We start from the raw sequence: 53,901 nt of genomic DNA on the forward strand, positions 1-53,901 counted from the left end.
GCAGGGCCAGCGGCCAGACCACGGTCCAGCGCTCCCGGTCGGTGCGGGGCAGGGCCCGGATGGTCCGAGCGTTGAGCAGCAGCGGAACCAGCAGCACCAGCAGCGAGCCGAAGATCAGGATCACCGTGCCGGCCTCCCAGTCCACGGCCGCCGCCACGATCCACCAGCCGATGCCGAGGAAGGCCGCCGCCGACGGCCAGCCCAGCCGTGTCAGCAGCGCGCTCTCGCCCGTCGCGGGCAGCGCCTGCCGCACCGCGTAGATCAACAGCCCCAGATAGATCACGCCCCAGATGGCGAAGGCGTAGCCCGCCACCTTCAGGGTCGCGTCGCTGTCCGCCGCGAACTCGCCCGCGGTCTGGCCCCAGCCCAGCAGCATCTGCGCCTGGGCGACGACGACGGCGAAGACCGCGCAGGCCAGAACGATCAGACGCCGGGTCTGCTGGGCGGCGGTGGGGCGGATGATGGACGACATGCAAGCTCCTGCGGCGACGCTTCATCGGAACCGCCGGGTCCCGGACCGGTTCCCTCTTCATATCTGCGGAGAAGACCGATGGCTGAAGAGAAACCCCATTTCGAAACCGACTTCGTCCAGACGGACCGCGCGCGTGAGCAGGGCCTCGGCCTCGGCGAGCGTGAGCTGAAGGCCCAGCGCGATCCGGGCGGGATCGTCACGCCCGATGTCGACGAGGATGACGAGCCGGGCGATCCGGTGGTCCGCAATATCGCGGACGATCTGGAAAACTGACGGTCAGCGTCTCGCGCGAGCCGGATTGCCCATCACGGTCGCGCCCGAAGCCACGTCCCGGGTGACGACCGATCCTGCGCCGACGACGGCGTCCTCGCCGATGGTCACGCCCGGCAGGATCAGCGCCCCGCCGCCGATCCAGACGTTGCGCCCGATCGTGATGGGCTTGCCGAATTCCATGCCGCGCGCCCGCTCGCCGGGATCGCGTGGATGGTCGGCGGCCAGGATCTGCACCCCCGGCCCGATCTGCGTCAGGTCGCCGATCTCGACCTCGCACACGTCCAGGATCACGCAGTTGAAATTCAGAAAGACATTGCGGCCCAGACGAATGTTGTAGCCGTAGTCGCAGTGGAAGGGCGGGCGGATCACCGCGCCTTCGCCGACCTCGCCCAGCCGCTGGCGCAGCAGGTCGCGCCTGTCCGCCGGCGTCGCCGCCAGCGAGGCGTTGTAGCGCACCATCCACTGCTTGGCGGCGATCTGGTCGGCCTGAAGTTCGGGATCGCCGGGATTGTACGGCTGCCCCGAGATCATCTTCTGGCGTTCACTGATGAACATGGGCGCCCCTTCGCTCTCCAGTCCGGAGAACGACCGCTCGGACGGCCCGGGTCAAGCCCGATCAGGCGGCGTTGTAGATGCTCTGGAACAGGGTGGCGCCGTCCGCCGAACCCAGCTCGGCCTCGAAGGCCCGGTCCGGGTGGGGCATCATGCCCAGCACGTTGCCGCGCGCGTTCTGGATGCCGGCGATGTCGGCGACCGAGCCGTTGGGGTTGTCGACGTAGCGGAACACCACCTGGCCCTCGCCCTCAAGCCGCGCCAGCGTCTCGGCGTCGGCGAAGTAGTTCCCGTCGCCGTTGCCCTGGGTCATGACGACCTCGCGCTGGCCCTGGTAGCCCGAGGTGAAGCGGGTCTGGCCGTTCGCGACCGTCAGGCTGATCGGCTTGCAGACGTATTTGAGGCCCGAGTTGCGCAGCAGGGCGCCCGGCAGCATCCCGGCCTCGCACAGCACCTGGAAGCCGTTGCAGATGCCCAGGACAGCCACGCCGTCGTCGGCGGCCTTGCGGATCGCCTGCATGATCGGGGCCTGCGCCGCCATAGCGCCGCAGCGCAGATAGTCGCCGTAGGAGAAGCCGCCCGGAAGGACGATCAGGTCGAGGCCCTGTGGCAGCTCGGTCTCCTGATGCCACACCATCTGGACCTGCTCGCCGGTGGAGCGTTCGACGGCGACCTTGCAATCGCGATCACAGTTGGAACCGGGGAAGACGATGACGGCTGCGCTCATGGCGCGGCCTCCTAGCAGGGTTCGGGGCGTTTGTCAGGCCGCCGTGACGGTCGGGCGCGAGACGCGTCCGTCCAGCCAGGCCCAGAGCCAGATGGCCAGGCCGCCCAGCGTCAGTCCCACGGCCACCCAGCCCGTCGAACCCCAGCCGAATCCGGCCGCCACCGCCGCGCCCGCCAGCAGCGGGCCCAGCGCGTTGGCGGTGTTGAAGGCCGAGTGATTCAGGGCCGCCGCCAGCGTCTGCGCCTCGCCGGCCACATCCATCAGCCGGGTCTGCAGGATCGCGCCCAGTCCGCCGCCGGCGCCGACGCACAGCACGATGACCAGCATCGACCATAGGTGATGCGAGGCCAGCGGATACAGGGCCAGGGACGCCGCGCTCCAGATCAGCACTCCGGCCGCGGCCTTGAAGCCGAACCGGTCCCCGGCCCAGGCGCCCAGCAGGTTGCCGCTGAACATGCCGACCCCGAAAACGGCGAAGACCCAGGGCAGAACCTCCGGACCCACGCCCGTCACCTCCCGCAGGGTCGAGGCCAGGTAGGCGTAGACCGCGAACATGCCGCCGAAGCCAATGGCGCTGACGCCGAGCGTCAGCCAGACCTGCCGGTTCTTCAGCGCCTTCAGTTCGCGCAGGGGGCTGGCGTCCGGATGCGCCGGATCGCGCGGCGCGAACAGGGCCACCAGCGTCATGGTCAGCACCGCCAGCATTCCGACGATGCCGAAGGTCCAGCGCCAGCCGTGCGCCTGGCTGATCAGATTGACCACCGGCACGCCCAGCACGGTCGCGAGGGTCAGTCCCATCAGCAGGGTCGACACCGCCCGGGTGCGGAATTTCAGTGGTACGATCGACGCGGCGACCAGCGCCGCGACGCCGAAATAGGCCCCGTGCGGCAGACCGCTGAGGAAGCGGAACACCAGCATGGTCTCGAAATTCGGCGACAGGGCGCTCAGCGTATTGGCCGCCGCGAACAGGCCCATGAGCACGATCAGCAGAATCCAGCGCGGCAGCCGCGCCCCGAACGCGGCCAGCAGGGGCGCGCCCACCACCACCCCGGCCGCATAGGCGCTGATGGCGTGGCCGGCGGTCGGCTCGTCGACGCCCAGGCCCCTGGCGAAGTCCGGAAGCACGCTCATCGCCGCGAACTCGGTGATCCCGATGGCGAACCCGCCCATCGCCAGAGCCGTCAGCACCAGGCTGACCGCCAAGGGGCCGCGCGCAGGCGTTTCGGAAACGACATCGGCGTCGCTGCAGGTCGTGCAGTCGGCAGGGGACATGGCGATCACCGGGGAGGAGGGAATGTTGCACTGCAACATGGGCGGCGCCCTCGCCGCCTTCAACCCGGCGCGTCTGGACGGCGATCACTTACCGTTGCGGGACGCCTCAGCCCTGGCCGGTGTTCTCGTAGGTGGCGGTGATCGTCGCCTTGGCCAGGGTGTGGAAATGCAGGTTGAAGCCGAACACGGCGCCCGAATTGTCCGGCGTCACGTCCAGCTTGTCCGTATCCACGGCGAAGACGGTGAAGATGTAGCGGTGCGGGCCGTGGCCGGGAGGCGGGGCGGCGCCGCCGAAGCCGGGCGCGCCGAAGTCCGTGCGGCCCTCGACCGCGCCGGCCGGGACGGGACCGCCGGCGGGGAGTTCGCTCACTTCGGCCGGGATGTTGGCCACGGTCCAGTGCCAGAAGCCCGAGCCCGTCGGCGCGTCCGGATCATAGCAGGTGACCGCGTAGCTCTTCGTGCCCTCGGGCGCGCCCGACCACTTCAGATGCGGCGAGGCGTTGCCCTTGGCCTGCACCTGCGCGTCCGGCAGCACGCCGCCGTCGGTGATGTCGTTGGAGGTCAGGGTGAAAGGCATGCTCGCTCCGGGCTTCCGCGTCCGTCGAGCCTAACGCATCAGATACTGCGCCGTCGCGTCCCTGCGAAACTTCCGTTGTGGAGGATCGGCATGCGGCAGCTGTACGGCCGCGGACACGAGATGATCGAGCTCCCGACGCATCGCGAAGCGGTTGCGCCTGCCGGATTTTCCCGCTTGAGTAAGATCAAACATCAAGCGTGGCCGTGTCCCAGACGCTCTTTCATTTCACGACCGAAGAGGAGGTTCGCCGTACGGCTCAGTTCCGTCGCGACATGTTCGAAGGCTCGGGCAACCTCGATGAGGACACCCTGGCCGTCGATGAGGATTTCGACGCCAGCTCCAATTGCGTCGTCGTCGGAATTGTGGAGCGCGACGAGATCATGGCCGTGATGCGAATTCATGTTCTCGGGGGCAAGGTGAGGACATCTCCCGCGCACCACGTCTTTCCCGACGTGCTTGGCCCTGAACTGGACCGAGGGGTTCGGATCGTCGATTCCAGCGGGTTTTGCGTACGGTCGGCGCTGTCCAGGGAGCGGATCGATGCGGCGTACAGGCTGCTCGCCGTGTCCATCCACATCGCCGGACGGCTCTCGCCGTCAAAGATGATCGCGACGGCCCGCGGAAAGCACGGCCTGTTCTATCGGCACGTCTTCGGGGGAAGGTTGGCGTGCGAGGCCCGGAGCTATCCCGGGCGGCGTCATCCGCTTTCCCTCTACATTCAGGACACCGGCGATCTTGTCGCCCGGTTGGACAACAGGGGCGAACGCCGCTTCCAGCTCGACGGGGCGGACCGCGCGATCGTCGACGGCGCGTTGAAAACGGTCATGGACCGAAGGGGAGAGGGATGATGGCGCAGCTGGACGAGGTCGATCCGCCCCGGACGCTGCAAATGGCCGGCGGGATCATCCGCCATATCGAGGCCCTGATCGCCCGGACATCGCCCGTGGGGGACAGCCACTTCTTCGATCCGGCCCTGTTTCCCTGGACGTCCGTGCTCGAGGCGGCCCATCCGGATATCGTGCGGGAACTGGCGGCGTTGACCGCCAACCTGGACGAGGTGCCGGGGTTCGAGGTGATCTCCACGGACCAGGAAAAACTCACCAACGACGGCCGCTGGAAAACCTACTTCTTCCGCGGCTACGGCGTCGATTTTCCGGACAACTGCCAAGCCTGCCCCAAGACGTGGGCGGCGTTGCGGAAGATACCGCGGATGACCACCGCCTTCTTTTCGATACTCGAGCCGATGAAGCGGATTCCGCCCCATCGCGGTCCTTACAAGGGCGTCCTTCGCTATCACCTCGGCCTGGTGGTGCCTCGCGCCGCCGAGAACGCCTGGCTGGACGTCGGGGGCGAGCGCCGCCATTGGCGGGCTGGAGGAAGCCTCGTCTTCGACGACAGCTTTGTCCACAGCGCGGGCAATGACACGGATGAGATCAGGGTCGTCCTCTTCGTGGACTTCGTCAGGCCTCTGCCGTTCCCGGTTTCCCTGCTCAACCAACTGGTGATCGGCCTTATCAGCCGATCGCCCTATGTGCGTGAGGCAAAGCAGAACTACGACGACTGGCGGGCCCGACGCCGTGAGGGCGCCCGGTGATTCTAGTGCGCCGCGCCCTTGACCGCGGGGGTGAAGGCGCTGTCGTCCATGAGCCCGCCGGCCAGGGCGGCGGCGAACACCACGCACCCGCCGATGATAAAGACGACGACCAGCAGCTTCAGGACGCGTTTCACGCGACCTCGATGCGGTAGCTTTCGATCACGGTGTTGGCGAGCAGCTGCTCGCACATCTTCTTGGTCTCGGCGGCGGGGTCGCCTTCGCCGTTGAAATCGAACTCGATCAGCTTGCCGACGCGGGCGTTGGCTACGCCGCCCCAGCCCAGACCGTTCAGCGCGCCTTCGACGGCCTTGCCCTGAACATCCAGCACGCCGGGTTTCAGGAACACATGCACCTTCACCTTGGCCATTAGTGCAGTCCCCCCTGAATCACCGTCGGCATGCCCTTCATGATTCCCAGGCGACGCGCGACTTCCGTATAGCTTTCGATGACATTGCCCAGATCGCGGCGGAAGCGGTCCTTGTCCAGCTTCTCACCGGTTGTGGTGTCCCACAGACGGCAGCTGTCCGGGCTGATCTCGTCGGCCAGGATCACCCGGGCGAAATCGTTCTCCCAGATGCGGCCGAACTCGATCTTGAAGTCCACCAGGGTGATGCCGACGGCGCCGAACATGCCCGACAGATAGTCGTTCACCCGCACGGTCATCGCCAGGATGTCGTCCAGCTCCTGGGTCGAGGCCCAGTTGAAGGCGGTGATGTGCTCTTCGGTGACCATCGGGTCGTTGAGCTCGTCCTTCTTCAGGTAGAACTCGATGATCGAGCGGGGCAGGGGCGTGCCTTCCGCGATGCCCAGGCGCTGGCTCATCGAGCCGGCCACGACGTTGCGGCACACCACTTCCAGCGGAATGATCTCGACTTCGCGGATCAGCTGCTCGCGCAGGTTCAGCCGCTTGATGAAGTGATTGGTCACGCCGATGCCGTTCAGGCGCGACATGACGAATTCGCTGATCTGGTTGTTGATGACGCCCTTGCCCTCGAGTTGGGCCTTCTTCTCGCCGTTGAAGGCGGTGGCGTCGTCCTTGAAATACTGGATCAGGGTGCCGGGCTCAGGTCCTTCGTACAGGATCTTGGCCTTGCCCTCGTAGAGCTTCTTGCGCTTGACGTTCATGGGGTCTCGTCCGGGCGGGGCCTCGTCAGAAACGAAAATCGCGCGGCCAGCGCGTAGGTCTGGTCAGCGCGATCCGGAATCGGGCGGGCGGGTAAAATCGTCGCGGTCTCCTTAGCGGAAGCCGGTGCTGGATACAAACGGCGGGCGTCGACGACACCGTCGCACGGCATGCCGCCGCAACCCGGCGGGTTCCGGTTGCGTTCGGCTCACGGGGGGCTATAGACACCCCGACGCGGCCACTCCCTGGGCCGCCTGACGGAGCCTGCGGACGCCCATGACTACCTTCGACGATCGGGAAAAGGGCTTCGAGTCCAAGTTCGCACTCGATCAGGAACAGGAATTCAAGGCCGTCGCCCGCCGCAACAAGCTGCTGGGTCTGTGGGCCGCCGAGAAGATGGGCCTGTCCGCCGATAGCGCCGCCCAGTACGCCGGAGCGGTCGTGAAAGCCGATTTCGAGCAGCCGGGCGAGGAAGACGTCTACCGCAAGATCGCCCAGGACCTCGAAGGCGCCGGCCTGACCGTCTCGGAAGGTGAAATCCGCCGCAAGATGGACGAGCTGTCGTCGGTCGCGCGCGAGCAGATCCGCAACGGCGAATAAGCCGACGCCTGAGAATGTAGAAAAGGCCGCCCCTCACAGGGCGGCCTTTGTCGTTTCAGGACGATATGGGCGCGGGATTACTTGGGCATCAGCACCGTATCGATGACGTGAACGATGCCGTTCGACTGGCCGACGTCGGCCTGCGTGATCGTCGAGCGACCGCCGTTTTCATCCGTGATGACCCAGGTGCCGTTCGGGCCCGCGGTGACGGTCAGCGCGCCGCCTTCTACGGTCGTCAGCGTCGCCGTGCCGCCGTTGGCTTGGGCTTGAGCGGCGATATCGGCGGCGGTCAGCCGGCCGGGGACGACGTGATAGGTCAGGATTTTGGTCAGGTCGGCTTTGCCTGCCGGCGCCATCAGGCTTTCTCGTGCTGCGACCGGCACCTTCTCGAAGGCGGCGTTGTCCGGTGCGAAGACGGTGAAGGGGCCGGCTCCGCCAAGCGTTTCGGCCAGACCGGCGGCCTGAACGGCGGCGACCAGGGTCGTCAGGTTCGACGCCTTGGCCGCATTGGTCACGATCGTATCGTTCGGGCTCATGGCGGCGCCGCCGACCATCGGGTCCTGCGTGGCGGAAGCCGTCGCTTCGACCGCGGCCTTGTCGGCGGGTGCGGCCTCTTCCGCATTGCTGCAGGCGGCGATCAGAAGGGTCGAGGTGGCGGCCGCGGCGATAAGTGCGCTGTAGCGGGTGATTTTCATCATGATGCTTCTTCCTGAGATGACGCTCGGGGGCGGCGTCATGGAAGGCTTACGTTCCGAGTTCCGCATTGGATGGCCGCTGCGTCAATCGGACCGGATCAGGCTCTTTCGATCCAGGACCCCAACACCGCCCAGCGCGTGGCCTTTTCATCCCGGGCGAGCGTGTAGGCGGGGCTGGACGACGGCAGGTCGATCAGGGCCAGCCCCTCCACCCCTTCCAGAGAGCGCCGTCCGATCTTGGCCGCTGTCCCGCCGTTGAACGCCACGGCCCTCAACGCGGGCAATCCGGCGATGAGGCGCCTCAGGTCCGCCGTCTCGGCGTTTCGGATGTCCGCGTCCAGGCTGCCCTTGCGCTCGGCGCCTGAGATCACATCCCAAAGCCCGACGTGCGCCGCCCGCAGCGCCTCCAGCCGATCAGGGTAGGGAAGGCCGGCCAGGTCGCGCCCGACCACCCCGCCGACCAGCCGCCAAAAGGCGTTCTGTGGATGGCCGTAATACTGCCCGGCCTGCAGCGAGGCGTCGCCGGGCAGGCTGCCCAGAATCAGCAGGCGAGTGTCGGCGTCCACGACCGGATCGAAGGCGCGCTTGCGCGGCCCGTCTTCAGCGCCCGGCATTTCTCATCCAGCCGACGACGGACAGCCGCGGCCCCTGGGCGTAGGCGGCCACAGGGGCGACGGAGTGATACTGGGGGACGTCGAACAGCGTCAGGGTGTTCCAGCGCGGAGCGTGGCCGCGGATCACGTCGCCGGCCGCATCGTGGAACAGCAGCTGGCCGCCCCAGTCGGCGCGCCACGTCCGGGTCAGGCCCAGCGTATAGGCCACCAGCCGGTCGCTGGCCTCGGAGCCGACGTCGTTGTGCAGGCCGATGAAGTCGCCGGGCCGGTAGCGGGTCAGCTGGCCGTCCGCCTTGACGATGTCCTGCCGTCCCGTGACGGTCACGCCAAGCTTCACGAAGGCGTCGTTCAGGAACTCGGTCAGGCCGTGGATCGGATGCCCCGGATCGCGGCCGGCCAGATAGGCGGTGATCAGCGGATAGGCCAGGTACAGGAAGCCGTAGCCGGCGCCCGCCTTGGTCATCATCGCGCGCAGCCGCTGCTGCAGGGCCGCGTCGCCCTGGGCCACGATCTGGTCCCGGTTCAGCACGGCGGGACGGCCGTCCTCGCCCTGGAAGGCCAGGTCCCAGTCGATGCGGGTCTCCAGCAGCGTCGCCAGATACTCCGCCGTCTCCGGCTCGAAGATGTCGGCGATCTGGACCCATCCGTCGCGCTTGTAACTCGCCGCCGCGGCGGCCAGGTCCAGGTCGGAATTGATCCGGATCGGCGGATTGCTCATCAGTCGGCGCCGAACACCCGGGCGAACACCGTGTCCACGTGCTTGGTGTGGTAGCCGAGGTCGAACAGGGCCTCCAGCTGGCTTTCCGGCAGGGTCACCCGCGCGTCGGCCTTCAGGAAGTCCAGGAACCGGCCCTCGCCGCGCCAGACCTTCATGGCGTTCTCCTGCACGGCGGCATAGGCGTCCTCCCGGCTCACCCCCGCCTGCGTCAGGGCCAGCATGACCCGTTGCGAGTGCACCAGCCCGCCCAGCAGGTCGATGTTCTTCTGCATGTTCTCGGGATAGATGTTCAGCCGCTCGACCACGTTCGCCAGGCGGTGCAGGGCGAAGTCCAGATGGATGGTGGCGTCCGGCCCGATGCCGCGCTCGACCGACGAGTGGCTGATGTCCCGCTCATGCCAGAGCGCAACATTTTCCATGGCGGGCACGACCGCCGAGCGGACCAGACGGGCCAGGCCGGTCAGGTTCTCGGTCAGGATCGGGTTGCGCTTGTGCGGCATCGCCGACGAGCCCTTCTGGCCCTTGTCGAAGAACTCCTCCGCTTCGAGGACTTCCGTGCGCTGCAGGTGGCGGATCTCGGTGGCCAGGCGCTCGATCGACGAGGCGACCACGCCCAGCGCGGCGAAGAAGGCCGCATGACGGTCGCGCGGGATCACCTGGGTCGAGACCGGCTCGACCTGCAGGCCCATCTTCTCGGCCACATAGGCCTCCACCGCCGGATCGACGTTGGCGAAGGTGCCCACGGCGCCCGAGATGGCGCAGGTGGCGATCTCTTCCTTGGCGGTCAGCAGGCGGCGCTTCGCCCGCTGGAACTCGGCGTGATAGCCGGCCAGCTTCAGGCCGAAGGTGATCGGCTCGGCGTGGATGCCGTGGCTGCGGCCGACTTCCGGCGTGAACTTGTGTTCCTTGGCGCGGGTCTCCAGCGCGGCCAGCACCCGGTCGACGCCGCCGATCAGCAGGTCTGACGCCCGCGCCAGCTGCACGGCGAAACAGGTGTCCAGCACGTCCGAGGAGGTCATGCCCTGGTGCAGGAAACGGGCTTCTTCGCCCACGATTTCCGACACATGGGTCAGGAAGGCGATGACGTCATGCTTGGTGGTGCGCTCGATCTCGTCGATGCGGTCGGCGTCGAACACCGCGTCCTTGCCCTTGGCCCAGATGGCCTCGGCGGCGTCTGTCGGAATCACCCCCAGCTCGGCCATCTTGGTGGCGGCGTGGGCCTCGATCTCGAACCAGATCTTGTACTTGGTCTCTTGCGACCAGATGGCGACGGCGTCGGGGCGGGAATAGCGCGTGATCATGGGCGCGGGGTGTGAGTTGAGGTAGGGCTAGAGTCAAGTTTGTTGCCTACCTCATGAACAGCTGGAATTGTCCCTCGTGAAAGAAAACGCCCCCGATTGGTTGCCTGTCGCCACCTTGGTGGTCGCGAGCGTTGCTGCTGTCGCTGGTCCTTCTATCGCCTTGGTAATGGGGTTTGTGACGCGAAATTCCGCGCTCAGGATTGCACGTGAACAAACCAGCACGGCAATCGCATCAGTTCAGCGCCAAATTCACGCCAATGTAGTCTCATCTAATCGGCAGAAATGGGTGGATTCTCTCAGAGACGAGTTGGCTGAATTCTTAGCGGAACGTGATTTATTGACCGCAAAACTAAACGACATAGACCGTGATGCCGCTAGCGTGCGCCAATCGAGCGCTCGATTGACAAGGCTGTTTCACCAACTTCAACTGAGGTTGAATCCGAACGAAGAGGATCACAGGCGTATTCTAGAACTCGCCGACGAATTGTCCGGTAAGCCAAAAGATGAGCTCAACAACAATATGATCGGAGAATTAGTGTCGCTCGCACAGGCGGTTTTGAAGCGCGAGTGGAATAGGGTTAAGGCAGGTGAGTAGCATGGAACTGATCATCGGCCCGCGCCTGTATTCGACCTGGTCCCTGCGGCCCTGGCTGGTGCTCAAGCGCTGCGGCGCGGACTTCGTCACCACCGAGATCGACATCTATTCCGAGGCCGGCCAGATCGAGCTGGCGCGCATCTCGCCCTCGCGCCTGGTCCCCCTGCTCAAGGTCGACGGCGAGACCGTCTGGGACTCCATGGCCATCTCGGTCTGGGCGGCCGAACGCTATCCGGAGGCGAAGCTGTGGCCCGCCGACGCCCACGCCCGCTGGCTGGCCCGGTCGGCGGCCTGCGAGATGCACGGCGGCTTCACGGCGCTGCGAACCCACTGCGGCATGGGGCCGGATCACACCATGGTCGGTCCGGACCGTTCGCCCCTGCCGTCCGATCCGGGGCTGGAGCGCGACATCCGCCGGCTGGTCTCGCTGTTCACGGAGATGCGCGGCCGCTTCGGCGCCGGCGGGCCCTATCTGTTCGGAGCATGGTCCGTGCCGGACGCCTTCTTCACCCCGGTCGCCACCCGCTTCCGCCACTTCCAGGTCGATCTGGCCGACTTCGGCGACGACGGGACGGCCCAGGCCTATTGCGATGTCCTGCTGGCCCAGCCCGACTTCCTGGAATGGGCGGCCGAAGCGTTGCGTTAACCGCGCACCCGAACCCGACCTTAAGACAACGGCGGTATGTCTGGAGCCCGATGAACGCCGACGCGTTCGAGGTCCGTCATGTCCATGCAAGCCGAACAGCCCGTCGCCCGCCGTCCCAGCCTGCTGGTCTATGGCCTGCTGATCGTCGTCGCCTGCTGCCTTCCGGCCCTGCTGCTGGCGGGGATCTAGCCGCCCGTCGGCTGCACCGAGGCCACTTCCAGCGGCTGCGCCGGAACGGGCGGAGGCGGCGGCACGTAATCTAGGCTCAGCGGGGCCAGGGTCGCGCCTCCGGCCACGGCGTCCAGGGTATTCAGCGGACGGCCGTTCATGCGCTGATAGATCCAGTAGGCCGCGACCACCTTCTCCACGTAGTCGCGGGCCTGGGGCACGTCGATCGTCTCGATCAGCAGCAGCGGGTCGGCGTCCGGTCCCAGCTTGCGCACCGCCGCCATCATCGGTCCGGGCCCAGCGTTGTACGAGGCCGCGACGCGCAGCAGGTCGCCGTTGATCTCGGGCAGGGCCAGCACGCGGTTCACATAGGCCTGGCCCATACGGGCGTTGACCGACGGATCGAACAGCCGGTCCGGCGCGCTGACGAAACCACGGTCGCCCGACAGCTCGGCCGCGGTGGTCGGCATCACCTGCATCAGGCCATAGGCCCCGGCGCCCGAGCGGGCGCGGGCGTTGAAGCTCGTCTCCTTGCGGGCGATCGCATAGACCAGCGAGCGTTCGATGGTGAAGCCGCCCTCCGGCTCGATCACCGGCTGGGCGTAGTTGTTGGCGTCGATGCGGCGGACGTCGTTCTCCGACCCCATCACCCGCGGGCCCAGCGCGCGGCCGAGCGCGGCCCACAGCTGGCGGGCGCGGTCGGTGACGGCGGAGCGCATGCCGGTGCGCAGCTCGTCGCGGGCGTCGGTGCGGCGGCCGACCTCGTAGAAGGCCACGGTGCGACGCGCGCGCGGCTCGGACCGCACGAACTCTTCCAGCTCGTCGGCGTCGACCCCGACCGGTTCGTCCGGCGTATAGGCGGCCTGCTGCAGGGCCGCGGCGCCGTAGGGGCGCGGCCCCATGTTCTCGATGGTCGGTTCTTCGCCCAGCTGGCGCAGGGCGATCTGGCCGTAGAAGGTCGCCGGCCACATGGCGGCGCGGCGCAGCAGCGGCTGCACCCGATCCTGCTGGCTCGACCGCGCGGCCGAGCGCGCGGCCCAGAAGGCGGCGCCGGCGCGAACCCAGCCGTCCTCGGTCGGATCGTTCAGCACGCGCTCGAAGGCGGTGGCGGCGGCGCCGAACTCGCCTAGCCGGTACTGGGCCAGGGCCACGGTCCACCAGTCGCCGATCTCCTGTCCGATGACCACGGCGCCGGCCAGGTCGTCGCGGTTCAGCGCGACGCGGGCGGCCTTCATCGGATCGCCCTCGGTGTTCTGGCCGGCGGCCGAGGCGGCGGCCCAGCTCCGGTTCGAGAAGCGGGACGGACGGCGCGGCTCGGGCGCCCCGTCAGGACGGCGGCGCAGGGCCAGATTGTAGGCGCGGTCGGCGCAGGGCAGGTCGTAATATTCCTCCAGCCACGCCGCCAGTTCCTCATAGGTGGCGGTGTAGTCGGCGTGGAACATCCGCTCGAACTCGACCTGGCCCAGCAGGACGCGGTCCTGGGCCTGCCGGGCCGAAGCGCGGGCGGCGTCCAGGTCTCCGCGGCGCAGGGCGTCGAAGGCGGTGGTGTAGCTCAGGCGGTCCGCGGCGCTCAGCGCGGACGGCGCGCGGCGGTCGTCGTCGGAGGCGTGCGCCGCCGCGCCGAAGGCGGCGAGCGCGATGGCCAGCGTCGGCGCGAGGATCGCGCGGCGGAAAAATACAGGCACTGAGGCGGCCCCCCTGAGAGCGGTTGCGGGATCGTCTCGATTCGATCCTTTGGGCCGCTGTTCGTTCGGTCGTCAGGCCAGAAAGGCGCCATGGCCTCGACCCATGTCAAGATTTGCCCGATTTTTGGGGCGCTTTTGCGTCGCGAAGGTTAACGGGATTCGGAGGCGTCCAGCCGCGCCGCCAGCGCCAGCAGGTCGGCCCAAGCCGCCTTCTTGGCCATCGGAGTGCGCAGCAGGAAGGCGGGGTGGAAGGTCGGCAGCACGGGCGCCGAGACATTGCCCTCGGCCAGCCGCCATTCCTTCCAGTGCCCGCGCAGGCGCATGATGCCCTCGTCCGTCCCCAGCACCGACTTCGACGCCGCCGCGCCCAGCAGCAGCACGGCCTTCGGCTGCAGCAGGGCGAACGCCCGCTCCACGAAGGGGGCGCAGGCGGCCTGCTCCGCCGGGGTCGGCGTCCGGTTGCCCGGCGGCCGCCAGAAGACGGTGTTGGTGATGAACACCCGGTCCTTCAGCCCGGCCTCGGCCAGCATCCGGTCCAGCAACTGGCCCGCCTTGCCGACGAAGGGCTGGCCGCGCGCGTCCTCGTCCGCGCCGGGGCCCTCGCCGATGATCATGACCGGCGCCTGCGGATCGCCGCGCGAGAACACCGGCTGCCGCGCGCCCATGTCCTTCAGCGGACAGCCCGTGAAGGCGGCGATGGCCTCGCCCAGCGCTTCCAGCGTCTCGGCTCCGGCGGCCAGGCGGCGCGCCTCGGACGCCGCATCGCCTACCGACGGGGCCGCCACCACCGAGGCGGTGGCCTTGGCCACGGCCTTCACGGCGGGCGGCGGGGCCACGTGGGTGCGGTCGACTGGCGCGTCCTCGAAACAGCCGTCGACCCCCGCGTCGCGCCAGAAGGCGAGCAGGCTTTCGGCGGCTGCGGTGTCGAGAGTTGCGGCGTTCATGTCGGTCCGCACAGGGATAGTCCTTGACCGCCCCCGCGTCACCTTCCGATAAGCGACGGCAGGGAAGACCATACGCATAACGAGGACATCGGGCATGGCCGAAGCCGAGATCGAAGGCGGCGCGACGAACGCCTGGCAAGAGGCGGTGATCGACAAGCTGCCGCCCGCCGAGGCCCTGGCGGGCGTCGAGCGCGAGATCATGGAATATGACGTCGTCATCGTCGGCGGCGGCCCCGCGGGCCTTTCGGCGGCCATCCGCCTGAAACAGCGGGCGGAAAAGGACGGCAAGGACATCTCCGTCGCCGTGCTGGAGAAGTCCGCCGAGATCGGCGGCCACATCCTGTCGGGCGCCGTCATCGATCCCAAGGCGCTGAACGAGCTGTTCCCCGACTGGAAGGAACGCGGCGCGCCGCTGGAGACGCCGGTCAGGAAGGACAAATTCCTGCTGCTCGGGCCGCAGGGCGTCGTGTCCCTGCCGATGTTCGCCTTCCCGCCGCTGATGCACAATCACGGCTGCTACATCGCCTCGCTGGGCAACGTGGCCCGCTGGCTGGGCGAGCAGGCCGAGGCCATGGGCGTCGAGGTCTATCCCGGCATGGCCGCCAGCCACGTGGTCTGGGACGAACCGTCCGGCCGGGTGAAGGGCGTCGTCGCCGGCGTTTTCGGCATCGACCGCGAGGGCAAGCCGACCGGCGAGTTCCAGCCCGGCATCGAACTGCACGGCAAATACGTCTTCATCGCCGAGGGCGTGCGCGGTTCGCTGGCCAAGACCATCATGGCCCGTCACAACCTGTGCGACGGCTCCGATCCGCAGAAGTTCGGGATCGGCGTCAAGGAGCTGTGGCAGATCCCGGCGGAGAAGCACCAGCCGGGCCTGGTCCAGCACTCGACCGGCTGGCCGCTGGACGAGTTCACCGGCGGCGGCAGCTTCCTCTACCATTTCGGCGATCGCTACGTGACCGTCGGCTATGTGGTTCACCTGAACTACAAGAACCCCTTCATCTCGCCCTTCGACGAGTTCCAGCGCTTTAAGCACCACCCCTCGATCGCCGAGCACCTGGAAGGGGGCACGCGCGTCTCCTACGGCGCCCGCGCCATCACCGAAGGCGGATTCCAGTCGGTGCCCAAGCTGGCCTTCCCCGGCGGCGCCCTGATCGGCTGTTCGGCGGGCTTCGTGAACGTGCCCCGCATCAAGGGCAGCCATAACGCCATGAAGACCGGCATGCTGGCCGCCGACGCCGCCTATGACGCCGTCATGGCCGGGCGTTCGGGCGACGAACTGGTCGCGTACCAGACGGCCTATGAGAACAGCTGGGTCCACAAGGAACTGAAGCTGGTCCGCAACGCCAAGCCCCTGCTGTCCAAGCTGGGCACCACCCTGGGCGGCGCGGCCGGCCTGTTCGACATGTGGTTCCAGACCCTGACCGGCGGCTTCTCGATCTTCGGTACGATGAAGCACACCAAGACCGACGCGGCGGCGACCGAACCCGCCTCGAAGCACAAGCCGATCGCCTATCCCAAGGCGGACGGGCAGCTGTCGTTCGACAAGCTGTCGTCGGTCTTCATCTCCAACACCAACCACGCCGAGGACCAGCCCGCTCACCTGAAGCTGCTGGACCCGACCATCCCGATCCGGGTGAACCTGCCGAAGTACGGCGAGCCCGCGCGCCTCTACTGCCCGGCGGGCGTGTACGAGGTGCTGTACGACGCGGACGGCAAGTCCAATCCGCGCTTCCAGATCAACGCCCAGAACTGCGTCCACTGCAAAACCTGCGACATCAAGGATCCGTCGCAGAACATCGTCTGGACCACGCCGGAAGGCGGCGGCGGACCCAACTATCCGAATATGTAAGCTCAAAACCCTCGCCCTCGCGGCGAGGGGCCTTGTCGCCGCCGCATAATGTGGGAAGGGTTGGCCTATGCGCCCTTCCTCGCTTCGCCTTCTCCTGTCCGGTTGCGCCCTGCTGGCGCTGACGTCTCCCGCCTTCGCGCAGGACGCGCCTATCGTCGTCGATCCGCCCCTGAACGGGCCCGTCGCGCCGGTTCCTGCGAACGGGGACGCCGTCGATCCGGCCCGCATCCACCCGCCCGCCGTCGTGCCGGTCGATGAGCCCGTCGCCGAAGCCGAACCCGCTGCGCCGCCTATCCCCGCCGTCTGGGCGCCCGTTCCCGTCGACGCCCGGGGCCAGTCGGCCTACGGTCTCTATCTGTCGGGTCGCATCGCCGGATTCCGCGGCGAGGGGGCCGAGGCCGCCCGCCTCATCGCCGAAAGCCAGCAGCTGACGCCCGAGCAGCCGCTGCTGCAGAGCGAGACCTTCCTGACCAGCCTGTTCAACGGCGACCTCGGCACCGTCGTGCGCCTGACCTCGACGGTGGAGGCCACGCCCGAGCTGGCCGACGCCGGCCGCCTGGTCTCCATCGTCAGCGCCCTGAACCAGGGCGACGGGCGCGCGGCCTGGGCCTCGCTCAACAGCCAGCCGCTGGGTCAGCCCTTCACCATCGTTGGCCTGTTCATGGCGCCGTCGCTGGCCGCCGCCGCCGGGGACTGGGACACCGCCCTGAAGCCGGTCGAGACCCCGGCCAGCGACCCCACCGGCCTGGTCCTGCGCCTGCAGCGCGCGCAGCTGCTGGAAGGCCGCCGCCGCTATGACGAGGCCGACGCCGAGTACAAGACGCTGGTGGCCATTCCCAACGGCGCCCGCCTGTACAGCGTCGACTATGGCGAGTTCCTCGAACGCCGCGGCCGCCGCGAGGAGGCCGTGGTCCAGTACCGCGCCTCCCTGACCGGTCCGGCCCCGGATCCCTCCGCCCTCGACGGGCTGGAGCGCGCCGCCGCCCGCCGCCGCCCGCCGCCCGCGCCGACCCCGCGCGACGGCGTCGCCGACGCCCTGGACTTCGCCTCGATCGTCGCCGGCGAGCGTCAGGACCACAAGCTGACCGCCATCCTGCTGCGTCTGGCCGAGACCCTGCGCCCCTCGGACATGACCACCCTGCGCCTCGGAATGGCGCTGGCGGCGGACGGGCAGGAGGAGCCCGCCCGTCAGGCCCTCGCCCGCGTGGGGTCGGCCAACGACATCATCTACGCCGGCGCCCAGTACAACATCGGCCTCAGCTACCAGCGCGAGGAGCGGAACGAAGAGGCGCTGGCCGCTTTCGGTCGCGCCCAGGCCGCCGCGCCGGAGCAGAGCCGCACCACCCTGTCCTTCGCCGGTCAGCTGATGGCCATGAACCGCTTCGAGGAGGCGCTGGCCATCCTCAACCGTGCGGAGATCAATACCCCGGACCAGTCCGCCGATGTCCGCTTCCTGCGCGGCGCGGCCCTGGAAGCCCTGGGCCGGGTCGATGAGGCCGAGACCGAGCTGTGGACCGCCCTTCAGGCCCATCCTGACAGCCCGATCCTGCTCAACCACCTCGGCTATCTGTGGGTCGACAGCGGCCGCCGGGTCGAGCAGGGCGCCGAGATGATCGCCCGCGCCCACGCCGCTCAGCCCGACGACGGCAACATCCAGGACTCCCTCGGCTGGTCCCAGTATCGCCAGGGTCAGTACGAGGTCGCCGTGAACACGCTGGAAAGCGCGGTCGCCAAGGAGCCGGCCAACGCCGAGATCAACGACCATCTGGGTGACGCCTACTGGCAGGTCGGCCGCCGCCGCGAGGCCCAGTGGCAGTGGAACCGGGTCCTGACCCTCGCCCCCGACGCCGAGCGCCGCGCCGAGGTGGAGCAGAAGCTGACCTCGGGTCTGACCGACCCGACCCCGGTGTCCGGAACCCAGCCTTGATCCATGGCTGACGCCCCGGCGCTCGCGCCCGCCAAGGTCAATCTGTTCCTCCACGTCGGCCCCGTCGACGCCGACGGCTACCATCCGCTGGCCAGCCTGGCGGCCTTCGCCGACGTGGGCGACCGGATCGCGGCCGCTCCGGCGGAGCGGCTGTCCCTAACCGTCACCGGCCCCTTTGCGGGCGGACTGGCGGGGGAGGGCGACAATCTGGTCCTGCGCGCCGTCCGGGCGCTGGCCCAGGCGGCGGGCGTGGCCGAGCCCGCCCTGGCCTTCACCCTCGACAAGCGCCTGCCGATCGCCGCCGGCCTGGGCGGCGGTTCGTCGGACGCGGGCGCGGCGCTCAAGCTGGCGCGCGACGCCCTGGCCCTGCCGCTCGACGACGACGTCCTGGCCCAGGTCGCCGCCGAGGTCGGCGCCGACGGCCCGATGTGCCTGCACGCCCGCGCCGCCTGGGCCGAGGGCCGGGGCGACGTCCTGACGTTCGAGCCGTCCCTGCCGCCGATGCCCGCCGTCCTGATCAATCCCGGCCGGCCCTCGCCGACGGGGGCGGTCTATCGCGCCTATGACGCCGGCCCGCCCGCCGCCGCCGACCGTCCCGCGCCGCCGCCATCGTGGGCGCTGGACCCCGTGCTCAGCTGGCTGGCGGCGCAGCGCAACGACCTGCAGGCCTCCGCCGTCGCCCGGGAGCCCGCCATCGGCGCGGCGCTGGAGGCCGCCGCCGGCCTGCCCGGGGTTCGCCTCGCGCGCATGTCCGGATCGGGCGCGACCGTCTTCGCCTTGTTCGACACCGCCGCCGAGGCCGATACGGCCGCGCGGCGCCTGTCCGACAGCCGTTCGGACTGGTGGGTGAAGTCAACGATACTCGCCTGATATGTGGCGATATTCGAGGTTATTGACCTCATGGCGCCGGTATTGTGCCGCTCGCCGACAAATGGCCCAGACAATACCTTGGCCGTTTCGATGAACAGCGGATGATCAATCCCCATATGGAACTCAAGGCCCTGCTTGGGTCTTGAACGCTGCAGTCAAGCGTACTTCAGGTCGTCACCGACTCCCCCGGCGACCGGATTCTTCATTGCAAGGGATACTGTCATGCTTCGCACTCAACTGCTGACCGCCGCTGCCGCCGCCGCCCTGCTGGCCGGCCCCGCCTTCGCCCAGGAGGCGACGCCGAGCCCCGCTCCGGCGCCGCAGGAGCAGACCGCCGCCCAGCCCGCGCCCGCGGCCGCCCCCGCCGCTACTCCGGCCCCGGCCGCCGCCCAGGCCAACAATGTTGTCGACGTGCTCCGCGCGCAGGGCAATTTCACCACCCTGCTGAGCGCCCTGGATCAGGCGCAACTGACCCAGACCCTCAGCACCCGCCCGGCGATCACCATCTTCGCCCCGACCGATGAGGCCTTCGCCGCCCTGCCGGAAGCGGACCGCACGCGCCTGCTCGACCCGGCCAACGCTCAGGAGCTGCGCAGCCTGCTGCTCTACCACGTGATCGTGTCTGACGTGTCGTCCAGCCAGATCACCGGCGCGCGCGGCGGGGTCGAGACCGCCGCCCGCAGCCAAGTGCTGCTGGACGGCACCGGCGACGCCATCAAGGTCGACGGCGCCACCGTCACCCGCGCCGACATCGACGCGTCCAACGGCGCTGTCTTCGCCATCGACAAGGTCCTGAACCCGGCCCAGTCGCTGGCCGCCATGGGCGACGAGGAAGCCGCCGCGGCCGCTGATGAGGCCGCCCCGGCCCCGGCGGAGGAGGCCACCCCGCCGCTGCCCGCGACCGAGGCTCCGGCCCCGACCGCGCCCCCGTCGCCGGCGGCCGCCAACCCGACGCCGAACCCGACCGGGATTACCGAGACCCAGCGTCCGGCCTCGCCCGGCGCCACCGCCCCGAACGGCCAGCCGTCGGCGACGACCACCACGGTCCAGTCGCCGCCGGTCCAGAACCCGACCGACGGTCAGGTCGATGGCGACGAGGATCCCGCCAATCCGGCGCCGACCCCCACGCCCACGCCGAACTGATCCGGGCCACAGACTGACGAAGGCGGCGGGTTCCGGCCCGCCGCCTTTTTCGTGTTCGCCTTTCTCTTGCGCGCTTAACCGTCGGAAAACCGGTGGTGGATTAGGCTGTGGGCATGGAAACGCTCACGCCCGCCCACATCGCCGCGTTCGAGGCCGTTCTGGACAGGGTCCCGTCTGAGGACCGCGCCCGCCTCCATGCGTTCAAGGCCGCCGCCGCCGACGCGGCCGCCGCCTCGGCCCCGCACTGGGATTTCGACCAGCCCGGCCACCGCGCCGAGGAGGCCCTGCAGGCCGCCTTCGGCCCAGCCCTGACCGACGACCACCGCCGCGCCTTGGTGGCGATCTGGGCGCTGGAGATGCCGGCGCGGGTCCCCGCCGCCGACCTGCCTCAGGCTTCGCTCGAACTCTATCCCCAGTGGATCGACCGGCTCGCCGCCTTCCTGACTGAGGGCGCGAACCCCTACGATCGCGACTTCTGGGCCAAGGACGTGCGCATCGCGCTGGTCCTCAGCGTGCCCGGCGCCCGCACCCAGATGATCGACCTTTCCTCGCCCATGGGGCCGGGCCAGATCCTGCGCCACGCCCGCGAAGGCTGGGGCTGGTCGGTGATCCCGGCCTACGCCGCCGCCCAGGCCTGGAAGCCCTGGCTGGAGGTCCATACCGAAAGCCGCGAGCTCAGCGACTTCAACGAAGCCGGCTGGGACCGCGCCTGGGCCACCGCCGCCGAGATCCTCAAGCGCCGCCCCGAGATGGCGGGCATGCTGGGCTCATCCTGGTTCTACGATCCGCCGCTGGAGCAGATCAGCCCGCGCCTGGCCTATCTGCGCGTCAATCCGCTCAAGCACGGCGCCTTCCTGGTCCACCAGGGCCCGGGCGACATCCACACCCAGCGCGCCGCCACCAGCTCCCCCACCCGCGCCGCGATGATCGAAAAGGGCGAATACACCGCCCGCTCCTGGATCGTCGCCTGGCCCCGCGCCGCCCTGATCAGATGGGCGGACGGCCGCAAGACGGAGCTGGCGCAGGCGGCCTGAGGTTCCCCGGCGGCCGACACGTCCAATCCTGACGCGTCGGCGTGCCAGACTCCGCCCCATGACCGGCGCGCATCCGCACTCTTCGCACCCCGTTTTTCTGCGTCGCGATCCGAACGCTTCGGACGCATCGGACGGTGTTTTCCACCCGTCCGAACGGGGCGGCTCAGCCCGCCGCCATCGCCCGCCACGCCTCGCCCACCGGCCGAACCTCCAGCCCGGCGGCCTTGGCCAGCCGGATCACACGGTCCAGATCGTCGGGGGTGCAGCCATAGTCGGTCGGGTCGTCAGACACGTCGTGCGCATAGGCCGTCAGCCAGCCCTTCGACGCCGCCGCCCCGGCCATCAGGCCTTCGAGATCGTAGTGGGGCAGGCGGCGGCTCTCCAGCCCGATGGACTTGATCAGTCCCCGGTCCTCTCGCCCCGCATTGACCCCGTCGCGCACGCCCCGGCCCAGGTCGAACCGCCCGCGCACGTGGCGCTTGGCCGTCAGGGTGGCGTCGCCGAACGGATAGGCGAAGGTCGTCATCTCGTACCCACCCAGCCGCTCGCTCACCCAGGCCGCATTGGCGTCCAGGCTCAGCTTCAGCGCCTCGGCGTCCATCCGCAGCACGCTGGTGTGGCCCCAGGTATGACAGCCGACCTCGTGCCCGGCCGCGTGCAGCTCCTGCAGGTGGCGCACCTGGAACTGGTCCCGGTCCATGTTCCGCCCGCCGGCCAGCCCGCCGCAGACATAGTAGGTCGCCTTGATCCCGTGCTCGGCCAGGATCGGCCCCGCCTCGGTCCAGGCCGTCGCGGGAATGTCGTCGAAGCTCAGCGAGAACACGCCCTTCGCCGGGGCGATCTGCACCGCATCCACCTCGAGATAACGAGCCGCCCGCCGGCGCATCTGGTCGATCTGCTTCATGGGTACAGACTGCACCCAAGGCGCTTAAAGAACCGTGTGGCGGGCTTCACCTTGCCCCACAAAGGCCCGCCGTCTAGGGTCCGCGCCTCTCATTTTGCGACTGCGAACAGCTCCACGTGACCACCGAACCGCTCGCCTTCCAGGACCTCATCCTGACGCTCCACAAATACTGGGGCGATCAGGGCTGCGCGATCCTCCAGCCCTATGACATCGAGGTCGGCGCGGGCACGCTCCACCCGGCCACCGTCCTGCGCGCGCTCGGCCCCAAGCCGTGGAAGGCCGCCTACGTCCAGCCCAGCCGCCGTCCGGGCGACGGCCGCTATGGCGAGAACCCCAACCGGCTCCAGCATTATTATCAATATCAAGTGCTTCTGAAGCCGAACCCGGACAATCTTCAGGAGCTCTACCTCGGCTCGCTGCGCGCCATCGGCATCGATCCCAGCCTGCACGACATCCGCTTCGTCGAGGACGACTGGGAGAACCCCACCGTCGGCGCCTGGGGCCTGGGCTGGGAGGTCTGGTGCGACGGCATGGAGGTGACGCAGTTCACTTACTTCCAGGGCGTCGGCGGCATCGAGGTCGACGTCGTCTCGGGCGAGCTGACCTACGGGCTCGAGCGCCTGGCCATGTACGTCCAGGGCGTCGACAACGTCTACGACCTGAAGTTCACCAAGGAGGGCGTCACCTACGGCGAGGTCTTCCTCGAGAACGAGCGTCAGCAGAGTGAAGCCAACTTCCACGGCTACGACGTCGACGGCCTGAAGCGCCGCTTCGAGGACATGGTCGCCGAGGTCTCCAACCTGCTGGCCATGACGGGTCCGCAGGGCCAGCAGCTTGTCCTGCCCGCCTACGACCAGGTCCTGAAGGCGTCCCACCTGTTCAACCTGATGGACGCCCGCGGCGCCATCGCCGTCGCCGAACGCCAGAGCTACATCGGCCGCATCCGCGAGCTGTGTAAGGCCTGCGCCACGGCCTATGTGGAACGCGAGAGGGCTGAGGCGTGAGCATCTCTTCCCCCCTTCCCCTCGAGGGGGAAGGGGCCGGGGGATGGGGTGGCGGCAGTGCTTGTCAGGATGTAGCGCGTGAGGCGTTGTCGGCAGGGAGGGCTTCGATGGTGGAATATGACCGCTTCACCGGTCCTGACCGGATCAAGCCGGGCGGCGCTCAACGCGGCCGCCGTCTGCGCGCGTCTCCGACCCGTGCCGAAGCGAGGCTTTGGGAGCGCCTTCGCCGCCTCGATATACGCATTCGCCGACAGGCTCCGCTGGGCGGCTATGTGGTCGACTTCGTGTGCCTTAGGGCCAAGCTGGTGATCGAGGTCGATGGCGGCGTTCACGAACTCACAGACGTCGCTCTACGTGATCTCGACCGCGATACCTGGCTGAAGAGCCAAGGTTTCCGTGTCCTCCGGATCCCCAATGCCCGTATCGACAAGGAACTCGATACGGTCGTCAGCGAGATCGAGGCCGCTATCCGCGCCTCCATGCCGACCCTCAAACAGCCTGCCACCACCCCATCCCAACCCTTCCCCCTCGAGGGGAAGGGCTTTAGCGACTTGTGATGCCCCAACTCCTCCTCGAACTCTTCTCCGAAGAAATCCCCGCCCGCATGCAGCAGGGCGCCGCGCGCGACCTGGAGCGGATGGCCGCCGAGCGGCTGAAGGCCGCCGGGCTGTCGTATGAGGCGCTGACCACCTTCGGCGGCCCGCGCCGCCTGACCCTGGTCGTCGAGGGCCTGCCGACCGCCACGCCCGACCGCGAGGAAGAGCTGAAGGGTCCGCGCGCCAACGCCCCGGAACAGGCGCTGGACGGCTTCCTGCGCAAGACCGGCCTGACCCGCGACCAGCTGGTCGAGCGGGACGGCGTCCTGTTCGCCGTCATCAGCCAGAAGGGCCGCGCCACCGCCGACCTGATCCCGGAGATGGTCGACCAGATCGTCCGCGCCTTCCCCTGGCCCAAGTCGATGCGCTGGGGCTCCGGCACGCTGCGCTGGATCCGCCCGCTGAAGCGCATCATCGCCCTGTTCGACGGCCATGTGGTTCCGTTCGACATCGACGGCATTCAGAGCGGCGACACGACCGAGGGCCACCGCTTCCTCGGCTCGGGCAAGCCGTTCACGGTCAAGGATTTCGCCGACTATCGCGCGAAGCTGGAACGCGAGTTCGTCCTGCTGGACGTCGCCGACCGCAAGCTGCGCATCCTCGAAGCCGCGAAAAAGGTCTGTTCGGACAAGGGGCTAGCCCTGGTTGATGACGACGGCCTGCTGGACGAGGTCGCCGGCCTGGCCGAATGGCCGACCCCGATCCTGGGCGACATGGACCCGCAGTTCCTCGACCTCCCGCCCGAGGTCGTCCGCCTGTCGATGAAGGTCCACCAGAAGTATTTCGCGGTGCGTGATCCGGCCAAGCACGGCTTGGCGCCGAACTTCGTCGTCGTCGCCAACGTCGAGGCCTCGGACGGCGGCAAGGCCCTGGCCGCCGGCAACAGCCGCGTGCTGAGCGCCCGCCTGAACGACGCCCGCTTCTTCTGGGACGAGGACCTGAAGACCGGCTTCGACGCCTGGTCGAAGAAGCTGTCCGGCGTCACCTTCCACGCCAAGCTGGGCACCCTGGCCGAGCGCGTCGATCGCATCGCCGCCCTCGCTCGCGAGATCGCCCCGCTGGTCGGCGCCGATCCGGATCAGGCCGAGCAGGCGGCCAGGCTGGCCAAGGCCGATCTGGCCTCCGGCATGGTCGGGGAATTCCCGGAACTGCAGGGCGTCATGGGCGGCTACTACGCCCGCGCCTTCGGCCAGCCTGACGCCATCGCCGACGCCGTCCGCGACCACTACAAGCCGCAGGGCCCCTCGGACACGGTCCCGACCGCCCCGCTGACGGTGGCGGTCTCCCTGGCCGACAAGCTCGACACCCTCGTCGGCTTCTTCGCCATCGACGAGAAGCCGACCGGCTCCAAGGATCCTTTCGCCCTGCGGAGGGCGGCGCTGGGGGTGATCCGGCTGGTGCTGGAGAACCAAGCAAGACTTCGATTGAGTAACGCTGCGGCTGTTCAAGGCCTTCGAGCGCGTATGGATGCCCTGATTGTGAAAGCGCGCGAACAACAGAGCTTCTCAATTGAGGATATCGGGAAACTTTCTCCCAAAATTCTTGGCGAGCTTGCTGGTAAGCCCGAAGACCTGATCAAGAACCGAGATGTAATGCTTTCAGAGGTATATGATCTCGGAGCTGATGTGGGCGAACAGGAAGACGAGTATGGTGTACTCGCCTTCTTCGCCGACCGCTTGAAGGTCCTCCTCCGCGACCAGGGCAAGCGCCACGATCTCGTGGACGCCGTCTTCGCCCTCGGCGACGACGACCTCGTCCGCATCGTGCGCCGCGTGGAGGCTCTCGACGCCTTCCTCGCCACCGACGACGGGGCCAATCTGCTGGCCGGCTACAAACGTGCGTCCAACATCCTCAAGGCCGAGGAGAAGAAGGGTCCGGTGCCGACCGGCATGGTCGAGACCGGCCTGCCGAACCAGCCGGAGCCCGAGACCGCCCTGGCCTTCGCCGCCGCCGCCGCCGCGACCGCCGTGGACGCCGCGCTGGAGACCGAGGACTTCGCCGCCGCCATGAAGGCCCTGGCGTCGCTCCGCGCCCCGGTCGACGCCTTCTTCACCCACGTGATGGTCAACTCGGACGTCGCCGAGGAGCGCGACAACCGCCTGAAGCTGCTGGGTCAGGTCCGCGCGGTCATGGGCCGGGTCGCCGACTTCGGCCAGATCGCGGGGTAGGGAGAAAAAAAGCGGGACGGCGAACCGTCCCGCCCGCTCATGCCGGGATCAACATTCCCAGCTGGTGTAGTCGTACGAGTCGCCCATCGTCAGGTCCGGCCAGCCGTTGTAGCCGTCCCAGGATTCCCAGCCGTCGCAGCCCATGTAGTTGGTCGAGACCAGCTGGCCGTTGATGTAATAGGTATACATATACCCCATCGTCTGGGGTCCCCAGTAGTAGCTGGTCTGCGCCGCGGCCGGGCTTGCCGCGGCCGCTGCGATCGAGCCCGCCAGGGCGGTCAGAAGCAGGATACGGGGAAGTTTCATCGTCCACTCTCCAAAGTCTGCCATGCCCTGCTGATGCAGGGCCGACGGCACGCTCGGGTGACGATCAGGGGTTGTCAATGCCAGGCCTTCACCCGTTCTGGTCGTTAACGACGCCAGGGGCGGAATTTCAGGGACTTGGCCTCAGGGCCGTCTCGCCAGCACCGGCTGATCCATGAAGGCGGCGTCCAGTCCGTAGCCGGCGAACCGCGCCAGCCGCTCCCGCAGCCGCCCGTGGCTTGCGGGTTCAGCCCCGACCCGGTCCGCCTCCGGCAGGAAGACGTTCTCGGCCCGGAAGGTCCAGGCGGCGACCTTCAGCCCCGCCGCGTGGGCGTCCGCGATCAACGAGGACGGCGCGCCCGGCGTCGGCTCGATCATCGCCGTGTCGGCCCCGATCCAGTCGGCATAGGCCTTCACTGCCGCCAGCCCCCCGGGCGTCGCCATCGCCGCATAGGTCAGCGCCGGCCGGTCCGCCGGACCGCCTTCGCCGGCCATCAGCTGCAGCAGGGGCGTGTCGATCCGGGCGCTGAGCCGCTCCAGCGGTCCGACCTCGAAACACTGGACCAGCACCGGCGCGTTCGCGCCCGTCAGCCCGTGCCGCTCCAGCACCGCCACGAAGGCGTTCTCCATCGGCAGGCCCAGGGCGGCGAAGTGCGAGGGGTGCTTCAGCTCCGGCGCGACGCCGATGGTCCGGCCGGTCCGCGCCGAGGCCTCGCGGGCGATGTCCAGCACCTGCTCGAAGGTCAGGATCGGCTCCTGCCCGTCGAAGGCCGTTCCGCGCAACGCGGGCAGCCGCTCGCGGGCGCGCAGGGTCATCAGCTCGGCCAGGGTGAAGTCCTCGGTGAACCAGCCGGTGACGGACTCCCCGTCGATGGTGCGGGTCGCGCGGCGGTCGGCGAACTCCGGATGGGCGGCCACGTCGGTGGTTCCGCCGATCTCGTTCTCGTGCCGGACCACCAGGATCCCGTCGCGGGTCATGACCAGGTCGGGCTCGATGATGTCGGCGCCCTGTTCGATGGCCCGCTCGTAGGCCATGCGGGTGTGCTCGGGCCGTTCGCCCGAGGCGCCGCGGTGGGCGATGATCAGCACGTCGGCCACGGCGGGGCTCGCGGTCAGCAACAGAAGGGCGGTCAGGATGATCCGGAACATGGCGCAGCGATAGCGCAGCCGGACGACAGGCCGGTGAAGGCCTAGGCCCCCAGGATCCAGCCTTCTTCCTGCTCGACCCGCGCGATCAGGGCCTCGTCCGCGCCCTTGGGCGGGGCGAAGGCCTTCGCCAGGTCGCCGGCCTCATCCATCTTCGCCAGCGCCTCGGCGGTGGTGCGCACCTGGGCCTGGTCCTTGAACTCGCCCGCTTCCGGCTTGGCGTCGAACATGGACGGCCAGACCTCGACGACCACGGCCGACAGGGGCTCGACGTCCGCCGTGTCCAGCGCGCGCCAGCCGGTGCCGAACGGCCAGACGGCGCCCGACGGACCCAGGCTCTCCAGCAGGCGGCGCACCATCGGGATGCCCACCAGCGTCTGGCCGCCGACGGCGCCCGCGCCGTGCATCTGCCAGACCGACTTGGGCTGCAGCTTGCCCTTGCGGACCGCGTCCTCAGTGGCGCGGAACTCGGGGATGTCGGCGCCGGCGCCCGCGGGCGGTTTGGTGGTGGTCAGCCAGCGCTGCGCCTGCTTGGCGGGCGCGCCCCACATCGGCCAGGCCTCGTCCGTCATCAGCCGGTTGATCTTGGCCGCGACCTGGTAGCGGTTGTTGGAGTTGTCCGCCTTGTCGACGATGTTGGCCGCGATGAATTTCCACATCGCCGACCACGGGGTCCCGTCCAGCTTCAGCCGCGCCGCCGTGCCCGCCGGATAGCCGAAGTTGAAGTCGAAACCGACCAGCACGCGGTCGCCGCGCTTGCGGTGTTCCGAGACCAGCTTGTTCAGCAGGGCCTCGCCCTCGGCGCGCGTCGCGGTGTTGTGGGTCTCGGTGTAGAGGCGGAAGCGCACGTCGCGCTTGGCCACGCCGATCCACACCGACTGATCGCCCAGCTTCTTGCCCTCGGCGGCGGTCCAGTCGGCAATGATCACGGCGTCGAACAGGCGGGCCAAGACGGCCTCCTTCAGGCTTACTCAAGACAGGTTGGGGGCGCTTCTAGCGCTCTCGCGTCGGGGGAGGAACCCCGCAGTCGCTCAACCCTTCAGCAGGGCTTCCAGATGCGACAGCCAGCGGCGGCCCAGCCGCAGCGCTTCGCCGGGCGAGCTGGTCTGGACGGGCAGGGTAGCATCCCACAGGGCCAGCTCGAACTCGGGGTGGCGGGCGTCCGCGAACATCAGCCGCAGCACCACCTGCTCGGCGTCGGGGGCCAGGATGTCCAGCGACTTGCGCGCCTCGCCCCGGCGCACCCGGGCGACCACATGGCCGTCGACAATGATCTCGCCGCCCTCGATCTCCTCAAAGGCGTAGACCAGTCCCGCCGCGCCTCGGTTCCACAGTACGGCGACCTGCGCCCCGTCGAAGTCCAGCCCGGCGGCGCGGCCCTCGGCGGGCGACAGGGCCTCGGCCTCGGGAACCGCGCCCAGCGATTTCAGCAGCGCCCGGCGCATCCGGCGCACGGGCTCCATCCACCAGACCAGCAGCAGCGCCCCGGTGGTCAGCGCCGCCGCGGCCAGCGCCACCAGCAGGACCACCCGGAACACCTCGCTCAAGGTCAGTCCTCCAGCTCGACAACCACGGGGACGTGGTCGGACGGCTTGTCCATGTCGCGGGCGTCCCGGTGGGTCTCGACGCCCAGGAACCGGTCCGCCGCCTGCGGCGACAGCAGGTGGAAGTCGATGCGGATGCCGTGGTCGCGCTGCCAGGCGCCGGCCTGATAGTCCCAGAAGGTGTAGGTTCCCGGCGGCTGCTTGCCCAGCTCGCCGGCATCGCTCAGGCCGAGGTAGCGCAGGGCGCGGAAGGCGGCGCGGCTCTCGGGCTGGAACAGCGCGTCGTTGACCCAGGCGGAGGGATTCTTGGCGTCCTCAGGCGTCGGGATGACGTTGTAGTCGCCGCACAGGGTGAAGGCCTCTTCCTGCGCCAGCAGGGTCCGGGCGTGGGCCTCCAGCCGCTCCATCCAGCCCAGCTTGTAGGCGAACTTGGGGCTCTCCACCGGATTGCCGTTGGGCAGGTAGAGACAGCCGACCCGCACCGGACGCGGGCATTCGATCAGGGCCTCGATGTAGCGGGAGTGGACACCCTCGTCCTCGACCCCGGACTGGTCCTCGCCGGGCAGGCCGCGACGGACCTCGGACATCGGGAATTTCGAGAGCAGGGCGACGCCGTTATAGGTCTTCTGCCCGTGGACCTCGACGTTGTAGCCGAGGCTTTCGAACGCCTCGCGCGGGAATTTCTCATCCACGCATTTGATTTCCTGGAAGCCGACGACGTCAGGCTGGGCCGCTTCCAGCCACGCCAGCACGGTGGGCAGGCGGGCGTTGACCGAATTCACGTTCCAGGTGGCGATGCGCATGGGGTGCAAGCTAAGGCGCGTCGGGGGGCTCTGTGAAGCGCTGATCGCCGCAACGAAAAACGCCCCGGAGTTTCCTCCGGGGCGCTAATCGTTCGGCCGTAAGGACGCCTCAGGGGCGGCCGCCGGTCGCCGGGGCGGCGGCCGGAGCCGGGGTCAGGGTGCAACCCCCGCCGATGCGCTGGGCGGTGGCGCAGGGGTAGACCTGCTGGGTCACGCCTTCGTTGTTGACGCGGGCGATATAGCCCTGGCCCTCAGCGGCGCATTTGGCTTCGTAGAAGCGGCCGTTGGCGTTCTCGCCCATCATGCGGACCTGGGTGACGCTGCAATCCGAGGCGTCGGTGCCGGCCAGCTTGGGCTGGAAGCTCTGGGCCTGTTCCTGGGCCGTGGTGAAGCGGCACGAACCGTTCATGGACGCGATCTGCAGGCAATCCTTCAGATCCCAGCCGGTGGCGGTCTTTTCCAGCCAGTAGCCGTCGGCGCCGGCGCAGCCGACTTCGTAGACCATGTTGTTGCCGTCGCTCTTGCCGATGGCCAGGGCCTCGTCGACCGTGCAGGTCGCGCCGGCGGCGCGGGCCCAGCCGCCGATGACGGCGACGCCGTTCTGGTTGGCGGGCAGGGCGCACTGCTGGCCGACGTCGGCGTTCGGATCGCGCGCACGGGCGATGGCGGCGGTGCCGGCCAGCTCGATGCAGCCGAAGGCCTGCGGCGGGGTCGAGGCGATCAGGATGTAGCCTTCGCCGCCGGCGCAGGCGGTTTCATAGACCTGGGACTCGCCGATTACGCCGGGATTGGTGGCCTCGACCAGCTCGCAGGTCACGCTGGCGGCGGTCAGCTGGGCCTGGGCGGCGGCGCGGACCTGCTCCGGCGTCGGCGGCGCGGCGGGAGCCGGGCGCGAACGGTCCTGGCGACGCTGGCGCGGCGAAGCGGCGGCGGGAGGCGGGGAACGGTCGCCGAGACGGCCCGGCTGGACGCGCGTGCCGTTGATCGTGCCGCTGGCGCGATCCGTTTCCGTGATCGGGCCGCCGGTGGGCGCGGTTTGGGCGAACGCCGGCTGGGCCACGCCCATCAGCACCGCAAAGGCGCCCGCCAGGCCGATGATCTTTCTGTTGAACACGGGGTCACTCCGGAAGGTAAATCTTCGATCGACACCCTTGGCGAGCGGTTGGAGCCGGGTCAAGGCTCTGACCGGTGATGCTGGACGAGAGGCGGCGGTTCGGTCTATCCATCCTGCGTTGCGATTGGAGACGGACTTGGCGGACGGCGTGATCCCGGCGGAGACCGAGGCGAGGCCCGCCGAGCGGGGCCTGACCTATCCGTTCGCCGGACCTCCGGCCTCGGGCGAGGCGGTCATCGTCGCGCCGGACGTGCTGTGGATGCGCGTCGCCATGCCGATGCAGCTGGATCACATCAACGTCTATGCGGTGCGCGACGGCGACGGCTGGGCGGTCATCGACTGCGGCCTGGCGCTCGACGCGACCAAGGCCGAATGGGAGCTCCTGCTGGCCGGCCCGATGGGCGGAGACCCGGTCACCCGGGTGATCTGCACCCATATGCATCCCGACCACATCGGCCTGGCCGGCTGGCTGTGCGAGCGGTTCAACGCGCCGCTGGTCATGACCCGCCTGGAATATGTGATGGCCCGGATGCTGCTGGCCGACACCGGCACGCCGGCGCCGGAAAGCGGAGCGGACTTCTATCGCGCCTCGGGCTGGGACGAGGCGCAGATCGAGCGCTACCGCCGTGAGTTCGGGCGCTTCGGCATGGCCGTCTCGCCGCTGCCCGCCGGCTATCAGCGGATTCGCGAGGGCGACCGGCTGAGCATCGGCGGCCGGGACTGGCGCATCGTCGTCGGCGAGGGCCACAGCCCCGAACACGCCTGCCTGTGGCGCGAGGACGACGGCGTCGTGCTGGGCGGCGACCAGATCCTGCCGCGCATCTCGTCCAACGTCTCCGTCTGGCCGACCGAGGCCGACGCCGATCCTCTGGGCGACTGGCTGGCCTCGCTGGAGCGGATGAAGACGGTCTTTCCGGACGATATCCTGATCCTGCCGTCGCACGGAGAGGTCTTCCGCGGCGCCCACGCCCGGCTGGACGCCCTGATCCGCGGTCATCACGTGGCGCTGAAACGCCTCGACCGGTCGCTGAGGGAGCCGAAACGGGCGGTGGACGTGTTCCCGGCCCTGTTCGCCCGCCCGGTAGGCGACGGCGTGCGCGGCATGGCCACCGGCGAGAGCATCGCCCACTTGAATTACATGCTGCTGAGAGGTCTGGCCGTTCGCGAACGCGATGCGGACGGCGTCGACTGGTGGCGCTCAACGACACAAGGGGAGGAAGCGGCATGACCGACCACATCAAGACCGAGCTGGCGAACGGCGTGCTGACCGTCACCCTGGCCCGCGCCGACAAGAAGAACGCCATCACCCAGGCCATGTACGCCGCCCTGGCGGAGGCGACCGAGCGCGCGCGCACCGACGACGCGGTGCGGGTGCTGCTGTTCCGGGGCGAGGGCGACAGCTTCTCGGCGGGCAACGATATCGGCGACTTCATCGCCATCGGCTCGCAGACCGACAAGCCCTTCGACATGTCGGTGTTCCGCTTCCTCAAATCCCTCGCCGACCTGGACAAGCCTGCGGTGGCGGCGGTGCGCGGCCGGGCCGTCGGCATCGGCCTGACCCTGCTGCTTCACTGCGACATGGTGGTGGTGGCCGAGGACGCGCTGCTGTCCGCGCCCTTCATCAACCTGGCCCTGGCGCCGGAGGCGGCGTCCTCCATGCTGCTGCCGGCGGTGCTGGGCCACCAGCGGGCGTTCGAGATCTTCGCCCTGGGTGAGCCGATCGACGGCAGGACCGCCGTGGCCTGGGGCCTGGCCAACCGCGCCGTCGCCGCCGGTCAGGTCGAGGCCACGGCCGCCGAACTGGCCGCCAAACTGGCCGCCCGGGCGCCCAACTCCATCCGCAAGACCAAGCAGCTGATGCGCGACGCGGAACGCCTGTGGGCGCTGATGCAGCGCGAGGGCGAGGCCTTCGGCAGCCAGATGAAGAGCCCCGAGGCGATGGAGGCCTTCATGGCCTTCACCCAGAAGCGCGCGCCCGATTTCTCGAAAGTCGGTTGATTCCCCGGAGCGCGCGCCTTAGGTGCGCGCGCTCATGACCGACGCCGCCCTGCAGACCACCGTGCGCATCGACGCCGAAACGCCCGCCGACGCCGCGTCGGTGGAGGCCCTGGTCATGGCCGCGTTCGGCCCGGGCCGTTACGCAAAGACCGCCGAGCGCATCCGCGAGCAGGCGGGCGTCGCCGCCGGCTTCGTGGCGCGGGAGGATGGCCGGGTGATCGGCGCGGTGCGGCTGTGGACCATCCTGGTCGGCGACCGTCCGGCCCTGTTCCTGGGCCCCATCACCGTCTCGGCGGACAGCCGCAAGGGCGGGCTGGGCGCGGATCTGGTGCAGGCCTGCATCGACCATGCAGGCCGGACCGGCGTCCTGCTGGTCGGCGACGCCCCCTATTTCGGCCGGTTCGGCTTCCGCCATGCGCCGGACGTCCGCCTGCAGGGACCGGTGGACCCGCGCCGCGTGCTGTGGCTGGGCGTGGGCGAGCCCTCGGGAATCGTCCGTCCCGCCTGAGCGGGTTTGCACGCCGGGGCGGACCGCCTAAGTCTGCTCCATGGCCGACGCTGACAAGACAACAGGACTGGCCGCCATGGCCGAGGCGGCGAAGCAGGCTCCGGGCCGCGGCCTGCCGCCGGTCCACCTGTGGCATCCGGCCCATTGCGGCGACATCGACATCGTCATCCGCCGCGACGGCGTCTGGCTGCACGAGGGCTCGCCCATCGGCCGGGCCGAACTGGTGCGGCTGTTCTCGACCATCCTGCGCAAGGACGCCGACGGCTATGTGCTGGTCACGCCGGGCGAGAAGCTGGCCATCGCCGTCGAGGACCTGCCGTTCCGCGCCGTCTCGGTCGAGCGCCGGGGCGAGGCGCTGGTCTTCACCACCGATGTCGGCGACCAGACGACGGCCGGGCCGGACGCGCCCATCGTGGTCGAGACCGATCCGACGACCGGAGAGCCTGCGCCCCGCGTGCGGGTCCGCGCCGACTTGTGGGCGCGCATCGCCCGCCCGGTCTTCTATGAACTGGTCGAGGCGGCCTCGGTCGAGGACGGACGGCTGACCGTCCGTTCCGGCGGTGCGGCCTTCGCCCTGGGACCGGTCGGGGCCGGCGTCGAATGAGCCTGGCGACGCTGCGGACCCGGCTGATCGAGCACCTGATCCATCCCGACGGCTGGTCGGTGGACGACGCCGCCTCACGGTCGGACTACGACCTGAATCCCGATGCGCGATCGACGGGGAAGGCCCTCCGTCCGGCCGCGGTTCTGGTGCCCGTCATCGCCCGGCCGGAAGGCGCGACGGTGCTGCTCACCCGCCGCTCCGACACTCTGGCCAGCCACACGGGTCAGATCGCCTTCCCCGGCGGCCGCCTGGATCCCGGCGAGACGGCCGTCGAGGCCGCGCTGCGCGAGGCCTTCGAGGAGGTCGCGCTCGACCCCGGCGTGGTCGAGGTGCTGGGCGTCGGCGACGCCTATGAGACCGTGACCGGCTTCCTGGTCACGCCGGTGATCGGCTGGCTGGCCGAGCCGCCGTCCGTGACCGCCTCGCCAGACGAGGTGGCCGAGGTGTTCGAGGCGCCGTGGGACTTCCTGATGGATCCGGCCAATCACCGTCGCGATTCGTATGAGCTGGAGGGTCAGCCGCGCCGCTGGTTCTGGGCCATGCCCTATGAGGAGCGCTACATCTGGGGCGCGACGGCGGGGATCGTGCGCGGCCTGTGCGCCCGGCTGTACGGCGACGAGGCCGAACCGGTCGCCGCCGCCGGGGAGGATGCGGCGTGACCGTGCTGACCGGACAGGCCTGGCTGACGGCGTCCGCGACCCGTTCGGTCCTGGCGGCGCTGGAGGCGGCGGGCGGCCCCGGCTGCGCCCGCTTCGTCGGCGGCTGCGTGCGCAACGCCCTGATGGGCCGCGAGATCGACGACATCGACATCGCCACCACCCTGAAGCCGGAGGAGACCGAGCGTGCGATCCGCGCCGCCGGCCTGAAGGCCGTGCCCACCGGCATCGCCCACGGCACGGTGACGGCGGTGGCCGAGCGGCAGCCGTTCGAGATCACCACCCTGCGCCGGGACGTCTCGACCGATGGACGAAACGCCACCGTGGCCTTCACCGACGACTGGGCCGAGGACGCCGCGCGCCGCGACTTCCGGCTGAACGCCCTCTATGCGGACGGCGAAGGCCGGGTGTTCGATCCGACCGGCCAGGGCGTCGCCGACGCGGCGGCGGGCCGGATCGTCTTCGTCGGTGATCCCGGGACCCGCATCCGCGAGGACTATCTGCGCATCCTGCGCTTCTTCCGCTTCTTCGCCTGGTATGGGCGGGGCGAGCCGGACGCCGCCGGGCTGGACGCCTGTCGCGACTTGGCGCCGGGCATGACCCGCCTGTCCGCCGAGCGAGTGTCCAAGGAGCTGATGAAGCTGCTGGCGGCGACGGATCCGCGACCGGCCATGGCGGCCATGGAGAAGACCGGCGTGCTGGCGCAGGTGCTGCCCGAGGCGGGGCCCCTGACGCTGTTCGACGCCGTCGTGGACCTGAGCGACGATCCCGTGGTCCGGCTGATGACCCTGTTCCCCGTGGACGCCGAGGCCATGCGGCGGGCGTCGGAGCGGCTGCGTTTCCCGAACGCGGCGCGGGACCGGCTGGTCGGTTCGGCGCTGGCGGCGCCGGTCGTGTCTCTGGACATGAGCGACGCCCAGGCGCGGGCGGCGGTCTATCGCCAGGGCGGCCGCGCCGTCGCCGACGCCCTGATGCGCCTTCACGCCGCCGCGCCGGGGCGGGGCGAGGCGGCCATGCGTCTGCTGGGCGTCGCGAACGGCTGGGTTCGGCCACGTCTGCCGGTCGGCGGCAAGGAGGTGGCGCGCCTGGGGCTTGAACCGGGTCCCGAGACCGGTCGCCTGCTCAAGGCCTTCGAGGACAGCTGGATCGCCGCCGACTTCCCGGGCGAGGGCCACGCCGAACGGCTGGCGGCGCTGGTCAATCCGCGGCGCGGGTGAACTCGGTCACGACCGGGCGGTGGTCCGATCCATTGGGCCGTCCCAGCTTGCGGCTGACGAAGGCCAGGTCGGGCGAGCGCCAAACCTGATCGATGGTGACGTTCAGGGGCGAGGGCAGCTGGCTGGGCCAGGTGCCGGGGAAGCCGCCGGCCGGGGCGAGACCCAGGTCCTGCTTCATCTGCCGCCCGATGCGGGCGTTGGAGACGCTGTTGAAGTCCCCCGCGATGATCACCGGACCCGCGAGGGTTCGGCGGATGTCGCCCAGCGCCATGGTCTGGCTGATCTGGCCCCACTGCGGCTGGAACGGCCAAGGACGGGTCAGGTGGACGCCGACGACGTTCAGCGCGCCAAGCGGGGTCTGCGCCACGGCTGTGACCGAATGCAGCCCGTCCGGCCGGTTCTCGACCTGCCGCAACGGCCAGCGCGAGGCGATGATCGAGCGTGACGGCCCGCGGGTCTCGTCCGGCCGCATCGAGGCGGCGCGATAGGGATAGTCCGCCAGCAGTTCGTCCAGACGGCCGATCGGCCCGCGTCCCAGTTCGATCAGGATGATGATGTCCGGGTTCGCCGCCTCGATGGACCGGCGCATCGCGGCGACGTCGTCGTTCAGATAATAGACGTTGGCCGAGTACAGCCGGACCACGGGCGCGCCGGCTTGGGGCTTGCCCGCCGGGGGAAGCCACTGCGGCGCGACACAGGCCAGCAAGGCCAGGCTCGCCGCCACGCCGGCCCATGCCGCCGCTTTCAGGCGCAGGATCGCCAGGAACAGGGTCGCGACGATCACCGCGAACAGCCCCGGCGCGGTGAACTGGGCGAGGATGTCCACCCAGCGATGGCCCACGCCGAAGCGGATGGCCGCCGAGACGATCAGCACCCCGACGAAACCGAGCGCGCACAGGGCGCCGCCCCACCGCCGGACCACGGTCCAGGCCGAAGAACGCCCTTGCGCTTTATGATGAACGCCGGTCTCCATGGCGCGTTACGGTCTCGCTTCGGAGGATGGAATGCCCAGACGGACCATCGGCGATATCGAGAAAATCTGGACCAATGTCGAGGGCGTCAAAAAGCTCTCGGATCGGGTGATCGGCATCGGGCCGTTCGGGGTGGGCATGGACGGCCTGCTGACCTGGGTCCCGCTGGTGGGCAGCGCCTATACGATCGGCGCCGCCGGCTGGCTGATGATTCAGGCCGTGCGGGCCAGGGCGGCGCCCGGAACGCTCGTGCGGATGGCCGGCTACCTGGGCCTCGACAGCGTGACCACGGCGGTGGGCGAGGTGCCCTTCCTCGACTTCGTGCCGAACGTCGTCGACGTGCTGTTCCCGGGGCACCTGATGGCGGCCAAGGCGCTGCAGAAGGACATCCAGACCACCCACTGGGTCGAGGCCAATGAGCGTGAGGCCCGTGCGTCCGGCGAACATGACCGCCATGTCGCCAAGGTGAAGAGCGACCCGAACCTGCGCCGCATCGTCTACCTCCACGACTGAGAAGACGCGGGAGTTAATGTTGAACCATCGGATCGGTGACGCCTAACCCTCTGAACTGATAGAAGAACGTGCCCTCGTCAGCGTCATGAGCCCGCCTGAGGACGCCGCGCCCGCACACTGATCTCCGACGATGTTTCGGAGACTTCCTTCCATGAGCGACGACCAGTCTGCGCGCCTGGGCCTGCCCTATCTGGCGGCCGGGCAGATGCAGAAGCATGTGACCCTCAACGAGGCCCTGACCCGGCTGGACGCCCTGGTCCAGACCACGGTCGCCAGCCGCACGACGGCGGTCCAGCCGGCGGCGCCGGAGGATGGCCTGCTTCATATCCTGCCGGCCGGGGCCGGCGGTCCGGCGTGGAGCGCCTTCACCGCCGGTGATCTGGTTCGGGCCGAGATGGGCGGCTGGATCGGCGTCGAGGCGACCGACGGCCTGCTGGCCTGGGTGGCCGACGAGGCCGCCTTCGTGGTGCGCGAGGGCGGCGGCTGGAGCCCGCTCGGCGCGCGGCTGGGCGAGGTCGGGCCGCTGGACCGTCTGGGCGTGGGGACGCTGGCGGACGCCGCCAATCCCTTCGCCGCCAAGCTGAATAAGGCGCTGTGGACCGCGCGGGAAGCCGCCGAGGGCGGCGACGGCGATCTGAGGATGACGCTCAACAAGGCGGCGCCGGCGGACGTCCTCTCCCTGCTGTTCCAGTCGGGCTACGGCGGCCGGGCCGAGCTGGGGCTCATAGGCGATGACGACCTGACGCTGAAGGTCAGCCCGGACGGCGCCGCCTGGCGCACGGCGCTGAGCGTCGACCGCGCGACGGGGCGAGTGTCCTTCAGCCAGGGGGCTGGGCGCCGGGAGACCACGGTCTTCACTACCGGCGGATCGTGGACTCCGCCCGCCTGGGCGCGAAGCGTCGAGGTCGTCGTCGTCGGCGGGGGCGGCGGTGGCGGAGCCGGGGCCTTCGGCGCCTCGGGCGCCCGATATGGCGGTGGAGGCGGCGGGGCCGGGGGCGCCGTTCTGGCCGTCTGGGCGGCGAACCAACTGACGTCGGCCTTGACGGTGACGGTCGGCTCGGGCGGCGCCGGCGGCGTGGCCGCGGCGGGAGCCTCGGGCGGCGCCTCCGCTGTGCATCTGAACGGGACCGCGCTGATCTCGGCCGGCGGCGGCGGGGCCGGCGGACTGGGCGGCGGCGCAAGCGGAGCGGCGGGCATTGGCGGCGCCGGTGCGCTCAACGCCAACGGCGGAGGGGCGTCGAGCGTCTCGGCCGCAGGAGCTGCGGGTGGAGCCTTCGACCGGCCGGACGGCGCGGGCGGGGGCGGAGCGGGCGGCGGGCTCGATGCGGGCGGAAACGTCCGGTCCGGCGGTCCGGGCGGCGACGGCGGCGCGGTGGTGGTCCGGGCGCCCGGCGGGGCGGCGGGGGCGGGCTCGACCGGTGCGGTCGGGACCGCCGCGCCGCTCGCGGACCTGCATTGGGCCGGTGGCGGCGGCGGCGGCGGTGGAGCCGTCGCGTCGGGCGCCGGTCATGCCGGCGGGGCCGGAGGGGCCGTGGGCGGCGGCGGCGGAGGCGGGGGCGCGGGCGTGACCGCAGGCGGCGTCGGAGGCTCCGGCGCGCCCGGCGTCGTCTGGCTGATCGCCCAGGGATGAGGTCCGCCATGCACGCCGACTGGACTCCCGACGAGGCCGAGACCCTGGACCCCGACGCCCGGGAAGTCCCGCTGCGGCTGACGAAGGATGAATTGCTTGCGTCGGCGGACGTGGGCTGGCGGCGCCACGGATGGCGCCTTGATGAGATGGAGGACGACCGATGACCGATCCTGCGATCCCTGAAGAGGTCTCGCCGCTGGCCGAGGGGCGGTGGCTGTGGCGCCGCCTCTATGTGTTCGCCACGAGCGGCGTCGCCTGGCTGTTGCTGGACCGGCTGATCCCCTTGGTCCCCGCCGCGGCGGCGCCGCGGCTGGTCGAGGGGCTGATGAGCCTGCTGGCCCTGACCATGGTGCTCTATCTGGTCGCGCCCAGCGCGCAGCAGCTGATCGTCAGCCTGCGCCTTCTGCGGCCCGGACCGGGCGGGGAGGGACGCTGATGGCCTTCCGCCTCTCCACCCGCTCCCTGACCCGCATGGCGGGCGTGCATCCTCGCCTGGTCGCCGTGATCCAGGAGGCGATCACCCTGACGCCGGTGGACTTCATGGTCACCGAGGGACTGCGCACGCCCGATCGCCAGGCCGCCCTGGTGCGCGCCGGGGCGAGCCGGACGAAGAACTCGCGTCACCTGACCGGCCACGCGGTCGATGTCGCCGCCCTGATCGACGGGCAGGTGCGATGGGACTGGCCGCTGTATCCCCGCATCGCCGCGGCCTTCAAGGCCGCCGCCGCCCGGCAGGGAACGGCCATCGTCTGGGGCGGCGACTGGACGACCCTGCGCGACGGCCCGCATTTCGAGCTCGACCGGAAGGTCTTTCCGTGAGCCCGCGACCCCTCCTGCGTCTTCTGGCCCCGGCCGGCGTCGGGCTGGCCGCGATCATCCTGATCGTCGTCCTGGTCGTCGCCGGGCGCGGCCTGGGCCTGCACTGGGACCCGTTCGGTCTCGGCGCCCGGCGCCTGGACCGCGCCGAACGGCAGGCCGAGGCGGCGACCGCCGAGGCTCAGGCTCGCGGGCTGGAGGTCGAAGGCGCGGCGGCCCAGACCCGTCGTCTCGAACAGCAACATCAACAATCGGTCGATCTGGCGCGGGTCACCGCCGCCGCCGAGGCCAAGGCGAGGAACGCCCATGACTCCGATCTCCCGCTGGCCCCTGATCGCGTCGATCGCCTGCGCGGTCATGACCGCGAGCTGTGCCGCCTCGCGCCCGCCGTCTGCGTCGCCGCCCCGGCTGGTCCTGCCCCAGGCGGCGTTGACGCCGTGCCGGCTGGACCGACTGCCGGCCGCCCCGACCCTGGCGGATCTTGAGGCGTCCTATATGGCGCGCGGCCAGGCCCTGGCGGAGTGCGACGCCGCCCGGCAGGCGGCGGTCGAGACCCTGCGGGCCGAACGCGCCCTGCAGGACCGCTGGCGGAAGGGCGGATCGTAGGCTTGCGGCAGTTTCTGCAGGCCTTGCCCGGCAGATCTTGCCGGGACCCGGCAGAAATTACCGGGGTCGGTACGTGCTTAACAGGAACTAACGCAGCAAAAACAATGGTCGCTCGTCTGGCATGGCGGAAAAGCGACTGGCCCCGCCCTTGCTGCGGTGTCCCCTGAGCAAAATGCTCCCGGCCGCCAAAATGGCGTCGGACACCTTGAAACAAGGATACTCGTCATGGCGCTGAACAGCGTTAACACGAACGTGGGCGCAATGGTCGCCCTGCAGAACCTGTCGATCACGAACAGCGAACTGCAAACGGTTCAAAGCCGTATCAACACCGGCAAGGTCGTCTCGTCCGCCAAGGACAACGGCGCCATCTTCGCCATCGCCACCTCGCAACGTGCCGAAGTCAGCGCCCTGGGCGCTGTCAAGGACAGCCTGAACCGCGGTCAGTCGGCCGTGGACGTGGCGCTTTCGGCTGGTGAGTCGGTCTCTGACCTGCTCGGCCAACTGAAGGAAAAGGCCCTCTCGGCCACCGACAAGAGCCTGACCACTTCGGCTCGCGCTGCTCTGAACGAAGACTTCAAGGCCATTCGCGACCAGATCGCGACCGTGGTTTCGAACGCCAAGTTCAACGGCGTCAACCTGCTGGACAACTCGACCGGCACGGGTGGTTACAAGGCCCTGGCCAACACTTCGGGTACGACCATCAAGGTGGCGGGTGAAAACCTGTCGCTGGGCGGCGCCAACGTCACCGTCACCGCGACGATGACCATCGGCACCTCCACCCTGGCCGGCACGGCTCTGGCCGCCGTCAACGCCTCGATCGACAAGGTCTCGGCCTCGCTCGCCCGTCTGGGCACGGGTTCGAAGTCGTTCGGCACGCACCTGAACTTCGTCGGCAAGCTGCAAGACACCATCGAAGCCGGTGTCGGCAACCTGGTCGACGCCGACCTGGCCAAGGAAAGCGCCCGACTGCAAGCGCTGCAAACCAAGCAACAGCTGGGTGTGCAGGCTCTGTCGATCGCCAACTCCTCGACCTCCACGCTGCTGGGACTGTTCCGCTAAGGAACCTGACCGGAAGGGCGGGGTCCTAGGGCCCCGCCCAACCGCTCTCCAGTCCCCTTGAAGGGAACCGCCGTTTTAACAACGGTCGGCAGGAGACATGCAAAACAATGCGAAGATTGGCGCCGTAGCCGCTTACGAAATTCCGACCGTCCCCGTCGCCACTGGCGGCGATTTCCATGACTCCAGGGCGCAGCAGGATGCCGAACAGGCCGCTCGCTACCGTCTGGTGATCGAGGAAGGGCCCCGGTCCGGATCCTTCATCTACAAGACGATGGACCGGGTCACCGGCGAGGTCGTCAAGCAGCTGCCCCGCGAACAGGTCGTCGGCCTGATGCAGGACACCGGCTACAGCGCCGGCGCGGTGATCGACACCCGGGCCTGACGCATTCGAGACCCCACGAAACGCCGCGCAGGAGCGATCCGCGCGGTTAAGACGCGTGGTGAATCGCTGTTAACCATGTGTGCACGGTTCGTCCTCTAGCCTTGGCCAAACCTCGAAGGGCCGAGTCGGATGACGAATAGCGTCCATACCAATGTCGCCGCGCAGATCGCGCTGCAGAACCTGACCACGACGAACAGCCGCCTGGCGGACGTGCAGAGTCGCGTCTCCACGGGCCTGAAGGTCCAGGGCGCCAAGGACAACGCCGCGATCTGGGCCATCGCCCAGACCCAGCGCGCGGATGTCGGCGCGCTCGGCGCGGTGAAGCAGAGCCTGGACCGCGCGACCTCGATCGCGGACGTGGCCCTGTCCGCCGGCGAATCGATCTCGGACCTGCTGAACCAGCTCAAGGAAAAGGTCACCGCGGCGAAGGATACCTCGCTGAAGACCCAGTCGCGCCAGCTGCTGAACGCCGACTTCCAGGCCCTGATGAAGGCGATCAAGTCGGCGGTGGACAACGCGGCCTTCGACGGCGGCAACATCCTGAACGGCTCGCTGACCACCGGCATCAAATTCCTGGCCAACGCCGACGCCTCGGCCTTCGTGACCCTGGCGTCCAAGAACCTGTCGCTGGGCGGTTCGATCATCGAGCTGTCGCTGAGCGACAGCCTGATGACCCTGACCGGCGCGGCCACGGCGCTGACCAAGCTGGACGATTCGATCACCCAGCTGAACGCCGCCCTCGGCGAGATCGGCGCCCAGGCCAAGCAGATCCAGGCGCACAACACCTTCGTGTCCAAGCTGGTCGACACGCTGGAATCGGGCATCGGCAACCTGGTCGACGCCGACCTGGCCAAGGAAAGCGCCCGGCTTCAGGCCCTGCAGGTCCAGCAGCAGCTGGGCGCGCAATCGCTGTCGATCGCCAACCAGGCGCCGCAGATCATCCTGTCGCTCTTCCAAGGCTAAGCCAGCCGGCGGCTCCCGGAGCGGCCGATGGAAACGGGTTCGGGTCGTCGGCGGTTCGCGCCGCGCGGCCCGAAGCCGTACAAGGAAAGCAATGATTTCAGGGCGTTGACGAAGGCACTCATCAGGCACTCCTCCGTATCCGGCACGCGATAAACGGGTGCTGTCGACCATTGTTCCCTGAGTCGCGGCGGAAGTCGCTCCGAACCCGGCCGTTAAGCCCTCGTTACAGCTCAGGCGTCAGACTGCGCGCGAGGAGCGCTCTGTGATCAACAACAGCTATCTTCTGGGTCTCTACGGTGGAACGGCGTCGCCCTCGACGTCGTACTCGACCCTGAATGCGCTCGCCAAGTCCAAGGCCCAGCCGACGCCGCCGTGGTCGACCTCGGTCAAGGCGCCGGAGCAGAGCGCGCTGTTGCGCGCCGCCCTGGGCGGCCGGGACTTTATCAACGAGGGCGCGGCCCAGCTCGATATCAAGGGCGCCTCGACCGACTACAAGAAGCTGTTCGCCCTGTATCAGGGCCTCGAGACCATGAACGCCCTGATCACCCGCGCGGGGACCAAGGGCGTGACCGCCCTGGAGATGACCCAGCTGAACAAGCGGTTCGCGGCGGGCATGGCCGAGGTCGGCAAATGGCTGCCGGGCGCGGATCTGGACGCCATCCGTCTGGTGCAGGGCACCTCGTCCTCGACCAGCAAGACCACCGCCGCCGTGGCGCGGGACGGCGCGATCTCGGTCACGGGGCCGATTCACGAGGGCTCGCCCGACGCGCTGGCCCCGGCCTTCGCCGGCGAGGTGCAGTTCAACATCACGGTCAAGAAGGGCGACAACACCACCAAGTCGGTGGCCATCGACCTTGCGGACATGGGGACCAAGCCCCGGACGCTGACCAATGTGCTGGACCACATTAACGCCAAGCTTGGGGATGCCGGGCTGGAGACACGGCTCGGCCGCGAACTGGTCAAGCCTGAACCCAAGACCATGACCGTCGGCGGCAAGACCGTCACCCTGCCGGCCGGTCCCGACCAGTTCGCCTTGGTGGTGCGCGGCGTGACGACCGAAAAGGTCAGCTTCACCCCGACCACGGCCGCGGACGCCGTCTATGTGGTGCAGGGCTCCGGCACGGCCGGCGGCCTGCAGATGCTCAAATTCCAGAGCGACACCGGCGGCGCCGCGCCCCCGCCCGTCGCCGGCGTCGGCGAGACCCAGTGGGTCGACGGACGCGCTTCCCAGACCGGCCTGCCGGAGGGCGTCGAGACGGTCCGCGCCAGCACCACGGGACCGGATGGTTCGGTGTGGATGGTGGCGGACCTCAAGGCGGGCCCGGACAACCAGCCGATCAAGGGCCAGAGGGACGTCGCGCTGATCAAGCTCGATTCCGCCGGCCGCGTGGTCATGACCCAGGCCATCGGCGCGGCCTCGACCGCCAGCGGCTACGCCATCGCCGTCGACGCCAATGGCCGGGTGGCCGTGGCCGGTTCGGTCACCGGCGCGCTGGACGCGGGCAAGGCGGGCGATGTGGCCACCGTCGCCGACAGCTTCGTGACCGTCTTCGATGCGGAAGGGCAGGAGGTCTGGACCCAGCGCCGCGGAGCCCGCGCCGCCGATGAGGCGACCTCGGTCAGCTTCGGTCCCAACGGCACGGTCTATGTGGGCGGGCGCGCCCAGTCGGCCATGACGGGCACGGTCGGCGTGGGCGGCTGGGACGGCTACGTCCAGGCGTTCAGCGAGACCCAGGAACACAAGTATGCGCCCGTCGTCTCCAAGGCGGCGGGGGTCTCGCAGTTCGGCACGGCCGGAACCGACGGCGTCGACGCCATCATGGTGGACGGGAACAATCTCTATTCGGCGGGCGTCGAGGACGGCCGCATCGTGGTGCGCCAGTTCACCCTCGCGGCGGACGGCAAGCCGACCCTGGCCGCCACGCGCGATCTGGGCGACGCCAGCGGCGAGATCAGCGGCCTGGCCGTCGAGAACGGCAAGGTGATCATCAGCGGCACGACCCGTAACGCGTCGCTGGGCGTCGGCACGATCACCACGGCCCACCACGGCGGCAAGGACGCCTTCGTGGCCGTGATCGACGACAGCCTGGCCGCCTCGACCGACGACCGCCTGACCTATGTCGGCGGCGCGGGCGACGACAGCGCCGCGGACATGAAGATCCAGGGCGGCAAGGTCTGGCTGACCGGCATCGCCAACCGGCCCGAGGACGCCAAGGCCACCGATCCGACCAAGGCCTATCTGACCCGCATCGACCCGATGACCGGCGCGGTCGAATGGCGGCGGGACTGGGAAGGGGACGGGGCGCAGGCCAAGCCCCTGACGCTGGCGGTCGCCGCCGGCGGCGCCAGCGTGCTGGACCGGCTGGGTCTGCCGCAGGGTGAGATCGACCAGAGCCAGTCCAAGACCCTGACCAACGCCACCTCCCTGCGGGCCGGCGACCGGTTCTATGTGTCGCCCGCCGACGGCGGCCGGCCCGTGGCGGTCACCATCGAAGCCCGGGACACCCTGCAGAGCCTGGGCCGCAAGATCGAACAGGCCTCGAACATGAAGCTGAAGGTCACCGTGGTGTCCGAGACGGCCAAGGGCGCCGAGCCGGGCGATCTGGCCACCGCCCTGCGCACCGGTCTGCAGCGCCTGTCCATCGTCGCACGCGACGGGGTGAAGGGCGCCGTGCTGACCTCGGGCGAGACCGGCCGCGACGCGCTGGCGGGGCTGGGGCTGTCGCAGGGCTATATCGGCAAGACGGTCGGCGACGACGTCACCAAGACCTTCGGCCTGGGCCTGCCGACCAACCTGACCCTCACGGACGCCGCCGCGGTCAAGACGGCCGGGGAGAAGGTGCAGGCGGCGATGAAGGCGATCCGCGACGCCTATCGCGCGCTGTCCCCGGAATCGGCCAAGCCCGCGGTCACCGGCCAGGCCCCGGCCTACCTGACCGCCCAGCTGGCCAACTACCAGGCGGCGCTTGCGCGTCTGGGCGGCGGCTGACGCCGTCAACGTAAAGCGTTGACGGGCCCTGCTCCGGCGGGGTTATTGGGGGCTCCATCCGCGCGAGCCTTTCATGCCCAAGGACAACCGTATCCTCATCGCGATCGGCGCCGCAGTCGCCGTCGTGATCGCCGTCATCGTCGGCCTGTTGATGACGGGCGGACGTGACGAGCCCGCCGCGCCGCCGCCTGCCGCGCAAGGCGGGCTGACCGTCTCCGTGGCGGATGCGCCGGGTCTGGATTCCACGCGTGAGCTGCGCTGCTACGTCGACGGCCAGTTCGTCGGCATGGCCACCCTGACCGATTGCGCGCGCCGCAACGGCCTGGCCACGGATGCTCTGGATGTCGGTGTCGATGCGACCGGCAATCTGGTCGCCGCCCCGACCGCCTCCCTGACCCCGCCGCCGTCGGCGCCCCCGGTCGAACTGACCGAGACCCAGCCTGACGCCACGCCGATCGAATCGACCCAGCCCGCTCAACCCGCGCCGCAGCCGGCGGCGGCCGGCGGCGCCTGCCTGCGCTACACGGGATCGGACTGGCGGACGGTGTCGTCGGGCATGAGCCTGAACCAGTGCGTCGTCGCGCTGTACGCCGGCACCTGCGTGCGCCCGGGCGAGGCCCTGTACGGCCGCTGGGGCGAGACGACCCTGCGCCTGGTCCCGCGCCGCGTGGAACAATCGCCCGACAACAACCGCTTCCGCCTGCTGGCGGATCAGGACCGCCGCTGCCAGTTCCCGGATCTCCATTGATGAAGCGCACCTCCATCGTTCTCGCCGCGGGCGTCGGCCTCCTGGCGCTGGGCGCCTGCCAGAACACCACCAAGGCCCCGTTCGATCCGGGCGTCTGCTACGCGGTCGAGCTGGGCAAGGAAGGCGAGGCGCCGACGTTCAACGTCGTCGCGCGCGACCAGCCGCAGATCGAATTCTGCGCCGCCCGTCTTGAAGAGATGCGGCTGCGCTTCCTCAGCCTGGGCGGCAGCCGCCGCGAGGTCATCGGTTCCTACCAGGGCCAGTTTATCTTCATCGACCGCGCCGGCGTCTCCTTCGGCAAGACGCTGGAGGGCTCGCGCTTCATGGCGCTGGCCCGGACCGGAGACGGCCGCCTGGCCATTCCGGGCGCGATCCAGCAGGAGGTGGACGCCCCCCGCGGACCGCCGGCGCCGGTCGCCGCGCCGCCGCGGTAGGGTCCGCTTCGCGCTGGACAGCGTGGAACAAAGGTGGAACAAGTCGCGCTTCTGTGGATTGCGACGACAAATCGGCCCCGGCGGCGCGAAAGCGCGCTAGGCCACGTGAGAACGGCCTGAATCAGCGCGAAAAGCGCGGTGGGCCAGCTAGCTAAAGGAGCTCGATGATGGCGGGCAGCGTCAACAAGGTCATTCTGGTCGGCAACCTGGGCAAGGACCCGGAGATCCGCACCCTCAACTCGGGCGAACGCGTCGCCAACCTGTCCCTGGCGACCTCGGAGACGTGGCGCGACAAGGCCACCGGCGAGCGCAAGGAAAAGACCGAGTGGCACCGGGTGGTCATCTTCAACGAGAACATCGTGAAGGTCGCCGAGAACTATTTGAAGAAGGGCTCGACCGTTTACGTCGAGGGCTCTCTCACGACCCGCAAATACGAGCAGGGCGGCGTCGAGAAGTACACCACCGAGATCGTGCTGCAGAAGTTCCGCGGCGAACTGACCATGCTGGGCGGCCGTTCGGACGGCGCCGGCGGCGGTCAGTCGCGCGGCGATGACGACTATTCCTCGGGCTTCTCGACCGGCGGCGCCAACAAGCCCTCGGGTCCCAAGGAAAGCTACGACCTGAACGACGACATTCCGTTCTAGGGACCGGTTCGGCCTCCACGGCCACATTCCGAAATGTGAAGTGTCGGGTGCGGGTCTCGCACCCGGCACGTTCACGGGCTAACCCGGTGCGGTGATCACCCCGGACAAGCCTCACAGCCCGCTCAGCCTCATCGAGATCGGCGCCATCGTCGCGATCGTCGTCATCTGGGGCGTGAACAACGCCGCCGCCAAGGTGGCGACCGAGGTCCTGCCTCCCCTGATGACCGGCGCCCTGCGATTCGCCATCGCGGCGGCCTGCCTGATTCCCTTCGTTCGCCCGCCCTTCCCGAACTGGAAGAGCCTGCTGCTGATCGTCTGCATCGGCGGGCCGCTGCACTACGGCCTCGTCTATCTCGCCTTCTGGCTGGCGCATGACGTCAGTCCGGTGTCCGTCGCGACCCAGCTGTGGGTGCCGTTCACTGCCCTGTTCGCCTTCCTGCTGCTGGGCGAGCGCCTGTCGCGATTCGCCCTGATCGGAATGGGCGTGGCCTTCCTCGGCGTCGCCTGGATGACGCTGGACGCCCACGCCATCGAGGACTGGAAGGGAATCACCGTCGGCGTCGCCGCCGCCAGCGCCTGGGCCATCACGACGGTCATCGCCCGCCGCACCACCTCGATCCCGCCCTTGAAGATGCAGGGCCTGCTGTCGCTGGTCGCCCTGCCGACGCTGGCGTTCGGTTCGGCGATGTTCGAGCGGGGGCAGTGGGAAGCGATCCAGAACGCGGACGGCCTGATCTGGGCCTGCCTGATCTGGGCCGGGCTGGTCTCTTCGGTGCTGGCGACGACCCTGGTCTTCTGGCTGGTGCAGAAACGCGAGGCGGGTCGGGTGACGCCCTATCTGCTGGCCACGCCGGTGGTCTCGATACTGATCGGCTGGTCCCTGCTGGACGACGTTCTGACCCCGCAGATCCTGACCGGCGCGGCCATGACCCTGGGCGGCGTGGCTGTGGTGGCCCTGGCCGAGCGGGGCCTGCGCGCCGGCGCCGCCAAGGCATGAACCCAAAAGCTGAAATGAAAAAGGCCCGGACGCTGGGCGTCCGGGCCTGATTCTCTAACGCTGGATCCGGTCCTAGAGGCCGGGGAGCTTGAAGCCCGAGTCGCGGCGCGGCGTGATGGTGATGCCGCCGCGGCCGCCGGTCAGCGCCTGCATGCGGGCGTATTCGCTGGCGGCGTCGATGGTCAGGGCGCCTTCCGACGTCTGGGTCGTGGTCGCGGCCTGGGTCGAGGCGTCGTCGCGGCGCCAGAACATGATGCGGTTGGCCCAGCTCTCTTCCTTGTGGGCCAGATCGCCGAACTCGTCGTCGATCACATAGCGCGCCAGCGGGTCGGCGCGGTCGCCGCCGGCCTGGGCCACCAGAATCTGCTCGCCCGGCGAACGGGTGACGGACTGGCGCTGGCCGAGAAGAATCTGACGGGCGGCCGATTCCGGGGCCAGCTCCTGCGGGCGCGGTTGGCCCGGCGCCGGCGGACGCAGGCCGTATTCCGGCGGCACGGTCAGCGGGGCGGTCGAAACCGTCAGGAACTCGTCGGGCGTCACCTTGGACAGGCCGATGCTCTGCTGGAGGTTGCTGCACGCGCCCAGCGCGAGCGCGGACACGGCGAGGGTCAGAACGGCGGTAGTGCGAAGACGCATGATCAATCCCGGTGCAGCGCGCCGACAGGCGCACGCGTAAACCCTAGTGGAAGCGGCTGATTACGACTTTTCGGCGGCGAGGCCAACCTTGGCCGCGCGTTCGGAGAGCAGGCTGTCGAGGATCAGCAGAATCACGCCGATGGTGATGGCGCTGTCGGCGACGTTGAACACCCACGGGAAGACGCCGGTGCCCGAGAAGTCGGCGAAGTCGACCACGAAGCCGAAACGGATGCGGTCGATGACGTTGCCGACGGCCCCGCCGATGACCAGGCCGATGGCGGTGATCAGCAGGCGGCGGTCGGCCTTCAGCGCCCACCAGCCCAGCAGGCCGGCGACCCCGATCGAGAAGACGCTCAGGAACCAGCGACCCGCGCCGCCGCCGAACAGGCCGAAGCTGACGCCGTCATTGGCCACGAAGGTGATCTTGAAGAACGAGCCCAGCACCTCGATCGAGCGATAGCCCCACAGCTCGCGATCCAGCATCGCGCCGCTGGCGTTGAGCATGTTCAGGCCTGACAGGACCCAGGCCTTGGTCAGTTGATCGAGGACGATCACAACAAGGGCGAAGCCGTAGGCGGCGTAGGCGATACGGGGGATTTTCATTCGGTTCGCTGAAAGATTGAGCGGTTCGGGTTAGCAGCCCGCGCCTCGCGCGCGAAGGGTTTTTCTGGCGGCACAGCGTCGCGGAACCCGGTTTTTCCTTGTCCAGCGGGGCTTCAGGCCCCAGATGTGACGCTTCAACCCGCAAGGATTTCCCCACGCACTCGAAGGAGCGCCGATGACGCATGCCGATGTGGCCGAGCAAGCCGCGCACGTGGCCAGCCACGCCGACAGCCTGATCCTTACCCTGGTCGGCGGCTTCGTGCTGGCCTTCCTGTTCGGGATGCTGGCCAACCGGCTGAAGCTGTCTCCATTGGTGGGCTATCTGGTCGCCGGCATCGTGGTCGGACCGCACACCGGCGGCTTCGTCGCGGACACCGAACTGGCGCCCCAGCTGGCCGAGATCGGGGTGATCCTGCTGATGTTCGGGGTCGGGCTGCATTTCTCGCTGGCCGACCTGATGAAGGTCCGCAAGATCGCCATCCCGGGCGCCCTGGTGCAGATCACGGCGGCGACGGCGCTGGGCTGGGGCCTCGGCCGGCTGATGGGCATGAGCGATCTCGAGGCCATCCTGATGGGGTTCGCCCTGTCCGTCGCCTCGACCGTGGTGCTGTTGCGGGCGCTGGAAGAGCGCAAACAGGTCAAGGGCGACGTCGGCCGCATCGCCATGGGCTGGCTGATCGTCGAGGATCTGGTGATCGTCATCGCCCTTGTCATCCTGCCGCTGCTGGTGATCCAGCCGGGCAGCACGCTGAACGGCGGCGAGCTGGCCGGGTCGATCGGCTGGACGCTGTTCAAGGTCGCGGGGTTCACCGCGGTCATGCTGGTCGTGGGCGCCAAGGTGCTGCCCTGGGTGCTGGTGCGGATCGCCCATACCAAGTCGCGCGAGCTGTTCACCCTGGGCGTTCTGGCGATCGCCCTGGGCATCGCCTGGGTGGCCTACGCCCTGTTCCACTCCTTCGCCCTGGGCGCCTTCCTGGCCGGGCTGGTGCTGAACAGTTCGCCGCTGGGCCATAACGCCGCCGAGCGCTCCCTGCCGCTGCGCGACGCCTTCGCCGTGCTGTTCTTCGTCTCGGTGGGGATGCTGTTCGACTGGCATATCCTGATCGACCGTCCGCTGGCCGTGCTGGGCCTGTTGGCCATCGTCATCGTCGGCAAGTCGATCGCGGCGCTGGCCATCACGACCGTGTTCAAGCTGGACAAGGCGACCAGCCTGACCGTCGCCGCGGCCCTGGCCCAGATCGGCGAGTTCTCGTTCATCCTGGCGGCGCTCAGCGTCCAACTGGGCGGGATGCGGCAGGAAACGCACGACCTGATCCTGGCCGCCGCCCTGTTGTCGATCTCGCTGAACCCGTTCGTCTTCGCCTTCATCGATCGCATTGGGGCCAAACCAAAAACGCCCCCCAAGGTGGAGAGCGTTCCGGTTCGCGACCTGATCTGATCGGAAAGCTTTAGCCGCCTAGAGGACGCCGATCATCGAGGCGACCAGCGGGTGACGGACGATGTCCTGTTCGGCCAGGCGCACCACGGCGATATCCGGCACGGGCATCAGGCGTTCAGCGATGTCCGACAGGCCGGAGATGCCCGGCAGCAGGTCGGACTGCTGCGGGTCGCCGGTGACCACCATGGTCGAATGCCAGCCCAGGCGGGTCAGCAGCATCTTCAGCTGGACGTAGGTGCAGTTCTGGGCCTCATCGACGACGATGAAGGCGTTGTTCAGCGTGCGGCCGCGCATGTAGCCGATGGGGGCGATCTCGATCAGGCCCTCGGCCATCAACGCCTTGACCCGCTTCATCGAGAGCCGATCCGACAGGGCGTCGTAGAGCGGACGCAGATAGGGGGCCAGCTTGTCCTCCATGTCGCCGGGCAGGAAGCCGATCGATTCGCCGGCTTCGACGGCGGGGCGGCTCAGGACGATGCGTCCGACCTTGCCCGCTTCCAGCGCCTCGACCGCCTTGGCCACGGCCAGATAGGTCTTGCCCGTACCTGCGGGGCCGAGCGCCAGGACCAGGTTGTGATGATCGATCATCGTCATCAGCTCGGCCTGGCCGTCCGACTTGGGTTTCAGCGTCTTCAGATAGGCCTGGTCCCGCTCGTCATTCGACGGATTGGGCGACCAGCCTGCATGGGTCGGCAAGCGCCGCACCTTGGAGTCCTGGATGAACTGGCTCGTATCGAGCACCCCGAACTCACGGGATGCTTCACGGGTCTGACGCTTCAGGGCCGCACGTTTGGTCATGGACGCCTCCAGGGCATGAAAAAAGGCGATGCCGCAAAAGCATCGCCTCGAACGATCGTGGGGAGGAGAGAAGAGGATGCGACGCATCCGCCCGGGTCGGAGGAAGGATCAACTTCCAGCGGACGGAGCCGCCGAACCGAACGCACCACGCGCGTTCCCCCTGCTTGACCGGACCGGGCTTGATCCGGTTACGGATCCGGGGCCGAAATGTCGGTCTCGAATCGCATCAACAGATTGATGCTAGCGTGGTTTACGAAGGCTTAAAGCGCTGATTAAGCCAAAGATGAGGTGATGTTTCGATGACGATCTATGCGTTGGCGGACAAGAAACCGCAGCTTCCGCCTGAGGGCGAATACTGGGTTGCGCCAAATGCCGTGGTGACAGGAGATGTGATTCTCAAACCCGGCGCCAGTGTCTGGTTCGGCGCGGTCGTGCGCGGCGACAACGATCCCATCACCATCGGCCGGGACACCAATATCCAGGACGGCAGCGTGCTGCATTCCGATCCCGGCGAGCCCCTGACCATCGGCGACGGGGTGACCGTCGGGCATATGGTCATGCTCCACAGCTGCGAGATCGGCGACAACACCCTGATCGGCATCGGCGCGGTGGTGCTGGGCCGGGCCAAGATCGGGAAGAACTGCCTGATCGGCGCCAACGCCCTGATCACCGAGGGCAAGGTGATTCCCGACAATTCCCTGGTCATGGGCCAGCCGGGCAAGGTCGTGCGCGAGCTGGAGCCCGGCCAGATCGAGGCGCTGAGGGTTTCGGCCGCCCACTATGTCCAGAACTGGAAGCGGTATGTGCGCGACCTGACCGAGGTCGACGCCTGATCAGGCGATGCGGCGGCCCTGAACGGCGGCGAGGCTGAGCGGGGGACGGCCGGGCTCTCCGGCGGCGACCGCGACGCGGGCGGTCAGCAGGGCGGCTCCCTTGGCGAGCGGCGCCAGGGCGGCGGCGGGCGCGAACAGGCCGAGCAGCTGGTCCGGCCGCCCGGTAGGGCCGCGCAGGGGGGCGACCACCATCTCGACTGGAACGGCGGGATCGCCGGGCGCGAGGCCGACGACGACCACGGGGCGGGCTTCACGGACGGACTGGGCCAGGGCGGCCTCGATCAGGTCGTTCGAGGCGGGCCGCCACAGTGCGGCCAGCGAGTCTCCCGCCAGCGGGCGGCGATAGAACAGCTCCAGCGCCGTCCCGGCGAGGCGCAGCATGGCCTGACCGTCCTGCCAGTCGGCCACGAAGGCGCGGGGCAGGCAGCGCCCGAGAGCCTCGGGATACAACCCGGCGCGCGCCGGGATCCCGCCGCGGACGTCCGCCGCGCGGGCCAGGCCGGTCCAGTGATCGATCAGCAGCTGCGTATCAGGGTGAAACACGACATTCGTCTCCGGACGGAATGCCGCAAGGGGCGGGCCGCGAAGGCAACGGAAACGCAAGGCTTTTGGCGTCTGATGCAGTTTGGAACGGTCCGCGTGCTTTGCGGATCGCGCGAAAACTCATCTGGAGGTCGGCCCATGGGGGTGCGGATCATGACCTGGCTGCCGGCTGCGGCGGGCTTTCTGGCCCTCTCGGCGGTCGCCGACGACGCCGCGGCCCAGTGCAACGGCGGCTGCCCGCCGCCGCCGCCGCCGTGCTGCGAGCCCCCGCCTCCGCCGCCCCCTCCGCCGCCTCCGGTGTGCTGCCAGCCGCCTCCGCCCCCGTCCTGTTGCGGCGGCGGCAACCTGAAC

63 protein-coding genes (2 of these 63 only partly in view) are annotated in these 53,901 nt (G+C 69.1%); 37 read left to right on the top strand and 26 right to left on the bottom strand.

The window, feature by feature from the left end:
- Nucleotides 1-472 carry the 5' portion of a TspO-related membrane protein gene (locus AC3WRV_RS05785; protein WP_492312491.1) on the bottom strand. It extends 326 nt beyond the left edge of the window, so the window shows 472 of its 798 coding nt (coding positions 1-472); the start codon lies at nt 470-472; the stop codon falls past the left edge of the window.
- Between the two features lie 78 nt (nt 473-550).
- Between AC3WRV_RS05785 and AC3WRV_RS05790 the strand changes: the two genes are divergently transcribed.
- Nucleotides 551-745, top strand: coding sequence for a hypothetical protein (locus AC3WRV_RS05790; RefSeq protein WP_291834504.1), 195 nt, complete (start codon nt 551-553; stop codon nt 743-745).
- A gap of 3 nt (nt 746-748) precedes the next feature.
- Here the strand turns inward: AC3WRV_RS05790 and AC3WRV_RS05795 are convergent, their stop codons facing one another.
- The 4 genes from AC3WRV_RS05795 to AC3WRV_RS05810 form a co-directional block, all read right to left on the bottom strand.
- Nucleotides 749-1,300 (bottom strand): sugar O-acetyltransferase, encoded by a 552-nt coding sequence (locus tag AC3WRV_RS05795; RefSeq protein WP_492312492.1) that lies wholly within the window; start codon nt 1,298-1,300, stop codon nt 749-751.
- Between the two features lie 61 nt (nt 1,301-1,361).
- Nucleotides 1,362-2,024, bottom strand: coding sequence for a phosphoribosylformylglycinamidine synthase subunit PurQ (gene purQ, locus AC3WRV_RS05800; RefSeq protein ID WP_291834499.1), 663 nt, complete (start codon nt 2,022-2,024; stop codon nt 1,362-1,364).
- 33 nt (nt 2,025-2,057) lie between these two features.
- Complete coding sequence (locus AC3WRV_RS05805) at nt 2,058-3,335, bottom strand: MFS transporter (protein ID WP_492312493.1); 1,278 nt, start codon at nt 3,333-3,335, stop codon at nt 2,058-2,060.
- Nucleotides 3,336-3,402: 67 nt separating this feature from the next.
- A complete protein-coding gene (locus AC3WRV_RS05810; protein ID WP_492312494.1) occupies nt 3,403-3,873 on the bottom strand; it encodes a YbhB/YbcL family Raf kinase inhibitor-like protein in 471 nt (156 codons plus the stop codon).
- A gap of 203 nt (nt 3,874-4,076) precedes the next feature.
- Here AC3WRV_RS05810 and AC3WRV_RS05815 point away from each other — a divergent pair, with 203 nt between their 5' ends.
- Both AC3WRV_RS05815 and AC3WRV_RS05820 read left to right on the top strand, forming a co-directional pair.
- On the top strand, nt 4,077-4,721 hold the full coding sequence (locus AC3WRV_RS05815) for an N-acyl amino acid synthase FeeM domain-containing protein (protein ID WP_291834489.1): 645 nt from the start codon (nt 4,077-4,079) through the stop codon (nt 4,719-4,721).
- Nucleotides 4,721-5,467 carry an aspartyl/asparaginyl beta-hydroxylase domain-containing protein gene (locus tag AC3WRV_RS05820; protein WP_492312495.1) on the top strand — a complete coding sequence of 249 codons (747 nt, stop codon included), beginning with the start codon at nt 4,721-4,723 and terminating at the stop codon, nt 5,465-5,467. Before AC3WRV_RS05815 ends, AC3WRV_RS05820 begins: the two co-directional genes overlap by 1 nt.
- 2 nt (nt 5,468-5,469) lie before the next feature.
- Here the strand turns inward: AC3WRV_RS05820 and AC3WRV_RS05825 are convergent, their stop codons facing one another.
- From AC3WRV_RS05825 to purC, 3 genes are read right to left on the bottom strand one after another with little or no spacing between them, the layout of a single operon-like run.
- Complete coding sequence (locus AC3WRV_RS05825; protein ID WP_492312496.1) at nt 5,470-5,601, bottom strand: hypothetical protein; 132 nt, start codon at nt 5,599-5,601, stop codon at nt 5,470-5,472.
- Nucleotides 5,598-5,834: a phosphoribosylformylglycinamidine synthase subunit PurS gene (purS, locus tag AC3WRV_RS05830; protein WP_492312497.1), complete on the bottom strand. Its 237-nt coding sequence runs from the start codon at nt 5,832-5,834 to the stop codon at nt 5,598-5,600. The genes AC3WRV_RS05825 and purS overlap by 4 nt, the downstream gene beginning before the upstream one ends.
- Nucleotides 5,834-6,592 (bottom strand): phosphoribosylaminoimidazolesuccinocarboxamide synthase, encoded by a 759-nt coding sequence (gene purC, locus AC3WRV_RS05835; RefSeq protein WP_492312498.1) that lies wholly within the window; start codon nt 6,590-6,592, stop codon nt 5,834-5,836. Before purC ends, purS begins: the two co-directional genes overlap by 1 nt.
- A 274-nt stretch (nt 6,593-6,866) precedes the next feature.
- Between purC and AC3WRV_RS05840 the strand changes: the two genes are divergently transcribed.
- The gene (locus tag AC3WRV_RS05840) at nt 6,867-7,190 is read left to right on the top strand and encodes a DUF1476 domain-containing protein (protein ID WP_291837765.1); all 324 of its coding nucleotides are present in this window, start codon (nt 6,867-6,869) and stop codon (nt 7,188-7,190) included.
- A gap of 77 nt (nt 7,191-7,267) precedes the next feature.
- Here the strand turns inward: AC3WRV_RS05840 and AC3WRV_RS05845 are convergent, their stop codons facing one another.
- The 4 genes from AC3WRV_RS05845 to purB are packed head-to-tail and all read right to left on the bottom strand — an operon-like array spanning nt 7,268 to nt 10,518.
- Nucleotides 7,268-7,927 carry a fasciclin domain-containing protein gene (locus AC3WRV_RS05845; protein ID WP_492312499.1) on the bottom strand — a complete coding sequence of 220 codons (660 nt, stop codon included), beginning with the start codon at nt 7,925-7,927 and terminating at the stop codon, nt 7,268-7,270.
- Nucleotides 7,928-7,983: 56 nt separating this feature from the next.
- Nucleotides 7,984-8,499 (bottom strand): DNA-deoxyinosine glycosylase, encoded by a 516-nt coding sequence (locus AC3WRV_RS05850; RefSeq protein WP_492312500.1) that lies wholly within the window; start codon nt 8,497-8,499, stop codon nt 7,984-7,986.
- Entirely contained in the window at nt 8,486-9,217 is a 732-nt protein-coding gene (locus AC3WRV_RS05855) for a 2OG-Fe(II) oxygenase (RefSeq protein ID WP_492312501.1), read from the bottom strand. The genes AC3WRV_RS05850 and AC3WRV_RS05855 overlap by 14 nt, the downstream gene beginning before the upstream one ends.
- Nucleotides 9,217-10,518 carry an adenylosuccinate lyase gene (gene purB, locus AC3WRV_RS05860; protein WP_291837775.1) on the bottom strand — a complete coding sequence of 434 codons (1,302 nt, stop codon included), beginning with the start codon at nt 10,516-10,518 and terminating at the stop codon, nt 9,217-9,219. Before purB ends, AC3WRV_RS05855 begins: the two co-directional genes overlap by 1 nt.
- Before the next feature lie 76 nt (nt 10,519-10,594).
- On the opposite strand from purB, the gene AC3WRV_RS05865 reads away from it, so the two are divergent.
- Together AC3WRV_RS05865 and AC3WRV_RS05870 are read left to right on the top strand one after the other, a co-directional pair.
- Nucleotides 10,595-11,113 carry a hypothetical protein gene (locus AC3WRV_RS05865; RefSeq protein WP_492312502.1) on the top strand — a complete coding sequence of 173 codons (519 nt, stop codon included), beginning with the start codon at nt 10,595-10,597 and terminating at the stop codon, nt 11,111-11,113.
- Between the two features lies 1 nt (nt 11,114).
- A complete protein-coding gene (locus AC3WRV_RS05870; protein WP_291837778.1) occupies nt 11,115-11,759 on the top strand; it encodes a glutathione S-transferase in 645 nt (214 codons plus the stop codon).
- A 185-nt stretch (nt 11,760-11,944) separates the two neighbouring features.
- On the opposite strand, the gene AC3WRV_RS05875 is transcribed toward AC3WRV_RS05870, so the two are convergent.
- Nucleotides 11,945-13,612 carry a lytic transglycosylase domain-containing protein gene (locus AC3WRV_RS05875; protein ID WP_492312503.1) on the bottom strand — a complete coding sequence of 556 codons (1,668 nt, stop codon included), beginning with the start codon at nt 13,610-13,612 and terminating at the stop codon, nt 11,945-11,947.
- A 149-nt stretch (nt 13,613-13,761) separates the two neighbouring features.
- Nucleotides 13,762-14,556 carry a uracil-DNA glycosylase gene (locus AC3WRV_RS05880; RefSeq protein WP_492312504.1) on the bottom strand — a complete coding sequence of 265 codons (795 nt, stop codon included), beginning with the start codon at nt 14,554-14,556 and terminating at the stop codon, nt 13,762-13,764.
- A gap of 199 nt (nt 14,557-14,755) precedes the next feature.
- Here AC3WRV_RS05880 and AC3WRV_RS05885 point away from each other — a divergent pair, with 199 nt between their 5' ends.
- The 5 genes from AC3WRV_RS05885 (at nt 14,756) to AC3WRV_RS05905 (ending at nt 21,382) form a co-directional block, all read left to right on the top strand.
- Complete coding sequence (locus AC3WRV_RS05885; RefSeq protein WP_492312723.1) at nt 14,756-16,408, top strand: electron transfer flavoprotein-ubiquinone oxidoreductase; 1,653 nt, start codon at nt 14,756-14,758, stop codon at nt 16,406-16,408.
- 67 nt (nt 16,409-16,475) lie between these two features.
- Nucleotides 16,476-18,335 (top strand): tetratricopeptide repeat protein, encoded by a 1,860-nt coding sequence (locus AC3WRV_RS05890; protein WP_492312505.1) that lies wholly within the window; start codon nt 16,476-16,478, stop codon nt 18,333-18,335.
- 3 nt (nt 18,336-18,338) lie between these two features.
- Nucleotides 18,339-19,205: a 4-(cytidine 5'-diphospho)-2-C-methyl-D-erythritol kinase gene (locus tag AC3WRV_RS05895; RefSeq protein WP_492312506.1), complete on the top strand. Its 867-nt coding sequence runs from the start codon at nt 18,339-18,341 to the stop codon at nt 19,203-19,205.
- 222 nt (nt 19,206-19,427) lie between these two features.
- Nucleotides 19,428-20,348, top strand: a complete 921-nt coding sequence (locus AC3WRV_RS05900) for a fasciclin domain-containing protein (RefSeq protein WP_492312507.1) — start codon at nt 19,428-19,430, stop codon at nt 20,346-20,348.
- Between the two features lie 113 nt (nt 20,349-20,461).
- Nucleotides 20,462-21,382: a hypothetical protein gene (locus AC3WRV_RS05905; protein WP_492312508.1), complete on the top strand. Its 921-nt coding sequence runs from the start codon at nt 20,462-20,464 to the stop codon at nt 21,380-21,382.
- A 163-nt stretch (nt 21,383-21,545) separates the two neighbouring features.
- Here the strand turns inward: AC3WRV_RS05905 and AC3WRV_RS05910 are convergent, their stop codons facing one another.
- Nucleotides 21,546-22,286, bottom strand: coding sequence for a polysaccharide deacetylase family protein (locus AC3WRV_RS05910; protein WP_492312509.1), 741 nt, complete (start codon nt 22,284-22,286; stop codon nt 21,546-21,548).
- Nucleotides 22,287-22,402: 116 nt separating this feature from the next.
- Between AC3WRV_RS05910 and AC3WRV_RS05915 the strand changes: the two genes are divergently transcribed.
- The 3 genes from AC3WRV_RS05915 to glyS all read left to right on the top strand — a co-directional run bounded on the left by AC3WRV_RS05915 (nt 22,403) and on the right by glyS (nt 26,054).
- Nucleotides 22,403-23,290: a glycine--tRNA ligase subunit alpha gene (locus AC3WRV_RS05915; RefSeq protein ID WP_492312510.1), complete on the top strand. Its 888-nt coding sequence runs from the start codon at nt 22,403-22,405 to the stop codon at nt 23,288-23,290.
- A gap of 107 nt (nt 23,291-23,397) precedes the next feature.
- The gene (locus AC3WRV_RS05920) at nt 23,398-23,847 is read left to right on the top strand and encodes an endonuclease domain-containing protein (RefSeq protein WP_492312511.1); all 450 of its coding nucleotides are present in this window, start codon (nt 23,398-23,400) and stop codon (nt 23,845-23,847) included.
- Entirely contained in the window at nt 23,847-26,054 is a 2,208-nt protein-coding gene (gene glyS / locus AC3WRV_RS05925; RefSeq protein ID WP_492312512.1) for a glycine--tRNA ligase subunit beta, read from the top strand. The genes AC3WRV_RS05920 and glyS overlap by 1 nt, the downstream gene beginning before the upstream one ends.
- A gap of 48 nt (nt 26,055-26,102) precedes the next feature.
- On the opposite strand, the gene AC3WRV_RS05930 is transcribed toward glyS, so the two are convergent.
- From AC3WRV_RS05930 to AC3WRV_RS05955, 6 genes are all read right to left on the bottom strand, one after another.
- The gene (locus AC3WRV_RS05930) at nt 26,103-26,360 is read right to left on the bottom strand and encodes a hypothetical protein (protein WP_492312513.1); all 258 of its coding nucleotides are present in this window, start codon (nt 26,358-26,360) and stop codon (nt 26,103-26,105) included.
- Nucleotides 26,361-26,501: 141 nt separating this feature from the next.
- A complete protein-coding gene (locus AC3WRV_RS05935) occupies nt 26,502-27,506 on the bottom strand; it encodes a glycerophosphodiester phosphodiesterase (protein ID WP_492312514.1) in 1,005 nt (334 codons plus the stop codon).
- Nucleotides 27,507-27,547: 41 nt separating this feature from the next.
- Nucleotides 27,548-28,453, bottom strand: coding sequence for a cobalamin biosynthesis protein CbiG (locus AC3WRV_RS05940; RefSeq protein ID WP_291838802.1), 906 nt, complete (start codon nt 28,451-28,453; stop codon nt 27,548-27,550).
- 81 nt (nt 28,454-28,534) lie between these two features.
- Nucleotides 28,535-29,041 (bottom strand): hypothetical protein, encoded by a 507-nt coding sequence (locus AC3WRV_RS05945; protein ID WP_291838819.1) that lies wholly within the window; start codon nt 29,039-29,041, stop codon nt 28,535-28,537.
- Between the two features lie 11 nt (nt 29,042-29,052).
- The gene (xth, locus tag AC3WRV_RS05950; RefSeq protein ID WP_492312515.1) at nt 29,053-29,850 is read right to left on the bottom strand and encodes an exodeoxyribonuclease III; all 798 of its coding nucleotides are present in this window, start codon (nt 29,848-29,850) and stop codon (nt 29,053-29,055) included.
- A 109-nt stretch (nt 29,851-29,959) separates the two neighbouring features.
- Nucleotides 29,960-30,964, bottom strand: coding sequence for a hypothetical protein (locus tag AC3WRV_RS05955; RefSeq protein WP_492312516.1), 1,005 nt, complete (start codon nt 30,962-30,964; stop codon nt 29,960-29,962).
- Between the two features lie 136 nt (nt 30,965-31,100).
- Here AC3WRV_RS05955 and AC3WRV_RS05960 point away from each other — a divergent pair, with 136 nt between their 5' ends.
- Genes AC3WRV_RS05960 through AC3WRV_RS05985 form a run of 6 tightly spaced genes read left to right on the top strand, consistent with a single transcriptional unit; the run spans nt 31,101 to nt 35,947 of the window.
- A complete protein-coding gene (locus tag AC3WRV_RS05960) occupies nt 31,101-32,192 on the top strand; it encodes an MBL fold metallo-hydrolase (RefSeq protein WP_291839615.1) in 1,092 nt (363 codons plus the stop codon).
- Nucleotides 32,189-32,962: an enoyl-CoA hydratase-related protein gene (locus AC3WRV_RS05965; protein WP_492312517.1), complete on the top strand. Its 774-nt coding sequence runs from the start codon at nt 32,189-32,191 to the stop codon at nt 32,960-32,962. Before AC3WRV_RS05960 ends, AC3WRV_RS05965 begins: the two co-directional genes overlap by 4 nt.
- Nucleotides 32,963-32,996: 34 nt before the next feature.
- Nucleotides 32,997-33,470 carry a GNAT family N-acetyltransferase gene (locus AC3WRV_RS05970; RefSeq protein WP_492312518.1) on the top strand — a complete coding sequence of 158 codons (474 nt, stop codon included), beginning with the start codon at nt 32,997-32,999 and terminating at the stop codon, nt 33,468-33,470.
- A 40-nt stretch (nt 33,471-33,510) separates the two neighbouring features.
- On the top strand, nt 33,511-34,074 hold the full coding sequence (locus AC3WRV_RS05975) for a DUF1285 domain-containing protein (RefSeq protein ID WP_291839609.1): 564 nt from the start codon (nt 33,511-33,513) through the stop codon (nt 34,072-34,074).
- On the top strand, nt 34,071-34,733 hold the full coding sequence (locus tag AC3WRV_RS05980; RefSeq protein ID WP_492312519.1) for a CoA pyrophosphatase: 663 nt from the start codon (nt 34,071-34,073) through the stop codon (nt 34,731-34,733). Before AC3WRV_RS05975 ends, AC3WRV_RS05980 begins: the two co-directional genes overlap by 4 nt.
- Entirely contained in the window at nt 34,730-35,947 is a 1,218-nt protein-coding gene (locus AC3WRV_RS05985) for a CCA tRNA nucleotidyltransferase (protein ID WP_492312520.1), read from the top strand. Before AC3WRV_RS05980 ends, AC3WRV_RS05985 begins: the two co-directional genes overlap by 4 nt.
- Here the strand turns inward: AC3WRV_RS05985 and AC3WRV_RS05990 are convergent.
- Nucleotides 35,928-36,920 (bottom strand): endonuclease/exonuclease/phosphatase family protein, encoded by a 993-nt coding sequence (locus AC3WRV_RS05990; RefSeq protein WP_492312521.1) that lies wholly within the window; start codon nt 36,918-36,920, stop codon nt 35,928-35,930. The two genes, AC3WRV_RS05985 and AC3WRV_RS05990, sit on opposite strands and share 20 nt — an antisense overlap.
- Nucleotides 36,921-36,951: 31 nt before the next feature.
- Here AC3WRV_RS05990 and AC3WRV_RS05995 point away from each other — a divergent pair, with 31 nt between their 5' ends.
- The 14 genes from AC3WRV_RS05995 to AC3WRV_RS06060 all read left to right on the top strand — a co-directional run bounded on the left by AC3WRV_RS05995 (nt 36,952) and on the right by AC3WRV_RS06060 (nt 48,699).
- On the top strand, nt 36,952-37,431 hold the full coding sequence (locus AC3WRV_RS05995) for a DUF4112 domain-containing protein (protein WP_492312522.1): 480 nt from the start codon (nt 36,952-36,954) through the stop codon (nt 37,429-37,431).
- A 151-nt stretch (nt 37,432-37,582) separates the two neighbouring features.
- Nucleotides 37,583-39,061: a DUF2793 domain-containing protein gene (locus AC3WRV_RS06000; RefSeq protein WP_492312523.1), complete on the top strand. Its 1,479-nt coding sequence runs from the start codon at nt 37,583-37,585 to the stop codon at nt 39,059-39,061.
- Between the two features lie 8 nt (nt 39,062-39,069).
- Nucleotides 39,070-39,225, top strand: a complete 156-nt coding sequence (locus AC3WRV_RS06005; RefSeq protein WP_291835245.1) for a hypothetical protein — start codon at nt 39,070-39,072, stop codon at nt 39,223-39,225.
- Nucleotides 39,222-39,497 (top strand): hypothetical protein, encoded by a 276-nt coding sequence (locus AC3WRV_RS06010; RefSeq protein WP_291835243.1) that lies wholly within the window; start codon nt 39,222-39,224, stop codon nt 39,495-39,497. Before AC3WRV_RS06005 ends, AC3WRV_RS06010 begins: the two co-directional genes overlap by 4 nt.
- Nucleotides 39,497-39,880, top strand: coding sequence for a M15 family metallopeptidase (locus AC3WRV_RS06015; protein WP_492312524.1), 384 nt, complete (start codon nt 39,497-39,499; stop codon nt 39,878-39,880). The genes AC3WRV_RS06010 and AC3WRV_RS06015 overlap by 1 nt, the downstream gene beginning before the upstream one ends.
- Nucleotides 39,877-40,362: a hypothetical protein gene (locus AC3WRV_RS06020; RefSeq protein WP_492312525.1), complete on the top strand. Its 486-nt coding sequence runs from the start codon at nt 39,877-39,879 to the stop codon at nt 40,360-40,362. Before AC3WRV_RS06015 ends, AC3WRV_RS06020 begins: the two co-directional genes overlap by 4 nt.
- Before the next feature lie 346 nt (nt 40,363-40,708).
- Entirely contained in the window at nt 40,709-41,542 is an 834-nt protein-coding gene (locus tag AC3WRV_RS06025) for a flagellin (protein WP_291835234.1), read from the top strand.
- Nucleotides 41,543-41,639: 97 nt separating this feature from the next.
- Nucleotides 41,640-41,924: a hypothetical protein gene (locus AC3WRV_RS06030; RefSeq protein ID WP_492312526.1), complete on the top strand. Its 285-nt coding sequence runs from the start codon at nt 41,640-41,642 to the stop codon at nt 41,922-41,924.
- Nucleotides 41,925-42,053: 129 nt separating this feature from the next.
- Nucleotides 42,054-42,887 (top strand): flagellin, encoded by an 834-nt coding sequence (locus AC3WRV_RS06035; protein ID WP_291835228.1) that lies wholly within the window; start codon nt 42,054-42,056, stop codon nt 42,885-42,887.
- 262 nt (nt 42,888-43,149) lie between these two features.
- Nucleotides 43,150-45,876, top strand: coding sequence for a transcriptional regulator (locus AC3WRV_RS06040; protein ID WP_492312527.1), 2,727 nt, complete (start codon nt 43,150-43,152; stop codon nt 45,874-45,876).
- Nucleotides 45,877-45,949: 73 nt separating this feature from the next.
- Nucleotides 45,950-46,624: a hypothetical protein gene (locus AC3WRV_RS06045; protein ID WP_291835222.1), complete on the top strand. Its 675-nt coding sequence runs from the start codon at nt 45,950-45,952 to the stop codon at nt 46,622-46,624.
- Nucleotides 46,624-47,058 carry a hypothetical protein gene (locus AC3WRV_RS06050; protein WP_291835219.1) on the top strand — a complete coding sequence of 145 codons (435 nt, stop codon included), beginning with the start codon at nt 46,624-46,626 and terminating at the stop codon, nt 47,056-47,058. The genes AC3WRV_RS06045 and AC3WRV_RS06050 overlap by 1 nt, the downstream gene beginning before the upstream one ends.
- A gap of 167 nt (nt 47,059-47,225) precedes the next feature.
- On the top strand, nt 47,226-47,702 hold the full coding sequence (gene ssb, locus AC3WRV_RS06055; RefSeq protein ID WP_291835215.1) for a single-stranded DNA-binding protein: 477 nt from the start codon (nt 47,226-47,228) through the stop codon (nt 47,700-47,702).
- Nucleotides 47,703-47,793: 91 nt separating this feature from the next.
- The gene (locus AC3WRV_RS06060; RefSeq protein ID WP_492312528.1) at nt 47,794-48,699 is read left to right on the top strand and encodes a DMT family transporter; all 906 of its coding nucleotides are present in this window, start codon (nt 47,794-47,796) and stop codon (nt 48,697-48,699) included.
- Nucleotides 48,700-48,771: 72 nt separating this feature from the next.
- On the opposite strand, the gene AC3WRV_RS06065 is transcribed toward AC3WRV_RS06060, so the two are convergent.
- Nucleotides 48,772-49,335, bottom strand: coding sequence for a DUF3035 domain-containing protein (locus tag AC3WRV_RS06065; protein ID WP_291835209.1), 564 nt, complete (start codon nt 49,333-49,335; stop codon nt 48,772-48,774).
- A gap of 60 nt (nt 49,336-49,395) precedes the next feature.
- Nucleotides 49,396-49,938: a signal peptidase II gene (gene lspA / locus AC3WRV_RS06070; RefSeq protein ID WP_492312529.1), complete on the bottom strand. Its 543-nt coding sequence runs from the start codon at nt 49,936-49,938 to the stop codon at nt 49,396-49,398.
- A 175-nt stretch (nt 49,939-50,113) separates the two neighbouring features.
- Here lspA and AC3WRV_RS06075 point away from each other — a divergent pair, with 175 nt between their 5' ends.
- Nucleotides 50,114-51,376, top strand: coding sequence for a cation:proton antiporter domain-containing protein (locus tag AC3WRV_RS06075; RefSeq protein ID WP_291835204.1), 1,263 nt, complete (start codon nt 50,114-50,116; stop codon nt 51,374-51,376).
- 18 nt (nt 51,377-51,394) lie between these two features.
- Here the strand turns inward: AC3WRV_RS06075 and AC3WRV_RS06080 are convergent, their stop codons facing one another.
- Nucleotides 51,395-52,186, bottom strand: coding sequence for a PhoH family protein (locus tag AC3WRV_RS06080; RefSeq protein WP_291835247.1), 792 nt, complete (start codon nt 52,184-52,186; stop codon nt 51,395-51,397).
- Nucleotides 52,187-52,473: 287 nt separating this feature from the next.
- Between AC3WRV_RS06080 and AC3WRV_RS06085 the strand changes: the two genes are divergently transcribed.
- A complete protein-coding gene (locus AC3WRV_RS06085; RefSeq protein WP_492312530.1) occupies nt 52,474-53,007 on the top strand; it encodes a gamma carbonic anhydrase family protein in 534 nt (177 codons plus the stop codon).
- On the opposite strand, the gene AC3WRV_RS06090 is transcribed toward AC3WRV_RS06085, so the two are convergent.
- Nucleotides 53,008-53,550, bottom strand: coding sequence for a PAS domain-containing protein (locus AC3WRV_RS06090; protein ID WP_492312531.1), 543 nt, complete (start codon nt 53,548-53,550; stop codon nt 53,008-53,010).
- A 138-nt stretch (nt 53,551-53,688) separates the two neighbouring features.
- Here AC3WRV_RS06090 and AC3WRV_RS06095 point away from each other — a divergent pair, with 138 nt between their 5' ends.
- On the top strand, nt 53,689-53,901 hold the beginning of the coding sequence (locus tag AC3WRV_RS06095) for a hypothetical protein (protein ID WP_492312532.1). 657 nt of this gene lie beyond the right edge of the window; 213 of the gene's 870 nt are visible here — the first part of the coding sequence; its start codon is at nt 53,689-53,691; its stop codon lies off the right edge, out of view.

This window comes from Brevundimonas sp. EU05-FHT14B11 (assembly GCF_058790835.1).

Coding starts and splice junctions, on each gene's coding strand:
- AC3WRV_RS05840 (WP_291837765.1), top strand. CDS start 6,867: ATGACTACCTTCGACGATCGGGAAAAGGGCTTCGAGTCCAAGTTCGCA.
- AC3WRV_RS06000 (WP_492312523.1), top strand. CDS start 37,583: ATGAGCGACGACCAGTCTGCGCGCCTGGGCCTGCCCTATCTGGCGGCC.
- AC3WRV_RS06045 (WP_291835222.1), top strand. CDS start 45,950: ATGCCCAAGGACAACCGTATCCTCATCGCGATCGGCGCCGCAGTCGCC.
- AC3WRV_RS06015 (WP_492312524.1), top strand. CDS start 39,497: ATGGCCTTCCGCCTCTCCACCCGCTCCCTGACCCGCATGGCGGGCGTG.
- purS (WP_492312497.1), bottom strand. CDS start 5,834: ATGGCCAAGGTGAAGGTGCATGTGTTCCTGAAACCCGGCGTGCTGGAT.
- AC3WRV_RS05855 (WP_492312501.1), bottom strand. CDS start 9,217: ATGAGCAATCCGCCGATCCGGATCAATTCCGACCTGGACCTGGCCGCC.
- AC3WRV_RS05965 (WP_492312517.1), top strand. CDS start 32,189: ATGACCGACCACATCAAGACCGAGCTGGCGAACGGCGTGCTGACCGTC.
- glyS (WP_492312512.1), top strand. CDS start 23,847: ATGCCCCAACTCCTCCTCGAACTCTTCTCCGAAGAAATCCCCGCCCGC.
- AC3WRV_RS05850 (WP_492312500.1), bottom strand. CDS start 8,499: ATGCCGGGCGCTGAAGACGGGCCGCGCAAGCGCGCCTTCGATCCGGTC.
- AC3WRV_RS05880 (WP_492312504.1), bottom strand. CDS start 14,556: ATGAACGCCGCAACTCTCGACACCGCAGCCGCCGAAAGCCTGCTCGCC.
- AC3WRV_RS05920 (WP_492312511.1), top strand. CDS start 23,398: ATGGTGGAATATGACCGCTTCACCGGTCCTGACCGGATCAAGCCGGGC.
- AC3WRV_RS05870 (WP_291837778.1), top strand. CDS start 11,115: ATGGAACTGATCATCGGCCCGCGCCTGTATTCGACCTGGTCCCTGCGG.
- purQ (WP_291834499.1), bottom strand. CDS start 2,024: ATGAGCGCAGCCGTCATCGTCTTCCCCGGTTCCAACTGTGATCGCGAT.
- AC3WRV_RS05900 (WP_492312507.1), top strand. CDS start 19,428: ATGCTTCGCACTCAACTGCTGACCGCCGCTGCCGCCGCCGCCCTGCTG.
- ssb (WP_291835215.1), top strand. CDS start 47,226: ATGGCGGGCAGCGTCAACAAGGTCATTCTGGTCGGCAACCTGGGCAAG.
- AC3WRV_RS05990 (WP_492312521.1), bottom strand. CDS start 36,920: ATGGAGACCGGCGTTCATCATAAAGCGCAAGGGCGTTCTTCGGCCTGG.
- AC3WRV_RS06030 (WP_492312526.1), top strand. CDS start 41,640: ATGCAAAACAATGCGAAGATTGGCGCCGTAGCCGCTTACGAAATTCCG.
- purC (WP_492312498.1), bottom strand. CDS start 6,592: ATGAACGTCAAGCGCAAGAAGCTCTACGAGGGCAAGGCCAAGATCCTG.
- AC3WRV_RS06050 (WP_291835219.1), top strand. CDS start 46,624: ATGAAGCGCACCTCCATCGTTCTCGCCGCGGGCGTCGGCCTCCTGGCG.
- AC3WRV_RS05910 (WP_492312509.1), bottom strand. CDS start 22,286: ATGAAGCAGATCGACCAGATGCGCCGGCGGGCGGCTCGTTATCTCGAG.
- AC3WRV_RS05810 (WP_492312494.1), bottom strand. CDS start 3,873: ATGCCTTTCACCCTGACCTCCAACGACATCACCGACGGCGGCGTGCTG.
- AC3WRV_RS05795 (WP_492312492.1), bottom strand. CDS start 1,300: ATGTTCATCAGTGAACGCCAGAAGATGATCTCGGGGCAGCCGTACAAT.
- AC3WRV_RS06035 (WP_291835228.1), top strand. CDS start 42,054: ATGACGAATAGCGTCCATACCAATGTCGCCGCGCAGATCGCGCTGCAG.
- xth (WP_492312515.1), bottom strand. CDS start 29,850: ATGCGCATCGCCACCTGGAACGTGAATTCGGTCAACGCCCGCCTGCCC.
- lspA (WP_492312529.1), bottom strand. CDS start 49,938: ATGAAAATCCCCCGTATCGCCTACGCCGCCTACGGCTTCGCCCTTGTT.
- AC3WRV_RS05930 (WP_492312513.1), bottom strand. CDS start 26,360: ATGAAACTTCCCCGTATCCTGCTTCTGACCGCCCTGGCGGGCTCGATC.
- AC3WRV_RS06025 (WP_291835234.1), top strand. CDS start 40,709: ATGGCGCTGAACAGCGTTAACACGAACGTGGGCGCAATGGTCGCCCTG.
- AC3WRV_RS05805 (WP_492312493.1), bottom strand. CDS start 3,335: ATGTTGCAGTGCAACATTCCCTCCTCCCCGGTGATCGCCATGTCCCCT.
- AC3WRV_RS05890 (WP_492312505.1), top strand. CDS start 16,476: ATGCGCCCTTCCTCGCTTCGCCTTCTCCTGTCCGGTTGCGCCCTGCTG.
- AC3WRV_RS05980 (WP_492312519.1), top strand. CDS start 34,071: ATGAGCCTGGCGACGCTGCGGACCCGGCTGATCGAGCACCTGATCCAT.
- AC3WRV_RS05895 (WP_492312506.1), top strand. CDS start 18,339: ATGGCTGACGCCCCGGCGCTCGCGCCCGCCAAGGTCAATCTGTTCCTC.
- purB (WP_291837775.1), bottom strand. CDS start 10,518: ATGATCACGCGCTATTCCCGCCCCGACGCCGTCGCCATCTGGTCGCAA.
- AC3WRV_RS05885 (WP_492312723.1), top strand. CDS start 14,756: ATGGAATATGACGTCGTCATCGTCGGCGGCGGCCCCGCGGGCCTTTCG.
- AC3WRV_RS06075 (WP_291835204.1), top strand. CDS start 50,114: ATGACGCATGCCGATGTGGCCGAGCAAGCCGCGCACGTGGCCAGCCAC.
- AC3WRV_RS05905 (WP_492312508.1), top strand. CDS start 20,462: ATGGAAACGCTCACGCCCGCCCACATCGCCGCGTTCGAGGCCGTTCTG.
- AC3WRV_RS06010 (WP_291835243.1), top strand. CDS start 39,222: ATGACCGATCCTGCGATCCCTGAAGAGGTCTCGCCGCTGGCCGAGGGG.
- AC3WRV_RS05935 (WP_492312514.1), bottom strand. CDS start 27,506: ATGTTCCGGATCATCCTGACCGCCCTTCTGTTGCTGACCGCGAGCCCC.
- AC3WRV_RS05790 (WP_291834504.1), top strand. CDS start 551: ATGGCTGAAGAGAAACCCCATTTCGAAACCGACTTCGTCCAGACGGAC.
- AC3WRV_RS05995 (WP_492312522.1), top strand. CDS start 36,952: ATGCCCAGACGGACCATCGGCGATATCGAGAAAATCTGGACCAATGTC.
- AC3WRV_RS05970 (WP_492312518.1), top strand. CDS start 32,997: ATGACCGACGCCGCCCTGCAGACCACCGTGCGCATCGACGCCGAAACG.
- AC3WRV_RS05975 (WP_291839609.1), top strand. CDS start 33,511: ATGGCCGACGCTGACAAGACAACAGGACTGGCCGCCATGGCCGAGGCG.
- AC3WRV_RS05820 (WP_492312495.1), top strand. CDS start 4,721: ATGGCGCAGCTGGACGAGGTCGATCCGCCCCGGACGCTGCAAATGGCC.
- AC3WRV_RS06005 (WP_291835245.1), top strand. CDS start 39,070: ATGCACGCCGACTGGACTCCCGACGAGGCCGAGACCCTGGACCCCGAC.
- AC3WRV_RS05845 (WP_492312499.1), bottom strand. CDS start 7,927: ATGACGCCGCCCCCGAGCGTCATCTCAGGAAGAAGCATCATGATGAAA.
- AC3WRV_RS06065 (WP_291835209.1), bottom strand. CDS start 49,335: ATGCGTCTTCGCACTACCGCCGTTCTGACCCTCGCCGTGTCCGCGCTC.
- AC3WRV_RS06085 (WP_492312530.1), top strand. CDS start 52,474: ATGACGATCTATGCGTTGGCGGACAAGAAACCGCAGCTTCCGCCTGAG.